The following is a 56,251-nucleotide window of genomic DNA, read 5'->3' as shown; positions in this document are numbered from 1 at the left end:
GACGAAATGCCGTAGGCACGGATCAGCCCTTCTTTCTGGAGCGACTCGAATGCGTCAATCGTTTCCTCGGCATTGTCGCTGATCATGCCGCCGTGCAACTGGTATAAGTCGATGTAATCGGTCTGCAGGCGCTTCAAGCTATTGTGCACTTGTTCCGTAATATACGCTTTCGTTGCATTCCATTTTACTTCATCAGAATCCGTGCTCCACTGATTGCCGACTTTCGTCGCGATGACGATATCGTTCCGGTGTTTTTTTAAAAGCTCTCCGACCAGTTCTTCATTTTTGCCCTTATTGTACAAATCGGCTGTATCAAAATAATTGATGCCGGATGAAACGGCTGCGTCGATGATGGCACCTGCCTCATGCTGATCAAGCGGCAAGGACATGCAGCCGAAACCGATTTCACTTACTTGGATGCTGCTGTTGCCTAAATTAACTTTCTTCATCATTCCACCTCATTTTAGTAAGTTGTTTCTCTTATGGTATACTTTGCGGTAGAGAAATCACAAACGAAAAGAGGATTCTGATGAAAAAATTTGAAGAAAAGACAATCAGCTCCAACCGGATCTACGAAGGCAAAATTATCAATTTGAAAGTGGACGAAGTCAGCCTGCCAAACGGCCACACTTCCAAACGGGAATTGGTGGAACATCCCGGAGCGGTTGCATTAGTAGCGCTGACACCGGACAATAAAATCATTCTGGTGGAGCAGTACCGAAAAGCGTTGGAACGCACCATCGTAGAAATACCTGCCGGCAAAATCGAAAAAGGGGAAGCCCCGGAAGTCACTGCACTGCGTGAACTGGAAGAAGAAACCGGTTATACGGCCGAGAAACTCGACTTGATCCAATCTTTTTCGACTTCGCCGGGATTTGCCGATGAAATCATTCATCTTTACGCAACAGAAGGTTTAAGCAAAGCGACTTCAGGCGCTGTGCTGGATGAAGATGAATTTGTCGAACTTATGGAAGTATCAATAGAAGAAGCAGAACAGATGATGAAGGACAACCGGATTTACGATGCAAAAACGGCATTTGCCGTGCTATGGGCCAAGCAAAAGCTGGCAATTGAGAATTGAGCGCCTTCTAGTTTATAATCATTCTAAAGAAAGAATGGTTATATATCTTGTAATTGAGAACCGACTTTTGATATAATGAAGTCAGTTTGGGGGAGGGCGTCGCATGGAAACCAGAATTGACCGAATCAAAAAGCAACTGCATGCAGCAAGTTACAAATTGACGCCACAGCGTGAAGCGACTGTCCGAATCTTGTTAGACCATGAAGAAGACCATTTAAGTGCTGAAGACGTTTACCTGTTGGTGAAAGACATTGCACCGGAAATTGGATTGGCCACAGTGTATCGGACCTTGGAGTTATTAACAGAGCTAAAAATAGTCGATAAAATTAATTTTGGTGATGGAGTATCACGCTATGATTTGCGCCAGGAAGGCGCAGCCCATTTCCATCATCACTTAGTATGCATAGAGTGCGGAGCAGTGGACGAAATACAGGAAGATTTGCTTGAAGATGTGGAGTCGGTCGTTGAAAAACGATGGAATTTCCAAATTAAAGACCACCGTCTTACTTTTCATGGCATTTGCTGGCGTTGCCAGGACCGCAACTCACAAAATCCAACGGAATGATTGGTGAGAAAAGGAAGGATGGCCAACTAAAGGTCGCCTTCCTTTTCTTTTTCTCAAAATGGAGGGATTACGATGAAATATGCAAAAGATGCGTTGGATGACTATCTGCATTTTCTGCGGGTAGAGCGGCAGCTTGCCCCGAATACCTTGACGTCTTATGAACGCGATTTGAAAAGTTATTTGCAGTATTTAAAAGAAGTGGAACAGCTGGATTCATTGCGCAAAGTAGAACGGGTACATATATTGAATCATTTGCGCCATCTGAAAGAAACTACAAAAACCCCCCGGACTGTCGCACGGCATATCTCTTCGATCCGGTCGTTTCATCAATTCCTGATCCGGGAAAGAGTAGTAGACAATGACCCGACCGTCCATTTGGAGATGCCGCAGATGGAAAAAAAGCTGCCGAACATCTTATCGATCGAAGAAGTGGATGCGCTGATGCAGGCGCCGGCAGAAAACAAAGCGAATGGCTTAAGAGACCGGGCGATGCTGGAATTGCTCTATGCGAGCGGCATGCGGGTCAGTGAATGCATCAACCTGAATATTGAAGACGTCAATTTGACGATGGGCTTTGTTAAATGCTACGGCAAAGGCGGAAAAGAACGCATTATTCCACTTGGAAAAACAGCGCTTGCCGCTTGTCGAATGTATTTGGAAAATGCCAGAGGGGAACTGGCAAAACCGGAAACCAAAACGGATTCCCTTTTTATCAATCAGCGGGGGAAACGGCTGACGCGCCAAGGATTTTGGAAGCTGCTCAAACAGCATGCCCAAAAAGCCGGCATCCAAAGAGAGCTGACGCCGCACACATTGCGTCATTCGTTTGCGACCCATTTGATTGAAAATGGAGCCGATTTGCGGGCTGTCCAGGAAATGCTGGGCCACGCCGATATTTCCACCACTCAAATTTACACTCATGTCAGCAAAACAAGACTAAAGGACGTTTATTCACAATTTCATCCACGAGCGTAATTAAATATGAGGTCTGACTTCTGACAATGAGTACTTTTGTGTTACTATAGGATGGTAAATAAGGAGGAAATAACATGTCAAATAAAACTTTTAACCGCATACATTTAATCGTTTTGGATTCAGTCGGCATCGGTGAAGCACCGGATGCTGCAGCATTTGGTGATACAGGGTCTGATACAATCGGGCACATTGCAGAAGCAGTCGGCGGACTTAATATGCCGAATATGGAAAGACTGGGCCTTGCCAACATCGTTCCTGTGAAAGGGCTTACTCCGGCCGAGCAGCCAGCAGCTTACTACGGAAAATTGCAGGAAGCGTCTGTTGGCAAAGATACGATGACCGGCCACTGGGAAATCATGGGCCTTAACATTGACACGCCGTTTAAGGTTTATCCGGAAGGGTTCCCGCAGGAGCTGATCCAGCAGCTTGAAGAACGCACAGGCCGCAAAGTGATCGGCAACAAACCGGCAAGCGGCACAGAAATTTTAGATGAACTTGGCAAAGAACATATGGAAACAGGCGCAATCATTGTTTATACGTCTGCCGATCCGGTCTTGCAGATTGCTGCGCATGAAGAAATTGTGCCTTTGGAAGAGCTGTATAAAATCTGTGAAATTGCACGCGAATTGACGCTGTCTCCGGAATTTCTTGTAGGCCGGGTCATTGCACGTCCTTTCTTGGGTGAAGAAGGTGCATTCAAACGGACATCAAATCGCCACGACTATGCATTGAAACCGTTTGACCGTACTGTGATGAACGAATTGAAAGATATTAATAAAGACGTAATTGCCATTGGGAAAATCAATGACATCTACAACGGCGAAGGGGTTACAAAAGCGCTTCGCACGAAAGATAATATGGACGGCATGGATAAACTGGTCCAAGTGGCAGGAGAAGACTTTAACGGCTTGAGCTTCCTGAACTTGGTCGATTTCGATGCACTTTATGGCCACCGCAGAGATCCTAAAGGCTACGCGGAAGCGCTTGAAGCATTTGACCGCAGATTGCCGGAAGTATTGGACCGTTTGACGGAAGACGATTTATTGATTATCACAGCGGACCATGGCAACGACCCGACTTTCCCGGGAACTGACCATACACGTGAATACGTGCCTTTACTTGCTTTCTCCCCTCGTTTCAACGGAGGACAGGAACTGGCGCTTGGCAAAACATTTGCAGACATCGGTGCGACAATTGCTGATAATTTCTCTGCTCCAATGCCGAAATTCGGCAACAGCATTTTGACTAAATTAAACTAAAAAGGCGGTAGTATTCCATGAGAATGGTCGACTTGATTGAAAAGAAAAGAGACGGTTTTGAACTTTCAACTGAAGAGATTCAATTTATCGTTACAGGCTACACAAAAGGCGAAATCGCTGATTATCAAATGAGTGCATTTTTGATGGCGGTTTACTTCAAAAACATGTCGGAACGGGAACGTGCCGACTTGACGATCGCCATGGCGAATTCAGGAGACCAAATCGATTTGTCGGCAATTGACGGCATCAAAGTGGATAAGCATTCTACTGGCGGCGTCGGCGATACGACTACATTGGTTCTTGGGCCGCTTGTGGCCGCCTGCGGCGTACCCGTTGCCAAAATGAGCGGGCGCGGACTGGGGCATACTGGCGGAACGATTGATAAACTGGAAGCTATTGAAGGCTTCCACGTAGAAATCACTTCTGAAGAATTTATTAAGCAAGTCAACGACATCAAATTGGCGGTTGTCGGCCAAAGCGGCAATTTGACGCCGGCTGACAAGAAACTATACGCGTTGCGTGATGTAACAGCGACAGTAAACAGCATCCCGCTGATTGCAAGTTCAATCATGAGCAAAAAAATCGCAGCCGGAGCAGACGCCATTGTACTCGATGTAAAAACAGGCGAAGGCGCATTCATGAAGACAGAAGAAGACGCGAGAGAATTGGCACATGCTATGGTTGGCATCGGAAACTCGACCGGCCGCAAAACAATGGCCATCATTTCCGATATGAGCCAGCCGCTTGGTTTTGCCATCGGCAACGCGTTGGAAGTAAAAGAAGCTATTGAAACATTGCAAGGCAAAGGGCCGGAAGACTTGACCGAGCTATGCCTGGTTCTTGGAAGCCAGATGGTTGTCGTCGGCGGCAAAGCGGAAACATTGGAAGAAGCGCGTGCCATGCTGGAAGAAGTGATCGCCAACGGCAAAGCGCTCGAAGTGATGAAGCAGTTTATTGAAGCTCAAGGCGGCAACCCTGCCGTAGTGGATGATGTAAACCTGTTGCCGCAGGCAAAATTTGTAACGGAAGTACCTTCTGAGCAGGACGGCTATATTTCATTCATGGAAGCGGATGAAATCGGTACTGCTGCAATGGTGCTGGGAGCAGGACGGGCTACAAAAGAATCGGAAATCGATTTGGCTGTCGGCATCGTCTTGAACAAGAAAGTCGGCGACCGCGTCGAAAAAGGCGAATCGATCGCGACCATCTATTCGAATACTGAAGAGCTCGCAGAATGCATGAAGATGTTATATAATAGTATAGAATATTCAAGCGAACCGGTTGATAAAGTACAGCTGATTTCTGCGCTGATTACCGATTAAAAAGCCTTGCTGAGATTATTCTCAGCAAGTTTTTTTGTATATAAGTTGAATCAATAAATTAGATGTTGATGAAATCGCTCCAGGCGGACGCTTTCCGCGGGAGAACCGTGAGCCTCCTCAGTCGCTGCACTCCCTGCGGGGTCTCACCTGGCCCTCTATTCCCGCAGGAAGCGAGTTGTGCAAAGGTAACTTGCACAGCTCGTTTGCGACGAAGCTAGCGCAGCGATGCAACGCTCTTTCATGTTTCGAAGCTAGCAAAGCGATGCAACGGTTTTTCATGTCCCGAAGCTAGCGCAGCGATGCAGGGACAGAAACAGGAGCATATGTTTTCAGCGGAGCTGTTTTGCGGAATATCGACATACAGAGATTATTAGTTTAACTTATATAATGAGACTTTCAGTTCGCATATACCAGGAGGGATAGCATGCATTTATACGGCACTCAAACTATCAATGAACAAGGGCATTTGACAATTGGCGGAACGGATTCGGTTGAACTGGCCAAAGAATACGGCACTCCGCTTTATGTATACGATATACAATTATTCCGGGAACGGGCAAAAGCATTCCAGAAAACTTTTGAAGAAGAAAGCATTGCTTATCAAGTGGCTTATGCCAGCAAAGCATTTTCAAGCATCGCCATTTATCAAGTGGCTGCAGAAGAAAACTTGTCGCTGGATGTGGTTTCTGCAGGTGAATTGTATACTGCGATCCAGTCCGGATTTCCAAAAGAAAAAATCCATTTTCATGGCAACAACAAAAGCGAAGCAGAGCTCCGCATGGCTTTTGAAGAAGAAATCGGCTGCATCGTCGTCGATAATTTCCATGAAATTGAATTGCTGAAAACTCTTTCGGAACAATTGAAAAAACCGATGAACGTTTTGCTGCGTGTTACGCCAGGCATTGAAGCCCATACCCATGATTACATTACCACAGGCCAGGAAGATTCGAAATTCGGTTTTGATTTGATTAACGGACAGGCGGACCGTGCTTTCTTGGAAACATATCAGCACGAATTTTTAAATCTTCTGGGGCTTCACTGCCATATCGGCTCCCAGATCTTTGATACGGCTGCATTCCGCTTGGCCGCCGAAAAATTGGTCGGCAAAATGAGCGCTTGGCAAAGTGAATTTGATTTTTCTTGCCCTGTTTTGAATTTAGGTGGAGGTTTCGGCATCCGTTATACGGAAGAAGATGAACCGCTTGAACCTGCTGTATACGTCAAAGAAATGATTCAGGCAGTTAAAGAGACATCGGCTGCAGCCGGTTACCCGGTTCCGGAAATCTGGATTGAACCCGGACGCTCGCTTGTCGGCGATGCCGGCACTACTTTGTATACGATCGGCTCGATGAAAGAAGTGCCAGGAACGCGCAAATATGCGGCAGTGGATGGCGGGATGTCTGATAATATCCGTCCTGCGCTTTACGGAGCAAAATACAGTTCACTGATTGCCAACAAGGCAAACGAAGCAGCAACAGAGCAATACACCATCGCAGGGAAATGCTGCGAATCCGGAGATAAACTGATTGAGCAAGCTGATTTGCCAGCAGCGGAAGCCGGTGATATTCTAAGCGTCTTCTGTACCGGCGCATACGGTTATTCGATGGCGAGCAATTACAACCGCATTGCCCGTCCAGCTGTGGTTTTTGTTGAAAACGGGGATCATCAATTGGTCGTGGAACGTGAAACTTTGCATGATTTGGTGAAACATGATCTAAGTTATAAAAAACAGGTGGAAAGCAAATGAGAAAGACCAATATTATCCTATTAATTCTTCTTTTAGTGATGGCTATCGGCTGGGGAATCGTCTACTGGTTCTTTTTTGCAGACACGGTCATCAACGGATAACTTCGGGCGAACTTGAGTTATTTGTCCGTTTATAGTAGGATGGTTAAAGCCGCTTAAAGACGAAAATGAGGGATTGAATATGCTACTCAGATATAAGAAATCATTCGAGAAAATTGCGATGGGGCTTATGTCATTCATGCCAAAAGAGCGTGAGTTGAAAAAACTTCAGCAAACCATGCACATATACGATGAAAACCCTGATTGGCAACTTTACCTTTGGAAAAAAGGCGAAGACTTTGTCGGATTGCTAGGTGTGGAAGTCAGCGAACACTATTTCACGATCCATCATATTTCTGTAAATCCGTCCCATCGTGGCGAAGGAATTGGGCATGCCATGATTGAAAAGATCCGCCAGATTATGCAAGGAAAAGAAATGCGTTCAACAGATGAAACAGAAGCGTTCCTGCAGAAATGTCCTGAATTGGAAAAAGAACCGGGAAAATAACGGTTTTGAATGATTGGAAAACAAAAAGAAAGTGCTGGCATATGCCGCACTTTCTTTTCATTTTGCATGTGAAATTCATTGCGTATTCAAAACTATGTATGGGAAGAACCTGCATTAAAGTGAAATAAAAAGATGTTCTTTTATCTCAAAGTTCCAGGTTTCTTCTTTTGCGCTGTTCCCGCAGATTGATGATGGAAGACCGGTCCCGCAGACGATGCTTATGCATGATGTAGTAGGGATCCTGCTCAACAATTGGGTTGGCAATATGGTAGTTTTTGACGATTTTTTTCAACTCATTTGAAGTCATGGGAATTGCAAAAGGGCTGAATGGCTTGCGTTCCGTTACGGCTTCGATCGCATGAGAGATGTTTTTGATCAGCAGTTCCTGATCAAAGCCCTCCACCCATTCACCGCCGCTGGCAAGCTTGACTTTAGAACGGATAAACGAACGGAGCGCCCCTGGATAATTGCTTCTGCGCCAATGGTACATGCCTACAGCCAGTTGGATCCAACCGGTCAAAGGATGCAGTTTGTTTTTCGGGGCAATCGATTTCCAGTATTCTTCCCCTACTTCATGGCATTCAAAATAATCTTTTTCTTCGTTGAAATGTATGATGAATTGGATAAAAAGCGGATGATGGAGTGGGTGCATTTTAATCCCCTTTCTACTATAATAAAGTGAAACTGTCTTCTGCGGGCGCTTTTCCCCGCAGGAGACTAGCTGAACCAATCGGACTTTTAAAGCCAGTGGGAAGCTGAATGGCGAATCCGCTACTGGGTATATAACCGGATACCAGTATAGACTTGTTTTTGGCTAACAGCAAGATTGAGTAAATTTAAAGTCAGGTGGAAAATCATGTCTTATGAAGTAAAAGTAGAGGCTTTTGAAGGTCCTCTTGATTTATTATTGCATTTAATACATCGTTTGGAAATTGATATTTACGATATTCCCGTTTCGCAGATCACTACCCAGTATATGGAACACATCCGGGCTCTGCAAGTTCTGGAACTGAACGAAGCGAGCGAGTACTTGGTGATGGCCGCGACACTTCTTGCGATCAAAAGCAAAATGCTGCTGCCGGTCCATGAAGGCGATCTGGAAGACATCGAATATGAATTTGATGAACAGGACCCGCGCGACGAACTGGTGACCCGGTTGGTCGAGTACCGAAAATACAAAGAAGCATCCATTAAACTGAGAGAACTGGAATCCAACCGGTCCGCTATTTTCACCAAAGCTCCCATGGATCTGTCCAGCCTGCAGCCTGCTTCGGCTGACGACAACCTGGACCTTGAAGTGAATGCTTATGACATGCTGGGGGCTTTTCAAAAGATGCTTCGCAGAAAGCAATTGAAAGCGCCGCTGTCTGCCCGGGTAGCTCGCCAGGAAGTCTCCATTAAAGATCAAATGACATCGATTGTCAACCGCCTGAAGCAAGCAAAAGGGCGGACCCCTTTCACTGAATTATTTCCTTCGGATGATAAGGCGGTATTGGTGGTGTCGTTTCTGTCTGTGCTTGAACTGATGAAGCGGCAAGTGATCCAGGTGGAGCAGGAACAGAACTTTACGGATTTAATGGTCGAATTAAAAAAGGAGACGTGGGAATATGAAGACGACTCTTTCGAGTAAATTAGAAGCGCTGCTATTTGTAGCCGGCGATGACGGCTTAACGATGAAACAATTGCAATTTCTAACGGAAGCGGAAAAAGTGGACATTTTATCAAGTGTCGAAGAATTGACACAAAGATACAAACAACCGGCGAGCGGAATTATGCTGAAGGAATTGGCCGGAGTTTACCAGCTGGTGACAAAGCCGGAAGCGGCAGAAACCATTCAAAAGCTGGTCGAAAACCCGACGTCTCAAGCTTTGTCACAGGCCTCGCTCGAAGTGCTGGCCATTGTGGCATATAAACAGCCGCTGACCCGGGTGGAAGTGGAAGATTTGCGCGGCGTCAAAAGTGAGAAGCCGCTGCACACACTTGCTGCTAAAGGGCTGATCCAGGAAATGGGGCGTGCGGAAGGCACCGGGCGCGCCATTTTATACGGCACCACCAATGAATTTTTGAATTATTTTGGGCTGAAAGACTTGAGCGAATTGCCTCCTTTGCCGGAGGAAGGTGAACAAAACGCGGAAGAAGAAACGGATTTGTTCATGACAAAGTTTCAGGAGACGTTTAAGCAAGAAACGGAAGCATAATATTCGGACCCTTGGGGAGACTGCGATTTCAAGCAGTCTTCTTTGGCTTTTATGGGGAAGCGATTGAGCTATGTACTTTCGCTTTTCGACGAAATGTGACATAATTCCGAGTGAGACGAACGGAAGAAAGTATGTTTGAGAGCTGATCCTGCTTCTGCTTTTGTATGTCTAAAAAAATCAATGAGGTGACTTATGGAGAGATTACAAAAAATGCTTGCTCATGCAGGTGTAGCTTCAAGACGGAAGTCGGAGCAATTAATATTGGATGGAAAAGTACGGGTTAATGGAAAAGTGGTAAAAGAATTAGGGACGAAAGTGACGCAAAACGACACGATTGAAGTCGAAGGCGTGCAGCTGGAAAAAGAACAGAAAGTCTATTATTTATTTTATAAACCCCGTGGTGTTATTTCAGCGGTAAGCGATGACAAAAACCGGAAAGTCGTCACGGATTTCTTTGAAGATATCGATAAACGGATTTATCCGGTAGGCCGCCTGGATTACGATACATCAGGATTATTGATTATGACCAATGACGGCGAATTTGCGAATTCGCTGACGCATCCGAAGTTTGAAATTGATAAGACTTATGTAGCGCGCTTAAAAGGAGTTCCGTCACGTGAAGACCTGCAAAAACTTGAACGCGGCATTAAGCTTGAAGACGGCATGACGGCTCCTGCCAGAGTCAAACAATTGTCTGCGGACAAGAAAACAGGCAAAGCGATTGTACAAATCACAATCCATGAAGGACGCAACCGGCAAGTGCGCAGAATGTTTGACGCTATCGGATTCCCGGTCCAGAAATTGAGCCGTGAGCAATTTGCATTTCTCACTTTGAAAGGCTTGAACGCAGGGGAATCAAGAGAGTTGACAGCTCACGAAGTGAAACTGTTGCGCGTCATGTCAGAAACCGGAAAGCGCAATTAACGTTCACAAACCCTTCAAAACTCCGTCCTATAAGCCTTTGAAACTTTGCTATAATTGGATTTGCATTCATACCTCGAAGGAGGAATAAAATTGAACGAAAAGAAAAACAAAAAGAAGCAGAACAGGCTGATTATGCGTACAGTTATTTTGCTTTTGATGATTGCTGCCATTGGCTATACACTTTATAACAATGCCACAGCAGAAGACGTCTCAGTGCTTAAGGCCGGAGACAAAGCGCCTGATTTCTCACTGGTGGACCTTGAAGGAAATACCCATAAATTGTCCGATTACGAAGGGCAAGGCGTATTTCTGAATTTCTGGGGAACCTGGTGCAAACCATGCGCGAAAGAAATGCCTGCGATGGACCGCCAGTATGAACAGTTTAAGGATCAAGGTGTCCAAGTTCTCGCTGTCAATATTGCCCAGTCTGAATTTGAAGTCCAAAACTTTGCTGATCAATACAAATTGTCTTTCCCGGTTGTCATCGACAAAACAAAAAGTGTCATGACTGCTTATAATATCATTCCGTTGCCGACAACGGTGCTGGTAAACCCGGAAGGGGAAATTGAGCGGGTCATTACAGGTGAAATGACAGAGCAAGACATTAAAGGGTTTATGGAAGAAATTAAACCCGAATAAGGAGTTTTTTTCGGATGGAGAAAATGCAATGCAAGTGCGGCCATGTCAATCCGCCCGGAACGGTATTATGCGAATCCTGCGGGCGGTCTTTGACGGAAAAAGAGCAAAACAGCAAATTAGTGGACATGCGCTATGAAGGAACTGCCAGACGGTCGCAAACGTACAACAAAACGATTGTGGATAAAATTTGGAACTTCTTTTCCAGTGTAAAAGTTGGTGTCAGCCTGATTGTCGTTATCCTTGTGGCCGCTGCAATCGGAACGATACTGCCTCAACAACAATATGTCGATGTGCCGGTCAGAAATGCCGAAACGATTCAAGGTTATTATGCGGATGTGTACGGCAGCATTGGGCGGGTTTATCATTTCTTGGGGTTCCATGATTTGTACAATTCATTCTGGTTTATTATCCTAGTCGGCATGCTGGCTATTTCTTTGATCGTTGCGAGCCTGGACCGTTTTGTTCCGCTTTACCGCTCGTTGAAAAACCAACGGGTCTTACGCCATGTCAGTTTCATGAACAAGCAGCGCATTTATGCTGAAGGCAATGGCGCTGAAGATACATTGGATAAAGCTGAAGCAAAGCTGAAGGAACTGAAGTACAATGTATCGCGTGACAAAAACGGTTTATTGGCGGAAAAAGGACGGTTTTCCAGATGGGGCCCTTACGTCAACCACATTGGACTTATCATTTTCTTGGTAGGTGTTATGCTGCGCATGATGCCAGGTTTTTACGTAGATGAAACTTTGTGGATCCGCGAAGGGGAAACAAGAGCGATTCCAGAAGCACCGGGCTACACGCTCGAAAGCAAGAAATTTGAGATGGAAACTTACAACACAGAAGAAGATGCCGTGTTTGAAGAAGCGATTGAGCGAGTGGGAACAGTCGCCAAAAACTATCAAACCGATGTCGTCCTTTACAAAAAACCGGAAGACAGCCTTCCGGGAGCCAATGATTTGGAGAAAATCGAAGAGTCGGCGATCCGGGTCAATCAGCCATTGAAATTTGACGGCTATGCCATTTACCAAATGGACTTTAAATTAAACGAATTAAAAGCGATGACTTTCGCGTTAACGAACAAGGAAACAGAAGAAAGTTTGGGCGAATTGACGATTGATTTGATCAATCCGAAAAACGATTACGAACTGGAGAATGGTTCTACCGTAAAATTGCTCGGCTATTACCCTGATTTTTCCGGTTTTGAAAACGGTGAACCTCAAACCGCAACGCCGCTTCCAAACAACCCAGGATTTTTAGTGGAAATGACAACGCCTGAAACGCCAGGTGGAGAAACAAGCTTTATCACCATTCAGAATACAGTGGAGCCTTTGGGTGAGAACCAATACAAACTGGCCTTCCAAAGTGCAGATACACGTAATGTTTCCGGTTTGACCATTCGAAAAGACCGTACTTTGCCGATTCTGGGTTTAGGCGGCCTGATCTTCATGATTGGTGTGGCGCAGGGAATGTACTTTAACCATCGCCGTTTCTGGATTCAGCAACAAGCGGATGGCGGGATTCTTTTGGCAGGCCATACGAACAAAAACTGGTTTGGTTTGAAGAAAGATCTCGATCAAGTTACAGAATATGCGTCGCTTCCTGCTTACCGTGACCAGCAGGAAGAAATTGAGAAACAGAAGAAAGAGGAAGGTGAGGCATTGTCATGAGTTTAGCAGAAATGAGTTCCAATTTACTTTATGTAGCATTCTTTGCTTATTTGATTGCTTCATTTGTATTCGGCGGAGCTGTAAAAGGAAACAAAGAACGATCATTCGATTCTGAAAATCGCTGGGGGAAAGTGGCGTTTGCCATTACCATTCTCGGCTTTCTGGCCAACTTGGGCTACTTCTTTACAAGATGGGGCGCCACAGGCCATCCCCCGCTCAGCAATATGTTTGAGTTTACAACAGCGTTCGGTATGACATTGGTAGGCGGATTTATCGTGATTTATGCGCTATATAAAACGCCGATTATCGGCATGATTGTTTTGCCGGTTGCACTGTTGATCATTGCATTTGCGAGTATGTTCCCAAGTGAAGTCAGCCCATTGATTCCGGCACTTCAAACCAACTGGCTTGCGATTCATGTAAGCACCGTGGTAATTGCTGAAGGCGTCTTGGCCATCAGCGCTGCTGCAGGATTGATTTATCTGTTGAAAGTGGTCGACATGAAGAAAAACTCGAAACAGCGCTTTTTCTTGGAAGCCATTATGTATTCATTGGTCATTGTGTTAGGGTTTGTCATTTCGAGCACCTATTTCACTTTGACGGACTATGAAGCCAACTTTACGTACATTGATGAAAAAGATGCTGAAACAGAAATCACGTACAACATGCCGCCAGTGTTCGGCATGAATGAATATGTCCAATTGACAGAAGGCACGATGACTCCATGGGTGGAAACGCCAGCAGTCGTAAATGCCAGCAAATTGACTACGGTCTTCTGGTCGTTTGTATTCGGTACGATTCTTTATTGGATTATCCGATTGATCGCCAGAAAACGCATTGCAGCGATCTTTAAGCCGTTTGTCAAAAACGTCAACTTGCAGTTGATGGATGAAATCGGCTACCGTGCAATCATTATCGGTTTCCCGCTCTTCTCTTTAGGTGCTTTGATCTTTGCAATGATCTGGGCCCAAATCGCTTGGTCCCGTTTCTGGGGCTGGGATCCGAAAGAAGTATGGGCATTGGTTACATGGTTGTTCTACGCAGCTTATCTTCACCTGCGCCTTGGAAAAGGATGGCACGGCGAAAAATCTGCATGGCTTGGCGTAGTCGGCTTTGCGATTATCATGTTCAACTTGGTAGCGGTCAACTTGATCATTGCCGGACTGCACTCTTACGCTTAAGAAGAAAAGCGGAAGCGCCTGTCCAGCTCCGACAGGCAAGTTATGGCCAAATGAAATTTGGACCATAACTTTGCGACGAAGCACGCAGTGCTGAAGGAGAATGAGCATCAAGCAAGATAGCTTCAACCCCGATAATCAGGTCGCTGCAGCTGGACAAGAAAGAGGTCAGCGCCTTTATCTGGACAAACAAATGAGCCTTTTCCACTAGTGGAAAAGGCTTTTTATTTATTTTTGCAAATATTGACGGTACAATGAGGAGTAAGAGACAAAAGTTGGAGGGGTTTACAATGTCTGAAGAAATTACAATATTGGTTGTAGACGACGAAGAAAGGATTCGCCGTTTACTGAAAATGTATTTAGAGCGTGAAGGCTATATCGTCGAGGAAGCAGAGAATGGCGTCCAGGCTTTAGAGATGGCGACAGAAAAAGATTATCATTGTATTCTTCTTGATTTGATGATGCCTGAAAAAGACGGCATCGAAGTCAGCACGGAACTCCGGGAAAAGAAAATGACGCCGATCATCATGCTGACGGCTAAAGGTGAAGAAGCGAACCGCGTTGAAGGATTTGAATCTGGTGCGGATGATTACATCGTCAAGCCGTTTAGCCCGAGAGAAGTCGTGCTTAGGGTCAAAGCGATTCTGCGCCGCTCTTCAGCGTATTCGCCCGTGGCGAATTCTTCTGTTTCAAAAGATTTGGTGGTGTTCCCGCATTTGACCATCGACCATGATGCGCACCGCGTTACAGCAGACAATGTAGAAGTGAATTTAACGCCGAAAGAATACGAACTGCTGTATTTCCTGGCGAAATCTCCGGATAAAGTATTTGACCGGGAACATTTGCTGAAAGAAGTTTGGCATTACGACTTTTTCGGTGATTTGCGGACTGTCGATACCCATGTGAAACGATTGCGGGAAAAATTGAACCGTGTATCGGAATCGGCTGCCAAGATGATTGTCACCGTTTGGGGCGTAGGCTATAAATTCGAGGTAGGAAATGAATAGAATATGGAATAGTGTAGTCGGGAAGCTGTGGATCACAATACTGCTTCTCGTTTCCTTTGTCCTTTTTATTGTGACCGTGCTGTTATTGGAGTTTCTTGGGAATTATCACAGTGAATCAGTAGAAGAGACGTTGACAAAAGAAGCAGATACGATTGCGTCAATTTTTAACGATCATGGGAAAGTGGATATATCGCTGACGGTGATTGATGACATTTTGGGGCCGGAAACAAACGCGGTTATTGCAGAAGCTCCCCATGAAAGCACCTATTATATCCATAACGGCATTAACGGGGAAAAGATGCGGGAAGAAATTTTGAATGAACCGGATTTTCAAAAAGTGTTCGAAACAGATGAAACCGTCATGAAAGAAATGCTTCTGCCGTCATTGACAGAAGAAGATGCGTTGGAGTCGTATATCGTGCTTGCCAGCCCGCTGCAAACCGTGGAGCAGGAACATGGCACGGTGTTTATCTATCAATCACTTGAAGTGATGGACCGCACAGCGGAGCGGACCACAAACATTGTATTTCTTTCCGCTTTTATCGCCTTTATTTTAACGACATTTTTTGCATTCTTTTTATCGACGCGCATCACTTCGCCGCTCCGGAAAATGCGGGAAGGCGCATTTGAATTGGCGAAAGGGAATTTTGATACAAAAGTCCGCGCAACTTCAAGTGATGAAATCGGCCAGCTGGCTACCGCGTTCAACCAGATGGGCCGCCAGCTGAAGCACCATGTTGAAGTGATCAACCAGGAAAAAGAGCAGCTTTCGAGCATTTTGACATCGATGGCAGATGCGGTTATTACCTTTAATCAAGATGGCACCATTTTGCTAAGCAATCCGCCCGCCGAAAAACTGCTGCAGCAATGGCTGATGAAAAGGGGCGTGGAAAAAGGGGAGCCGCTGCCTTCTGAAATGATCCATATGCTGGAGCATGTGCTTGACTACGAAGATGAAATACAGGAAGAACTGGAAATGGAAGGCGCTTATTATGCCATCACGTTCAGTCCGCTTTACAGCGGGGAATCCGTCCGGGGAGCGGTAGCGGTCCTTCACAATATGACGGAGCAGCACCGTTTGGAAAAACTGCGGGAAGATTTTATTGCCAATGTCTCCCACGAACTGCGGACGCCGATTGCGATGCTGCAAGGGTACAGCGAAGCGCTTCTTGATGATGTCGGCACCACCGAGGAAGAACGGCGCGAGATGACAAAAATCATTTACGAAGAGTCCCGGCGAATGGGCCGTCTTGTGACCGACTTGCTGAATCTTGCCCGCATGGAATCCGGCTATATGCGTCTTTATAAAGAACTGGTACAATTCAATGAAGTAATCGAAAGAATGAGCTTGAAATTCTCCCAGGCCGCCAAAGAATCAGGCATACAGCTTTCGTTCGCAACCGAGCTGGACGACTGGGCAGCAGCTGAAATCGATGAAGACCGCATTGAGCAAGTAATGACGAATTTGATTGACAATGCGCTCCGCCATACGCCGGCAGGAGGACAAGTGGTCGTCAAAGTCGAACAACAACAAGGATATGCCAAGGTCTCCGTGAATGATACTGGAGTCGGAATCCCCGAAGAAGACCTGCAATATGTTTTTGAACGTTTCTATAAAGCAGACAAAGCGAGAACGCTCGGCAAAAGCGGTACGGGTTTAGGGCTAGCAATTGCCAGCAACATCATCAATGCGCATGATGGAAAAATCTATGCAGAGAGCAAGGTCGGGGAAGGAACATCATTCATCTTCCTGCTGCCTCTTAAAAAGATGTAACTTTTTGTAATCAGAGACGACTAATTCATAGAACGGGGGGAGTGTATGGATGACTCCGTTTTCCATCGCTTGTATGATGACTACCACCAGGATGTGTTCCAATTTCTCATTTATTTGGTGAAAAACCGGCACTTAGCGGAAGACTTGATGCACGAAGTTTATATTCGGGTCTTTAAGGCTTATGACCGGTTTGAAGGAAAGAGTTCAGAAAAAACCTGGCTTTTTTCCATTGCCAAAAATGTAGCAATTGACCATTTCCGCAAAATGGCAGTCCGCAAAAAGCATTCAGATGAGCATTTTGATTGGGAAACCCAGCAACTGACTTCCTCAGAACGCATTCCGGAAGAAGTGGCTTCTTTAAACGAAGACAAAATATTGCTCTATAAGACGTTGGATCAATGCACCGGAGACCAGAAAATGGTCATTATCATGCGTTTCTTCCAGGACTTATCAATTGCAGAAACTGCTGAAGTGTTGGGTTGGAGTGAAGGAAAAGTCAAAACAACCCAGCATCGTGCCATAAAAGCGCTGCGTGAAAAATTATCCTCTAGGGAAGGGGGAGAGGCAAATGCCACATAACAACTGGGATGATGAGCACATCGAGAATTTGCTGCGCGATTTCCCCGCTATCCGGGATGACCGGCCAAAAGAAGAAGTTTATCAGCGTCTGGCACAAAAAGAACCGGTCCGCAAGCGCCAGAAACAATGGCTGCCTTTGCTCGTAGCGGCTCTTGCTTTTATTACGATCGGCATATTGGTTGCTTCTATTTTAAACCAAAGCGGCATCGATTCGTCCCAAAACGAACAAAGTACGGAAAGCGGATCGGACCAGTCTGCAGCCTCTACCGCAGAAACGGCAGAAGACCGTTCGATACAGGAGGAAAATGCGGCAACCGGTGATGCAGCGACATCCATTATGGAATCTGAAGATGCCGGTTCAGGCCAAGTGTCTGTCTACGAAGGAGACTTGGAAGGGCATACTCTTTTTACAATCGGGTTTACTGAAAACGCATTTGTCATTCCGCTTTCTTTCCTGATCCCTGATTCCCAGATTATGGAGGATTTGGGCAAGGATAACCCGAATAGCGTTGAATTGTATAATCAGTACGCAAGCGAGATTGATGAACAAGCGCTTGGGTTTGATGAATATCACCCGTATGTGGGCAAAATTGCCATGGGTTCTGAAGGGGCCGAGCATGTGCTTCCAAAAGATCATCAATACGATTTGGCTTCTGCAAGCATCGGCGTCTACACCGCTACATTGAAGGAAACTTTCCGGGATGCCGGTCAAGTAGCGGTATTAAATGAAGATGGCAGTCCGGTGGAGTTCGATCAAATCGGGCCGATGGAGCCGGTTGTGACTGACGTGAAAAATGTCGCTTTCTATGCCTATACTACAGCCGCAGGAGAAACTTTCTTAGCACCTGGATATGGCATGCCTTTCGAAACGGCTACAGAAGCATTTCAAGCCATGAAAGATTCGCCGAATGACTTCCAGAAAAGCACGCTGCCGGACGGCACGGACTTTTCGATAACGGAAACGGATGATCTGGTCCAAATCGAATTTCAATCGCCTTTTGATTTTTCTGCTATGGAAGAAGTGGATGCGAAGCGCATGATTGAAAGCTTAGCTATGACGGCTAAATCCTATGGCAAGCAAGTACAATTGGCCAATATAGAACAACCGCAGTGGCTGGGGTATGATTTTACAGTGCCCTTGGAAACGCCGGTCGCCACCAACAATACGCCATGGACAATAAAATGATTTAAATAAAACAGACACTTTGCAAACAATTTAGTTTACAAGGTGTCTGTTTTCTACTAATATTAGGGTATAACAAAATATCGATTCATCTTCGGGGCAGGGTGCAATTCCCTACCGGCGGTAATTGGACAAATGTCCATAAGCCCGCGAGCCGTAAAACGCAGGATTTGGTGAGATTCCAAAGCCGACAGTATAGTCTGGATGGGAGAAGGTGAAGGTGCGGACGTGTGCTGCTTATTTATAAGCGCAGCGCTTATTAAATGTGCCTTGTCTCCCTTAAGTGAACTTGCTTAAGGGTTTTATTGTGCAGTTGGCCACATAGTCCAAACCTTTCTTCTGGTGAATCACTACAAGGAGAGAGGAATATGAAGAACAAAAAATTGCAGTCGATGATCGTCATTGGAATGTTGAGCAGTATCTCGTTTATCTTGATGCTTTTCAATTTCCCTTTGCCAGCTTTACCTGCTTTCTTGAAAGTCGATTTTAGTGATGTGCCGGCGTTGATTGCTGCCATTACCATGGGACCAGTTGCAGGAATACTCGTAGCATTTTTCAAAAATGCGTTGGACTGGCTTTTTGCTGGAAGCCCCACAGGCGTTCCGGTCGGCCACTTGGCCAACTTTGTAACGAGCATTTTGTTTATCATGCCCGTCTATGCAATTTACCGTAAAATGGCCACTAAAAAAGGCATGGCGTTCGGATTGGCTGCCGGGACATTGTCCATGGCGATCGGCATGAGCGTATTAAATTACCTGGTGTTCTTGCCAATGTACACCTATTTCTTGAACATGCCTGCAGAAACAGGCAATGCCTTGTTCGGCACAATTGTTCTGGGAATCTTACCATTCAACTTGATTAAAGGGCTGATATTGACAGCCGTTGTCCTGCTGATGTTCAGCAGCATGCAAAAGTGGATTGACAAGCAGCGCCTTTATTACCAATAAAGAACGAGTGAGCTGAGCGGGAGCATTGAATTCCCGCTCAGCTTTTTTATCCGCAAAAACAGCTTATCATGCAAAACAGGCGTTCACGAAAGCATCTTTGCTTTCGTGAACGCCTGTTTTAATGGTTTAAATCAATCTTCATATTTAAGAGGGTCTCCGTCGAATGGAGCATCTGCTACTTTAATCGAATCGGTCGGGCAACCTTCGAACGCATCTTCCATGTCTTCCTCTAGTTCATCTGGAACTTGCTCTGTTCCCGTGTTATTATCTAGAATAACAAACGCAATTCCTTCGTCGTCGTAATCGTAAACGTCTGGAGCAGCAGCTCCGCAGGCGCCACAAGCGATACAAGTATCCTTATCGACAATGGTATACTTAGCCATAATTATTTTCCTCTCCTTTATCTCCGAACAAGTTCAGTTATACTACCGTAATTCATTCTAAAGGTGTTTGCCATGTTTTTCAACCAAAAAACGCTAGGGGGGCCGCTCTTGTTATTCGAGGAGCTCGTTATTACCATTATGAAAGCCATAAATTTGGAACGGACCATCTCTTCTCCTTACCATTTGATCAAAGGGAAGAAATCGGGCCAAACCATCCAGGATGTCGGGTATTACCGGCTCCACCCTTATTTCGCGGTCATGCCAAATCTGGAAAAAAATCTATACGATGAAGTGATCCGAAATTTATTTGCCCGCCAGCTGTTAAAGCCGAACGATCAAGTGATCGATTTAACGGATAAAGCAATGGCCCTGGAAGCGCCGGCATCAACGCTCAATGGCTGGAAATATAGAGGCAACGAAGCTGTTTTCTTGAATCGCTTGTCGTTGATCGTCCAGACTTTATCTTATACAAGCCAAAAGACCAACCGGTTCGACCCTGTACATAACGCAGAAGACCTGCAGGCGTGGGTCAAGAATTATTTGAAAAAGATCAACTTCCGGGACCCTTCTTCTGTCGCGGGTTTTAAAGCGGAGATGCTGGAAAGCCTGGAGTCAGCGGAAGTCGATGAACGCTCGAAAATGATCCTGATGCAGCGTTTAACGGGCCTTGGATGGAGCGGGATGACGTGGGAACAGATTGCTTTAACGCACGATTTGCATATCCTGGACGTCCAATTAGCGTCAGTAGAAGCATTGCATGCCTGGATAAATGTGCTGGAGCAAAACAGATTTCCGATGCTTTCCCCTCTGCTCGACCAAGTCATTCAGCGGTCTGTCCTGACAGAATCGGCCCAACGGACAGAGAAGTTGTTTGAGAGAGGCCTTTCCTTGGATGAAATTGCCACAATCCGCCAATTGAAAACCAGCACCATCGAAGACCATTTTGTGGAGCTTGCGATGAATGACCCTTTTTTCAATTTCACACCGTTCATGCCTTCGGCCCTGTATGAACAAATTGTGAACGTCAGCAAAAAAAGAAACACAAAGCGCTTAAGAGATATAAAAGAAGAGCTGCCGGACGCAACGTATTTTCAAATCCGTCTGGCGCTTGCGTTAAGGGAGGACCAGCCATGAAATTAGAGGAAGTGCTTTTTTCCGCCTACGGCTTTGCTTCATTCCGGCCCGGACAGCGGGAGGTAATTGAACAAGTCATAAAAGGCAAGGACGTGGTTGCGCTCCTGCCGACCGGCATGGGCAAGTCCATGTGCTACCAGCTGCCTGCACATATCCTGCCGGGCACCGTCCTGGTCGTCTCGCCGTTGCTGTCGCTGATGCAGGACCAGGTTGCCCAGCTGAAAAAAATGGGAGAGAAGTCCGTAGTGGCCATCAATTCCTTTTTGAAGCCTCAGGAAAGGGAGAAAATTTGGCAGACGCTTGGCAATTACCGTTTTATTTTTATTTCCCCGGAGATGCTGGTTCAGCCTTTTGTCAAAAAACAACTGGAAAAAATACATGTTTCGTTGCTGGTTGCGGATGAAGCGCATTGCATTTCGCAGTGGGGATTCGATTTTCGGCCGGATTATCTCCGTATTGCGGAAATCCTTCCGATTCTGAAGTTTCCTCAGGTGCTGGCACTGACCGCTACAGCGACAGAAAAAGTGACCCAGGAAATCAAAACTTATTTAAAGCTTGATGAGCCTTTTATTTATAAGCATTCGATGGACCGGAAAAATATTGTCTATGACATAAAGAAATTCGATGATTCCCGGCAGAAGCTGGAATGGCTCACTTCATTTGTCCGTGACAGTGAAGGCCCGGGAATCATTTATGCCGGAACACGGAGGAAATCGCAGGAACTTGCTGCTATTTTGATGGATCAAGGCATTTCCGCTTCCTATTACCACGGGGGAATGGAACACCAAGACCGCGTTTTTGTGCAGCAGCAATTCCAGAACGGCGAATTGGATTGGGTCTGTTCGACCAATGCATTCGGCATGGGCGTCCATATTTCAAACATCCGGCACGTCGTGCATTTTCAATTGCCGACTTCTGTTGAAGGGTATGTCCAGGAAGTCGGAAGAGCGGGACGTGACGGTGAGGCAGCGCTTGCCACTTTGCTTTATGCAGAAGGCGATGAAGGCTTGCTGCAAAGCCTTGTCATGGATGAATTGCCGACCCGGCATGAAATCCAGCAAGTCGCTTCCCATCCAGCCGGAGCGGAACAATTGGTGGCTGACGGCATTGTGAGAGAAACTGCATTGCGCGTCATTAATTATTGGCTGAGCCGGTTGAGCGAATCTGAAACCTTGCAGCAAATGGAATTTCTTCAAAGGGAAAAAATCAAACAAGTGGATAAAATGAGAAAATTGGTCAATCTCAAAAGCTGCATCCGGGAATATATCATCGAATGCTTTGACCAGCACTTGAAAGGAAAGCCTGAGAATTGCTGCGTGAATGACGGCATTGATTACAGTGTATTTGGGAAGCGCCAGGAGAAAGCGCAGAAAGTAGTACTTGAGAGCTGGCAAAATCGTCTAAATGCACTATTGCCTTAATGACAATTTTCGGAAAATGACATTTACAAAAAGGGAATTTTTCTGCATAATGGAATTATTAGAGCAGATAGGGGTAGTCGACTATGGGAAAACAAAATTATCGTGAAGCAATTGAAAAAGGACGCCAGGAAATTGCCATTCAAAGCAGTACAGCAGCTTCGAGAAAGGCTTACCGGAAAGCGAATACGGTCAAAAAGAAGCCGAAGAAACGAAAGAATGTACTGCTGCCTGCCTTATTTTTCATGTTCATTTTACTCCCTGTAGCACTTCTTATATACTTGGCCGTTTTGTATGAGCCAGATGACACATTGACAACCAGCGCCGTGAACGATCAAGTCACCCTGGATACAAATCCTTCACCGTCTGATAACGCGGGTGTGCTTGCTGATGCAGAGGAAGACAAGAAGAAAGAAGAAAAACAAGCGAAAGAAGCAGCAGATAAAGCTGCTGCTGAAAAAGAAAAAGCTGAAAAAGAAGCAGCTGCAAAAGCGAAAGCAGAAGCCGACGCGAAGGCAAAGGCTGAAGCCGAATCAAAAGCGAAAGCAGAAGCCGAGGCCAAAGCCAAAGCCCAGGCAGAAGCTCAGGCCAAAGCCCAAGCCCAGGCAGAAGCTCAGGCCAAAGCCCAAGCCGAGGAAAAAGCGAAAGCAGAAGCCGAGGCAAAAGCAAGAGCTGAAGCAGAAGCTAAGGCGAAAGCAGAGGCGGAAGCAAAAGCCAAAGCAGAAAAAGAGGCCGAGGAAAAGAAAAATGCGTCCGGTAAAACTCATGTGGTGCAGCCGGGCGAGACACTTTACCGTATTGCCGTTAACACATACGGCGCGGCCGGAGCCAATGCAGGCGTTGCGAAGATCAAGCAGGCGAACGGATTATCCTCGAATGAATTAACCGTCGGCCGGACGTTAATTTTGCCATAAAAGAGGGAAAGGCAATGGTGGCGGCGAAATAATTACTGATAAGCTGAGAAAAGGCAGAGGTGAATTGGATGTTTGTAAAAAGTGTGATGGTCAAAAGAGAAAAATGCCATACGGTTAAAATGGATGATTCGGTCCAAATTGGACTGGATTTGCTTGAAAATCATACGATCGATGCACTGCCGGTACTGGAAGGCACTGCATACAAAGGAATTTTTACTTGGTATCACGTATACCGTGAATTTTTCCTTTCCGGCAAAACCAAAGAAGATTTTGTCAGCACAACAAAAATTGGTGATGTAATGGTCAACCAGGACGTCTACTTGCATCTCGATGATGTTTTTGAAAAAGCAATTGTGGAATTGAACGATTTTCCGATCATCGCCGTTGTCGAAAACGGGGAAATGCTCGGCATTGTAACGCGTTTTGATGTTATGAATCAGCTTCAAAGTGCATTTGGCATGGAAAAAGAAGGGGTGCGCATTACGTTTACTTCTGTAGAATCGGAAGGGCGCATCGGCCGGTTAGGTGATATAATTGAGAAGTTCAAGGAAGCGGTCATTTCATTGGTTACTTTTGATGAAACAGATAAAGTGGTACGCCGAATCGTTCTTAAAATCAAGAAAAAAGACAATGTGGAACGTTTCGTGAAGGAACTTGAAAAATCAGGGTTCCGCGTCTTGGATATTTCTGAAGATTGATTTGATAAACAAATGTAAAGAGGTACAAGCAGTTCTCTGCTTTGCCTCTTTATTTAATTGAAAGGATTTTTAAGATGAAATGGATTATGAAAAGCATGCTGGCAGCGCTGGCGTTGCTTCTTTTTATGTTCCGCAATGCTTTCCGGCAAAATTTGAAAAGCGAAACAGTGGAATTGCCAGCCGCACAGCCGTTTAAGCCGTTTCAATTGATGTTCATCTCGGATATCCACCGAAGAACATTAAACGGAAACTTGGCGAACAACTCTGTCGACATGGTGATCATTGGCGGCGACCTGGCAGAAAAAGGCGTGCCGCTGAGCCGCATTGAATATAATTTAAAATTGCTGAGCGGGCTGGGGGAATTGTACTTTATCTGGGGCAATCATGACCGGCATGTGGGAGAAGCGGAGCTTCGGCAGCTTTTTGAGAAATACAAGGTGACTGTTTTAGAAAATGAGTGGGTGAATTTGTTTGGGAATCCTCATTTGAAATTAGTTGGCCTTGATTACTTTATATACGAAAAAGATGCGATTTCCAAGGCTTTTTCCGGGGTTCGGCCGGAAGATACCGTCCTGTTTGCATCGCATACTCCTTCCATTTTCAAATACGTCAGAGATCATTATTCGGCTGATTTTCTGCTGGCCGGCCATACGCACGGCGGCCAGATACGGCTGGGGCGTTTTGGAATCACAGATAAAGGGCGATTCCGGGAAACAGACGGCAAAATCGAACTGGTCAGCAATGGATATGGGACTACTAAGCTGCCTCTTCGTTTAGGTGCGGAGGCGCAATACCATGTCTACACCATCCAGCCAAAATCAGCAGATCCTGTATAACTGCAAAGCGTTTTTATAAATACCCAAGTGTTTTTGATTGTCAGCAGTAAAAAGAATCTTCTATGCTAAAGAGAGATTCTGATTGTGGGAGAGGTTTAAGAATGGAACATGTAGATGCACTGATTATCGGCGGAGGACCATGTGGCTTGGCTACAGCGATTGCCCTCCAACAAGCGGGAATTCAGCCGATTGTCATCGAAAAAGGAAATATCGTCAATGCGATATACAATTATCCGACCCACCAGACGTTTTTCAGCTCCAGCGAAAAATTGTCAATCGGGGATATTCCGTTTATAACGGAAGACCGGAAAGCGAAGCGCAACCAGGCTTTGGTGTATTACCGGGAAGTGGTGAAACGAAGCGGACTGGATGTCCGGCCGTTTGAAACCGTTTTGGCGGTTGAAAAAGGGCAGGGCTTCACTATCCGGACAAGCAAAAGCACCTATCGCGCCAAATATGTCATAGCGGCCACCGGCTATTACGACAATCCGAATAAGCTTCATGCGGAAGGCGCAGAATTGCCGAAAGTGATGCACTATTTCAAGGAAGGCCATCCTTATTTTGATCAGGACGTCCTGGTGATCGGCGGCAAGAACTCGGCAGTGGATGCCGCGCTTGAATTGCATAAAGCCGGAAGCCGCGTCACGGTATCCTATCACGGCACCAGCTATTCCAAGAGCATCAAGCCCTGGATTTTGCCGGAGTTTGACAGCCTGGTCCGCAAAGGCGAGATCATAATGCTATTCGACTCGATAGTGGACAAAATTGGCGAGAAGGAAGTAGAACTGACGGTCAATGATACGAAAGAAACAATTCCGAATGACTTTGTCTTTGCGATGATCGGCTATCACCCGGACCACGGATTCTTGAGAAATATCGGCATTGCCATCGATGAAGAAACGGGATGCCCCATCTTTGACGAGACAACAATGGAAACGGAGACAGAGAATCTGTATATTGCCGGCGTGATTGCGGCCGGGAATAATGCCAATTCGATTTTCATCGAAAACGGGCGTTTCCACGGCGATCAAATAGCGGCTGCGATAGCAGCAAAAGAAAGCGCACGCTAAGTGCGCTTTTTCTTGTTTTAATAGGAAAAATATATGGGATCGATAAGGCAATAGTGTAAAATAGGGTGGAGAAAGGGTGTTAGTTTATGAATAAAAAAGTTTCTTTGATTACCACAGGAGGAACCATTGCAAGCAAGGAAGTATCAAAGGGGTTGTTGAAATCCGGTGCGATTTCAGGCAGGGAACTGGCAGCACTTTGCCAATTGCCGGAAGAAATAGAGGTTAAGGTGATCGATGTTTTCCAATTGCCGAGCATGCATATCGGCTTCGACAAAATGCTGCAGCTGCGTGAAGCGATTCAAACCGAATTGGAAGATGAAACGGTTGACGGGATTGTAGTGACCCACGGAACCGATACATTAGAAGAAACCGCTTATTTTCTGGATTTAACCATCAGCGATGACCGCACGATTGTGGTGACGGGTTCACAAAGGTCCCCTGATGAAGTAGGGACAGACGTATACTCGAATTTGCGGAATTCCATATACGTATCGGTCGATGAGAATTTAAAAGGCGTAGGCACGGTAGTGGTTTTTAATGAGCGGATTTACACAGCGAAATACGTTAAAAAAGTACATACCAGCAATCTCCAGGGATTTGATTCGTTCGGCCACGGCTATCTCGGAATTATTGATAACGATGTAGTCAGTGTTTACCAAAAACCGATTTTCCATGAAGTTCATCAAGTGGGAGACCATTTGCCGAGAGTAGAAATTATCAAGTGCTATTCCGGACAGGATGGGCATATGATCGATTTGCTTGCCGAAGGGGATACAGCGGGAATTGTTTTGGAAGCAGCGGGGCGCGGACAAGTGTCGCCGCATATGGTGGAAGCGATTGAGCGGGCCGTCCAAAAAGGGATAACGGTCGTCCTGACCACCAGTGCAGAAGAAGGAAAATCTTATCCGAGCTATAGCTATCCGGGAAGTGCCCACGATTTGATGTTGAAAGGTGTACTGCTCGGGAGTGATTATGACAGCAAAAAAGCGCGCATCAAGTTGGCGGTTGTTTTATCGTTGACAAAAGAAGCGGACATTAACACATTTAACAAATAACTTTGCCTTAAATAAATTAAAAAATGGATAATATTTACCATTGTTCCGTGCTATAATTAAGAGAAACCTTAATGATTCTGTTTATTTAAGATGGAAAAGGACTTTAAGCAAAGGAGCAGGCATATGATAATTTTACTGACAGTTGCGATTGCTCCAAGTCTGGCATTGTTCAGTTATTTTTATTTGCGTGATCAATTTGCTGCTGAGCCTTCCAAGCTTTTGTTCCAATGTTTTATATACGGAGCGGTGCTGACTTTCCCGATTTTGTTTATTCAATACGTTTTTGAGTTTGAAGGTGTATTTGATCAGCTCTTCAATCAAAGAGTATTGTTTCCGAGTATTTTAGAAGAATTTTTCAAATGGCTTGTCCTGATTATCGCGGTTTATCGGCATGTCGATTTCGAAGATCCGTATGATGGCATTTTATACGGCGCCAGCGTATCTCTGGGATTCGCTACTGTTGAAAATGTTTTATTCTTGATGGAATTTGGGCTGGAAACTGCATTTATCCGGGCATTTCTGCCGGTTTCAAGCCATGCGCTGTTCGGAGTGGTAATGGGCTATTATTTAGGCAGGGCCAAGTTTACAAAAGGGTCAAACGGAACGATATGGCTGGCTTTTGCTTTTGTCAGCTCGCTGTCGCTGCATTTGATCTATAATTCGATATTATACATTAACACGAGCTGGTCCTATGGCGTGATTCCCTTTATGCTGTTTTTATGGTGGTTTGGCTTAAGAAAAGTGAAACAAGCCCACCAATTGTCACTGACCCATTATCATAATAATTCTTCAATGCTCCCTTGATGTTTATGTTTTACAACCTTTAAAAGCCTTGTAGCCCAAGGCTTTTTTTGTTCGAATTTCTGAGGGGAAAGTGTAGAAATGAATGTCCGTAATTCCTCCAGCGCCTGTTTGGACTGAATAGGCGCTTACGCTTTTCTAATGTCTAGCTTCAATGGCCAGATTCTCGGGTCATAAGCCAGCCTGGCTGTGTGGCAAAGAACGCCACTTCGCCAGGCTGTCTTATGCCTGTCGAATCTAAGCGGCCATTTCCGCTTTTCTTGTGTCCAGCTACGCCGCCTAGTCCCTCGGGACGCTTCGGCCTTACGGAAAATGGCAAAAAGCGCCATTGTCCGTAATTCCTCCAGCGCCTGTCGGGACTGAATAGGCGGCTTCGCTTTTCTGTGATAAAATATGATGAATACATATGATGAGGTGACTTTTTTGACGAAATCTATACAAATCGCTCTGGACGGCCCTGCGGCTGCCGGAAAAAGTACGATAGCGAAAATCGTTGCAGAACAATTAGGCTATATTTATATCGATACGGGTGCGATGTACCGTGCCATTACATTAAAGGCAATAAACGAAGGCATCGACCTTTCAGACAATGAAGCTGCCGGGAAGCTGCTGGAAAAAACAGACATCGATTTACAGCCTTCCGAGAACGGCCAGCTTGTATTTCTGGACCAAGAGAATGTGACTGAAGCTATCCGTTCACAGGAAGTGACGAAATCCGTTTCCGAAATGGCTGCGCATGAGTCCGTGCGATTGCAAATGGTGAAATTGCAGCAGCAGCTTGCTGAAGGGCGCGGCGTTGTCATGGATGGCCGTGATATCGGGACAGACGTTTTGCCAAAAGCGGAATTGAAAGTGTTTATGTCAGCGAGCGTCGAAGAACGTGCACGCCGCCGCTTTGAAGAAAATAAAAAACGCAATATCCATACACCTTTTGAGGAACTTCAAAAGGAAATCGCAAAACGTGATCAAATGGACAGTGAACGGGAAGTTTCTCCGCTCCGCCAAGCGGAAGATGCGATTTTTCTTGATACGACTTCATTGACGATACGTGAAGCGGCAGCAGAGATTTTAAGACTTGCAGGAGAAAGGTTGAGCTAACGTGAATTTATACGCAGTTGGAAAAACATTGGTGAAAACAGCGTTGCATCCTCTTTACCGTTTTGAAGTGCTCGGCACCGAGCATTTTCCAAAAGAAGGCGGAGTTCTTCTTTGTTCCAATCATATCAACGCGCTGGATCCTCCTGTCGTCGGAATGACTGCTCCGAGAACGGTCCATTTTATGGCGAAGGAAGAATTGTTTAAACTTCCGGTCCTTGGGCCGATCTTGCCGAAAGTGAATGCTTTCCCTGTCAAACGGGGAATGAGTGACCGCGAAGCTTTGAGAACGGCTTTAAAAGTATTGAAAAGCGGCGAAGTAGTCGGGTTGTTCCCGGAAGGTACAAGATCGACGGACGGCGTCTTGAAAAAAGGGCTGAGCGGCGCCGGATTTTTTGCGCTGAGAGGCAATGCGGATGTTGTGCCTTGCGCCATCATCGGACCATACAAGATGTTCCGTAAAGTCCGGGTGGTCTATGGCAAACCTATCTTAATGGACCCTTACCGGGAACGAAAAGCTTCTGCCGACGAAGTGACCGAAGTGATTATGAGCAGCATTCAAGAGATTCTGGATGAATATAGCAAAAATAAGTGATATTTTTTGTTTTTATTAGAGAATTCGAATAAAATAGAAAGTGGATAGTTTGTGAAGGAGGGCTACTTATGTCTGAGGAAATGAACATGATGGAAAACCGTGACTTCCAAACAGGAGATCGCGTAAAAGGTATTGTTACGAACATAGAAGAAAAAGCTGTAACTGTAACAATTGAGGGAGCGCCATTTGATGGGGTAATTCCGATCAGCGAGTTGTCGAGCCTCCACATCGAGAAAGCATCAGATTCAGTTCAGGTCGGTGATGAACTAGATTTAGTCATTACCAAAGTAGAAGACGAAAACTTTGTTTTGTCGAAACGCAAAGTCGATGCCGAACAGGCATGGGACGAGCTGGAGAAAAAGTTTGAGTCTGGCGAAATTATTGAATCTGAAGTGAAGGATGTCGTAAAAGGCGGACTAGTGGTTGACCTTGGGGTTCGCGGATTTGTCCCTGCTTCACTCGTAGAAGATTATTTCGTGGAATCCTTTGAAGATTACAAAGGCAAAGTTATGACATTTAAAATTGTTGAGATGGAAAAAGAGAACAACCGTTTAATTCTTTCTCACCGCGCTGTGGTGGAATTGGAAAAGGAATCGCAAAAAGAAGAAGTGATGGACACGATTCACGCCGGCGACGTGCTGAAAGGGAAAGTGCAGCGCATTGCATCTTTCGGTGCATTCGTAGATATTGGCGGAGTGGATGGGCTTGTCCATATTTCCCAGTTGTCGCATGAACACGTTGAGAAAGTTTCGGACGTGGTTACGGAAGGCCAGGAAGTGACCGTGAAGGTTTTGTCAGTAGACCGTGATTCTGAACGGATTTCCTTATCAATCAAAGATACGCTTCCGGGACCTTGGGATGCCATTGAAGAAAAAGCGCCTAAAGGGTCGGTTCATGACGGAAAAGTGAAACGGATCGTCAGCTATGGCGCGTTCATCGAGGTGTTGCCTGGGGTAGAAGGCCTTGTGCACATTTCACAGATTGCCCACAAGCATATAGCGACGCCAAACGAAGTGCTCTCTGAAGGGCAAGAAGTCCAAGTAAAAGTACTGGAAGTCAATAAAGCTGATAAACGCCTGTCACTCAGCATTAAAGAACTTCAGGAAAAAGAGAAGGAACAGGATTTCTCCAATTACGAAATGCCGGAAGAATCCAGCGGGTTTTCTATCAGTGATGTAATCGGCGACAAATTAAAAGGATTTAAATCCGAATAAAATGTCGAGAGCAGAACGGAAAATGGACCATATTCAATATGCACTATCTACAGGCCGAAGCTCCGGAACTTTGTTTGATGATGTGCGGATTATTCATCAGGCATTGCCGAATCTTGGAGTGGAGGACATCAGCATTCATACCGGGACAGGTGATTTGAAATTGGAATCACCTGTTTTTATTAATGCCATGACAGGCGGGGGCGGAAGCCAAACCGAACAATTGAATGGAATGCTTGCCCGCGCTGCGAAAGAGACCGGCATTGCTATGGCAGTCGGTTCCCAAATGGCGGCAATAAAAGACGCAAATGAACGGGCTTCCTATGAAATTGTCCGAAAAGAAAATCCAAACGGCTTTATCATTGGCAATCTGGGCAGTGAAGCGACTGTTCAGCAAGCGAAAGAGGCCGTAGAGATGATTGAAGCCAATGCACTTCAGATTCATTTGAATGTCATCCAGGAACTGACGATGCCGGAGGGTGACCGTGATTTTAAAGGGGCACTGGAACGAATTGCCGAAATTGCGGACAAGCTCCATGTTCCGGTCATCGTCAAAGAAACGGGGTTCGGCGTTTCCAGGGAAGCGGCTGAAAAACTGGCTGCGACTCAAATAGCCGCAATAGACGTCAGCGGCTACGGCGGAACCAATTTTGCGGCGATCGAAAATGAACGGCGTGCGCGCAAACTTTCCTATTTTCAGGAATGGGGAGTTCCGACAGCTGCGGCAATCATTGAAGTCAAAAAGGTTTTTCCAAAAACCGTGTTGGCATCCGGCGGCATTCGGGATGCACAGGACATGATCAAGGCTTTCGTTCTCGGCGCGAATGCCGCAGGGCTTGCCGGTTCGTTTTTGAAAACGGCTGTCGAGCATGGCGAAAGCCGGCTGATTTCAGAAATCGAGGCATTGACCGAAGATCTTCAGATGATGATGACTGCACTTGGAGCAAAATCCATTTCAGAATTGGTGAACTGTCCAGCGGTCATCTCGGGTGAGCTCTATCATTATCTATTGATGCGGGGCTATGAGCCATCGGTTTTTGCCAACCGGAAGAAAAACTGAATATTACACCTTTTAAGGTGATGGACATTTACAAGATGCCATCACCTTTTTCGTGTATAATAGGGATATTAGAAGTGGAAGGATGAAATTATTATGTCAAAACCGGTAGTAGCAATCGTCGGCCGGCCGAACGTTGGGAAGTCCACGATTTTTAATCGCGTGGTCGGAGAACGTGTATCCATTGTGGAAGATATTCCAGGAGTTACACGTGACCGTATCTATAGTTCGGCAGATTGGCTGACACATGAATTCAACATCATCGACACAGGCGGCATCGATTTAAGAGACGAGCCGTTCTTGGAACAAATTCGCCAGCAGGCGGAAATTGCAATGGACGAAGCGGATGTCATCATCTTCCTCGTTAATGGACGCGACGGGGTTACGGCTCAAGATGAGCAAGTAGCCAAAATATTATACCGGACAAAAAAACCGGTTATTTTAGCTGTCAACAAAATCGACAATCCGGACATGCGCCATCTTATTTATGATTTTTATACTTTAGGGATGGGTGAACCGTTCCCGATTTCGGGTTCCCATGGCCTTGGCTTAGGGGATTTGCTTGATGAAGTAGCGAAAAAATTCCCGCAGGATGACGAGGAAGAATATCCGGATGATGTCATCAAATTCTCTTTGATTGGCCGTCCGAACGTTGGGAAATCATCGCTCGTCAATGCCTTTTTAGGCGAAGAGCGCGTGATTGTCAGCGATGTTGCCGGAACGACTCGCGATGCCATCGATACACAGTACGAATACGATGGCCAGCCGTACGTCATCATCGACACAGCCGGCATGCGCAAAAAAGGAAAAGTGTACGAAACAACAGAGAAATACAGTGTGCTGCGTGCACTTCGTGCCATCGAACGTTCCGACGTTGTTTTAGTTGTACTGAATGCAGAAGAAGGCATACAGGAACAAGACAAGAAGATTGCAGGCTACGCCCATGAGGCCGGCAAAGCGGTCATCATTGTCGTAAACAAATGGGACGCTGTCGAAAAAGATGAAAAAACCATGAACGTCATGACCCGTAAAATCAGGGAACATTTCCTGTTCCTTGACTATGCGCCGATCATGTTTGTTTCGGCTGTCAGCGGCAAACGCGTCCATAACATCCTGGATATCGTTAACCGCGTAAACGACAATCATTCAAGACGCATTCAGTCCAGTATTTTGAACGAAGTGCTTGAAGATGCTGTAGCGATGAACCCTGCACCAACAGATAAAGGGCGCAGACTGCGTGTCTATTATGCAACTCAAGTGGCTATTCAGCCTCCTACTTTTGTGGTGTTCGTCAATGAACCGGAGCTTATGCATTTCAGTTATGAACGATTCCTGCAAAATCGAATCCGTGAAAGCTTTGATTTTGAAGGAACACCGCTGCGGCTGATTACGCGTGCCCGCACATAAAAGGGGAAAGGTGGCAATAACATGGAAAAAGTATCAGTTTTTGGTGCAGGCAGCTGGGGAACCGCTTTAAGCTACGTGCTTGCACAAAACGGACATGACCTTCTGCTCTGGACTCATCGGGCAGAACAAGCCGATGAAATCAACAATCATACAAACAACCGTTATTTAAAAAACATTCAGCTGCCTGAAACTTTAAAGGCAACGGCTGATTTGAAGCAAACCGTCGAACATTCGGACGTATACGTGCTGGCGGTGCCGACAAAAGCGATTCGCGAAGTTTGTGCCAGCATAAAAGAGAACCTCAATAAAAAAGCTTTATTTGTGCATGTTTCCAAAGGGATTGAACCTGATTCCCTGAAGCGCATCAGTGAAATGATCCGGGAAGAGATTCCTGAACAATGGATTGAAGATGTGGTGGTCCTTTCCGGACCGAGCCATGCCGAAGAAGTGGTTCTTGAACATCCAACGACCGTAACTGCTGCTTGTGAAAATACAAAATCAGCAGAGCGCATCCAGGATCTGTTCATGAATAATTATTTCCGCGTCTATACCAATACCGATGTTATCGGAGTGGAAATCGGCGGTGCCTTGAAAAACATCATCGCCTTGGCGGTTGGCATTACGGACGGTTTAGGATACGGAGACAACGCCAAAGCGGCTCTGATGACGCGTGGGCTTGCAGAAATTGCCCGTTTAGGCGTCAAGATGGGTGCGACGCCTCTTACGTTCTCCGGGCTCTCAGGGGTCGGAGACTTGATCGTCACTTGTACGAGTGTCCATTCGCGCAACTGGCGTGCCGGAAACATGCTTGGAAAAGGGAAGTCGATCGATGAAGTGCTCGAAGAAATGGGCATGGTAGTTGAGGGCATCCGCACTACAAAAGCGGCCTATCAATTGTCCCAAAAACACGGTGTGCCGATGCCGATCACCGCTGCGCTTTACGCGGTCCTCTTTGAGGATGTCTCGACAGACGAAGCGGTCGAAAGGCTGATGGGGCGCATGAAGAAAAACGAAATGGAAGATTTAATTAACTTACTATAATTGTCACAAAAGAAGAGGTTCAGCTCCGCGGCCTCTTCTTTCTTTATGCTATAATACGGGGTGAAATAGAACGAAAGGCGGTCAATTATGAGTTCTTTGGACAAGATGTGGGTCTCCTTTGCGGGTATTGCTTTTTTAATGATTTCCATGGGACTGATTTATTTAAGCAGATATAAATTAAATAACGGCATATTGAAATTCCTTTTTGCATTAACGGCTTATATTCTTCTGATACTCGGATTTTTTATCATGGTATTCATAATACTTAGCGGGCCGACAGGCGGCGCTTGAGGTGATGAAAATGAAAAAAGGATTATTAGCGATTACGCTGTTGATTAGCGTTTTGTTATTGAGCGGCTGCATGTTCCCGGAAAGTGAACGCGCAGAAAATCAGATCCCTTATGAAGACCAGATTATTTCTGTGCAAAATGCAGTGAACCAGTTCCGGGGAGCCAGCAGCGGATTGCTGCCAATCAAGACCCGGGATATGGACATCGATCAATACATCAAATACCCAATTGATTTTTCTAAGATATCTCCGGCTTATTTATCGGAAATCCCGCCGAATGCTTATGAGTCCGGCGGCATTTACCAATATGTGCTGATGGATGTTGAGGAAAATCCGACTGTGAAATTGGTTGATTTGCGCCTTACTGAAGCCATCCGTTCGATTAACATCCGGAAAAGTGCCAACGGCGGAAAAGCGCCGATTGCCGAAATTATCGATGATAATGTCTACAAGCTTAATTACAAAGCAATGGGGTTCCAGGAAGAGCAAACCGTAGCGAGCCCGTATAGCGGCAAGAATTTGCCTTTTGTGGTAAATGGCAAAGGCGAAGTGTTTGTTGATTATTCGATGGACTTGTATGAAGCGCTTCAGAACTATGAAGGAACTTTGGAACCGGGACAAGACATCCGTTTCTTGCTGTATGAAGACAGTCCGATTGTTCCAGCTTATTCACTTCCTTATACCGTGGATGAAAAAAATGAACCTGTCTTTAAGAGTGAGTAATGGCGCGGTTTAAAGCGATTTTTCATTAAAATGTAAGAATTTAGGAAAATATCACCATTATTTGCATGCTTTATTGCAGAACCGCGCTATTAGTGGTTGCTATGCCATTTTCGATATGATACTCTTTTTACAGGATTGAAGGAATGCATCCCCTTTGAGAGGAGGTGAATAGCATGAACAAGACAGAATTAGTGAACTCTGTTGCTGAAGCAGCTGAACTTTCTCGTAAAGATGCTGCGAAAGCAGTTGACGCTGCATTTGAGGCGATTCAAAACGCTCTAACTCAAGGTGACAAAGTGCAATTAATCGGATTTGGTAACTTTGAAGTACGCGAACGCGCAGCACGCAAAGGCCGTAACCCGCAAACGGGTGCTGAAATCGAAATCGCTGCTAGCAAAGTTCCTGCATTTAAGCCAGGTAAAGCGCTTAAAGATGCAGTGAAATAATCTTCAGTGCAGTACATAGAATGGCTTTTTCGTGACTATTCACGTAAAAGCCATTCTTTTTTTAAGCCTACAGTTTTGCGATTGGGTCTGATTATATGCTACGATTCATGTGAGAAAAACGCGGAAAGCCTAATCGGCTGCGGCAGCCGGATATCGCATGCCTTTGCTCATCGTGTTCTTCGCCTCGCTCAACGTGCAACCTGCTAATGGCCAGTGCCGGGAAGTGAAGTCCAGATGGCTAAAACAGGACAACTGAAGATTCGTCTTTAACAGGAGGAAACAAAGTGATAGATATAGATTCTAAAAAAGTAGATTTAGATAAAATTGAAAAAGCGGTTGCTATGATTCTGGAAGCGGTTGGGGAAGATCCCGGCAGAGAAGGATTGCTGGATACACCGAAGCGCGTTGCTAAAATGTACGCCGAAATTTTTTCTGGCTTAAAAGAAGATCCGAAAGATTACTTCAGCACAGTTTTTCATGAAGGGCACGAGGAAATGGTTCTGGTAAAAGACATTCCTTTTTATTCGACTTGTGAACATCACTTAGTGCCATTTTTCGGCAAAGCCCACATTGCCTATATCCCGCGGGATGGAGTCGTTACCGGGTTAAGCAAACTGGCACGTGCAGTAGAAACGGTGGCAAAGCGCCCCCAACTGCAGGAACGGATTACGTCAACGCTTGCCGATTCTTTAATGGAGACATTAAATCCTCACGGCGTCTTTGTGATGGTGGAGGCCGAGCATATGTGCATGACAATGAGAGGCATTAAAAAGCCAGGCGCTAAAACGATTACAGCAGTGTCTCGGGGCGTTTTGGAAACCGATGACATTAAGCGCTCAGAAATCATTACGTACATCAATATGAAGTAATACAACTATTTTTAGAAGAAGCAGGTGGAGAAATGGCACAAACAGAATATATCGTGATTCGCGCTTTAGAAGACGGCGTCAACGTGATCGGTTTAACTCGCGGCAATGATACGAAATTTCACCATACAGAAAAGCTGGATACCGGTGAAGTAATGATTGCGCAGTTTACGGAACATACATCAGCTATGAAAATTCGTGGCAAAGCAGAAATTCAAACAGCCCATGGCATAGTAGAAAGCGAAGCGAAAAAATAGGCGTTATTGGATGAAGGCATGCCTTTGCTTATGGTATACTATGGTAATATGGCTAAATCATGAATGGAGCAAGCAGGATGAATGAACAACTAATACATTCGAAAATCACTTCTATGGAAATCGATGTCTTAAGAGCTGTCAAACAGCGGACTCTCGAAAAATTCACAGAAGGTCCATCAGTTGAACGGGCACGTTTGTTTTTTTTGCTGTTGCCTTATTTTGACGAAAAACATTGGTCGGGTGAAATAGAGGCATCAGCAAAAACGGTTTCAATTGTTTATGCTGCGCTTCATGCCCATGATCGAGTCAAAGAAAATGCATCCGCAACGAAGAAGCAGCAGTTAACTGTATTGGCTGGCGATTTTTACAGCGGCATTTATTATCAGATGCTGGCAAACTTAAATAACATTACGATGATTCAGCGCTTGGCAACAGCGATCATCAAAGTGAGTGAAAAGAAGGCCTCATTCCATGACGGCTTAGACCGGACGACCGCGGAGATTGATCGTTCCGTGCAGCAAATTGAAACGGAATTATTGGCTACATTCTATAATTTCTACGGTTTTGATAAATATACGCCTTTGGCGACTTTGATGCTCAGTTACATCCGCTACAAAGATGAGCTGGAATGTCTGCAAGGCGGCAGCGAAACGCGAATCATCCGTTCGTTGAATGAAACTCTTCAGCATCCGCTGCATACAGAGCGGTGGCTTCTGGAGAAACTGGATTACTTGCATGACGAAATTTCGCTCACCATCAATTCCTATAATTTCAACTATGACTTAAAGAACTTTATGCTCCATCAAATAACCCCGCACCAGCATAGAGCTGAGCAGCTTACCCGAGAAGGATGACTGATATGCAAAAAACGAAAGAACAACGCGTACATGAAGTTTTTGAAAAAATTTCGGACAATTACGACCAGATGAATTCAGTAATCAGTTTCCAGCAGCACAATAAATGGCGCAAAGACACAATGGATAAAATGCAGGTCCCTAAAGGCGCGGCTGCTATTGATATCTGCTGCGGTACAGGGGATTGGACAATCGCCCTCGCTGAAGCTGTTGGAGAAAACGGCAAAGTCGTCGGACTGGATTTCAGCCAGAATATGCTAAATGTAGGAATCGACAAAACCAAACATATGCCGCAAGTTCAAATGATTCAAGGAAATGCCATGTCTCTGCCATTCCCGGACAATTCATTTGATTTTGCCACAATTGGTTTCGGTCTTCGCAATGTACCCGATTACTACCAAGTACTTTCAGAAATGCATCGCGTGTTAAAACCGGGCGGCATGATTGCGTGCCTTGAAACATCCCAGCCGAATAATTTATTGTTCAAACCGTTTTTCCGTTTTTACTTCCGGTTTATCATGCCGGTATTCGGCAAGCTATTCGCGAAGAGCTATAAAGAATATTCATGGCTGCAGGAGTCGGCAAAGGATTTCCCAGGCATGAAACAACTGGCGAAACTGTTTACTCAAGTCGGTTTTGAAAAAGTGAAGTACAAACCTTATACTGGAGGCGCAGCAGCGCTTCATTTAGGAATTAAAAAAGTAAAATAGCGGGAGAAGGTTGTTAAGTGGAAAAGGTGAAGCTGAAATTGCTCTATTCCGACCTTAAACCGGAGTTGGATATGATTGAAAAAGAATTAGAACAGGCAGTGGATTCCGAGTCTCTCCTTTTAAACGATGCTTCTCTTCATTTATTGCAGGCCGGAGGGAAACGGATCCGACCTGTTTTTGTTTTGCTTGCAGGCAAATTTGGCAATTACAATATTGATGTGATGAAACAAGTTGCCGTGCCTTTAGAGCTGATTCACATGGCGTCGCTTGTGCACGATGATGTCATTGATGACTCTGAAACCAGAAGAGGGAAGCCGACAGTGAAGGCGGAATGGAATAATAGTGTTGCCATGTATACGGGTGATTTTATCTTAGCCCGTGCATTGGAATACATTTCCGAAATCGATTCCCCGAAATTGCATCATATTCTTTCAAAAACGATGATTGAAGTGTGCCGGGGAGAAATCATCCAAATTGAAGACAAATACAAACTGGACCAGAATTTGCGGGATTATCTGCGTCGCATTAAGCGCAAGACCGCCTTGCTGATTTCGAGCAGCTGTGAACTGGGGGCTTTGGTATCGGGAACGGATGAAAAGACCGCTGCCCACCTGCGCAGATTCGGTTATTTTATCGGCATGTCTTTCCAGATTATCGACGATATCCTGGATTTCACGTCGACAGACGAGGAACTAGGAAAACCGGCAGGCAGCGATTTCATCCAGGGCAATATTACTTTGCCGATCTTATGTGCCCGGAAAAATCCGGAAGTGTACAGTCTGTTGAAAAACAGTTTAGGGAAAGAGCTGACCGAGTCTGAACGACTGGGCATTGTCAAAACAATCCGTGACAGTCCGGCTATCGATGAAGCAAAAGCCATCAGCGAACGCTATTTGCAAAAAGCGCTGCAAGAACTCGCTTATTTGCCTAAAAGCCCGGCCAATAAAACCATGCGCAAAATTGCGTTTTTCATTGGCAAAAGAAAGTTTTAAGATGCCGGTTGACAAATAGCACCAAACTGATAGTATTTTTTAAGGTGGGCGAAAAGCCCGAGCTTTTAATAGAGGAGTGTTCATAATGGAAAAAACTTTCTTGATGGTTAAACCTGACGGCGTTCAACGCAACGTAATCGGCGAAATCGTAGCACGTTTTGAGAAAAAAGGTTACCACTTGGTAGGCGCTAAATTGATGCAAATTCCAACTGAATTGGCTGAAGAGCATTACGGCGAGCACAAAGAACGCCCATTCTTCGGTGAATTGGTTGACTTCATCACTTCAGGTCCTGTATTTGCAATGGTTTGGGAAGGCGAAAACGTTATTTTGACTGCACGTCAAATGATGGGCGCTACAAACCCTAAAGATGCAGCTCCAGGAACAATCCGCGGCGACTTCGCAGTTACTGTCGGCAAAAACATGATCCACGGTTCGGATTCAGCAGAAAGCGCTGAACGCGAAATCGGCTTGTTCTTCAAAGAAGAAGAATTGGTATCATACGAAAAAACAATCAACAACTGGGTAAACTAATCCAGACAAAAAAGCAGCCTAGCTGCTTTTTTATTTTGGCTTTTTTTATAGAGTGAAGTTAAGGAATAAAGAAGTGCTGCTTCTTTCCTTGCTTCCGGCTGAGGCGGGGAATCTTCTCCTTTGATGCGGATTCAGCTGCCATACATAAAAAATATTTGTTTCCTTGCTCAACTGCCCAATTTATTTGGGCAGTTTTTTATTGCGCAATAACAGTTATTGAGTCTTTGAGCAATCAATGAAAGAACAATGAAGGTTAAAATTCCCAATTGATTGAAGTTTCACTTTATCTGAATTTGGGATAGAATTGATGAAATACTATATGTTATAGTGATACATAAATACTTTAGTGCGTTGAAGGGAGAAAGTGTCATGCGTTATTTAACAGCAGGAGAATCACACGGTCCGCAATTGACGGCCATAATTGAGGGGTTGCCGGCACAATTGCCGTTGACTGCAGAAATGATCAACAAAGAACTGAAAAGGCGGCAAGGCGGACATGGACGCGGCCGGAGAATGCAGATTGAGAAAGATACAGTTGAAATCGTGTCAGGCGTGCGCCATGGCAAAACGCTTGGTTCACCGGTAGCGTTAGTGGTGAAAAACGACGACTGGAAACACTGGACGAATATCATGGGCATTGAGCCGATTGAAGATACAGATGAAGTGAAACGCCAGCTGTCGCGTCCCCGTCCTGGACATGCCGACCTGAACGGCGGGATGAAGTATGGCCACCGTGACCTTCGCAATGTGCTGGAACGCTCTTCTGCACGGGAAACAACCGTACGTGTGGCTGTTGGAGCCGTAGCCAAACAATTGCTGTCGCAACTGGGTGTGGAAATTGTTGCCCATGTAACAGAAATAGGCGGCATTAAAGTGAATCCGGAAAGCTACCTTGGAAAATCAGCGGCAGAAATTCGTGAAATTGTAGAAAACGATGCCGTTTATTGTGCAGATCCGTCTGTGACGCAGCAAATGACCGATTTGATCGATGAGACGAAAAAGAACGGCGACTCGATCGGCGGAACCGTTGAAGTGATCGTCGAAGGGATGCCGGCTGGAATTGGCAGTTATGTCCACTATGACCGCAAACTCGATGCAAAAATAGCGGCTGCTGTCATGAGCATCAACGCGTTTAAAGGCGTGGAGTTCGGCCTTGGTTTTGAAATGGCCAGAAGACCGGGAAGCGAAGTGCACGATGAAATCCAGTGGACAGAAGGCACTGGCTATACGCGCAAAACGAATAACTTGGGCGGATTTGAAGGCGGAATGACAACCGGCATGCCGATTATCGTCCGCGGTGTCATGAAACCGATTCCGACCTTGTACAAACCGCTCCAAAGTGTGGACATCGAATCGAAAGAACCATTCCAGGCGAGCATCGAGCGTTCAGACAGCTGTGCAGTTCCGGCAGCTTCCATCGTCGCTGAACATGTCGTGGCGTGGGAAGTGGCGAATGCCTTGCTTGAACAATTCGATGCAGACCAGATGCCCCGCTTGAAAGAAAATCTGCAGAACTACTTAAACTACACAAAGGAGTTCTAAATATGAAAGCACTTCGAGTTGAAGCCGATCATCCGTATATGGTCCATATCGGACAAGACGTTTTTAAGCTGTTCTCGGATACATACCGTGAACTGTTGGATTCTGCTGACCGCATCGTCATTTTAGCCGATGAGAAAGTTGCGGAACTTCATCTGGACTCTCTGCTGTCCCATATGCGTCCTTATGAAGCCAGCGTGTTGTTGATTCCATCGGGTGAACAGGCAAAATCCGTTCAGACATTTATGGACTGCCACAGCTTTTTGTTGAAGGAAGGCTGTTCCCGGAAATCGCTTTTACTGGCATTCGGCGGAGGCGCGACGGGAGACGTGGCTGGATTTGTCGCCTCGACATTCATGAGGGGCATTCCATATATCCAGATTCCAACGACGATTCTCGCACACGACAGCGCAGTCGGCGGCAAAACGGCCATCAACCATGAACTTGGAAAAAACATGATCGGCACATTTTACCAGCCGGCGGCAGTGCTCTACAATATCCAGTTCCTGAAAACATTGCCCGAGCAGGAAGTACGCTCCGGCATGGCGGAAGTGATCAAGCATGCGTTCATCTCCAATGAAGCGTGGTTAGGTGAATTGCTGGAAATCCAGTCGTTTAATGAACTAACGGATGAAGAGTGGATGCTTCACTTGGAACGGGGGATTGCAGTAAAAGCTGCGATCGTAGAAGAAGATGAATTTGAAGGCGGCGTCAGAAAATATTTGAACTTCGGCCATACCCTGGCCCACGCCGTCGAAGCGCATCTTGGATACGGGAAAATCACCCACGGGGAAGCCGTCGCTTTAGGGATGGCTTATGCTTTAACGCTATCTGCACATCCCCGCACGGAAGAATTCCTTTCTTGGTGCCAAGTGAACGGATATCCCTTGGAGAGAATTTTGAAGATTTCATTTGAAGATGTAGTCGGCTTCATGAAAAAAGATAAAAAATCATCTAAAGGCTCGTTGGATTTTGTATTGCTGGAAACAACGGGACAACCCTATATGAAAACGATTGATGAAGCGGAAGCGGAAACGGTATATGGACGATTGCGTGAAAAAATAGGAGGGATGTTGAAATGATCCGAGGAGTTAGAGGCGCTATTACAGTTGGAGCCGATCAGCCAGAAGAAATTTTGCGGGAAACAAGCCGGCTTGTTTTAGAAATGGCAAAAGAAAACGGGATCGAACCGGATGACGTGGCATCGGTTATCATCTCGACGACTACAGACATCGCTTCTGCTTTTCCGGCAAAAGCAGTGCGGACACTTGAGAATTGGACATATGTGCCGGTCATGTGCACGCACGAAATGGATGTGCCCGGCAGTTTGCCGCTTTGCATCCGTGTGATGATGCATGTCAATACCAGTGTAGCCCAAAAGGAAATTCAGCATATCTATTTAAATGATGCTGTAAAACTGCGCCCGGACCTGGTTCGGAACAATGAGGCGCAGATGCTATGAACGCTCAAGTGCTGATTATCGGGCTTGGCTTGATTGGCGGGTCCTTGGCAAAGGCACTGCAACGGCACGAGGGTGTGCATGTAGCCGGCTATGACGCGGACCCGCATACAGCCAGAAAAGCTTTTAAAATGGGAATCATACATAGCTCGCCTCCATCTCTTGAAAGGGCAGCCGCAGAAGCGGATGTCATTGTTTTTGCCACTCCGGTCGGCACAACGATCAAGTTAATGGAGCAAAGCAAGTTTTGGGATTTAAAGAAAGAGGTCATCTTAACAGATACCGGCAGCACAAAACACCAGATCATGGAGTCTGCCAAAGGACTGGGCCGCACTTTTATTGGCGGACATCCGATGGTGGGTTCGCATAAAAGCGGTGTTGAAGCGGCGAAAGAAGTGCTGTTTGAAAATGCCTTCTATATTTTGACGCCATTGGAGAACACCAGCGAAGAAAGCATCGCTTTTTTAAAGGAGCTTTTGTCGGTGACAAAAGCGAAAGTCGAAGTGCTGAAAGCGGATGAGCATGATTATATGACGGCCATTGTCAGCCATTTTCCGCATCTAATTGCGGCGTCGCTCGTCCACCAATTGGCCAAAGAAGAAGAGTATCCATTTGCGCGCCAGCTGGCAGCCGGCGGTTTCCGCGATATCACGCGGATTGCCTCTTCCAATCCCGAAATGTGGCGGGATATTACCACGCAGAACAATGGCATGATTGTCCAGCAATTGAGCAACTGGATGGATGAAATGGAACAGCTCCGGGACTTGTTGGTCCGGAACGAACCGGAACCGATCCAGGAGTATTTCCAACGCGCCAAATCGGTGCGGGATGAACTGCCGATTGCAGGCCACGGGGCGATGTACAGCGTCTACGATTTATACATCGACATCCCGGATGTTCCCGGAAGCATTTCCGAATTGACCGGCTACTTGGCTGAAGAGCAAATCAGCATTGTCAATCTGCGCATTTTGGAAACCCGTGAAGATGTTTTCGGAATTTTGGTCATCAGTTTCCAGACGCCGGAAGACCGTGAGCGGGCAAAAGAATGCATCAGCAAAAGAACAGCGTACGATACGTATATTTCCTGAAAGGAAGGCCATGTCATGACTTTGACTTTATCTTATTCAAACCCTTCGCTAAAAGGGACAATTCAAGTGCCGGGAGATAAATCCATTTCGCACCGGGCAATCATGTTCGGTTCGATGGCAAGCGGAACAACAACAGTAGAAGGATTTTTGCTTGGCGATGACTGCTTGAGCACAATCAGTTGTTTCCGGAAATTGGGCGTCGACATCGAACTGGACGGGAAAACCGTGACGATTACGAGCGGCGGCGAAGCATCCTGGCAAGAACCGTCTGAAGTGCTCGATACCGGAAATTCGGGAACCACTACCCGTCTCATGCTCGGACTGCTTGCAGGCACTTCGTTCCACTCGGTGATGGCAGGCGATGAATCGATCGCCAAGCGCCCAATGAAACGCATCATCAATCCGCTGCGAGAGATGGGGGCGGATATCCGGGGACGGCAGGACGGGCAATTTACGCCGCTCGCAGTCCAAGGCACCAAACTTTCGGCCATCAATTACACCTTGCCGGTTGCGAGCGCCCAAGTGAAATCTGCGATTTTGCTGGCAGCGTTAAAAGCGGAAGGCAAAACAGTGATCACTGAACCGGTAGCGACCCGTGACCATACGGAAATCATGCTTGAACATTTTGGTGCAGTGATTACGAGAAAGAATGGTTCCATAGAACTCGAAGGCGGCCAAAAACTGACGGCAGCCCATGTCCAGGTGCCGGGTGATATTTCTTCTGCGGCGTTTATGATTGGCGCTGCATTGATTACCGGGCAAAGTGAAGTGGTTTTGACCAATGTCGGAAGCAATCCGACCCGCACGGGGATCCTAGACGTCATTGAACAAATGGGCGCCGATTTCGATTTGAAGGAAAGAGCGGTCGAAGGGGAGCCATCAGCCGACTTGACCATCCGTTCTTCCAAATTGAACGGCATCGAAATCGGCGGAGACCTGATTCCGAGATTGATTGATGAAATTCCGTTGATCGCCCTGGTTGCGACTCAAGCGCATGGCACTACGGTCATTAAAGATGCCGAAGAGCTGCGCGTAAAAGAAACAGACAGAATTGCTGCTGTTGTAGCAGAACTGTCCAAAATGGGCGCGGACATCACGGCCACTGAAGACGGCATGATCATCAACGGGCCGACGCCATTAACCGGCGCGGACATGAAAACATACGGAGACCACCGGTTGGGCATGATGGCCGCGGTTGCAGCATTGGCGGCAACCGGAGAAGTGCATATCGACGACCCCGACTGCATCGCCGTATCCTTTCCAAATTTTGTCGAACAGATGAATTCGTTGATCAATTAGCTCCCCGAATGGGGGGTTTTTTGTTATGATTCGAACACACTTTCGTGTAGGATGGAAGTATGAAACTGAAAGAATAGGTGATAGCATGACAAGCATTAAAGACATTCAAAAAGCAGTGGAGCAAGGCGATCCAGATTCCGTCAATGCCTTACTGGAACCGTATTTATTGAACGGCGATCCGGATGAGCAATACGATTTATCCGAGTGGCTGGCGGATATCGGCTATGTGGAAGAAGCGATCAAAGTCCTGGAGCATCTACAGTATGTATTTCCCGAAGAATCCCAGCTGAAAGTCGACCGCGCCAATCTGCTGATCGAGGTGGACCGGGAAGATGAAGCGCTTAATACCTTGATGGAAATCCCGAAAGGCGACGAATTATACCCTCAGGTGCTCGTCACACTGGCGGACCTGTTCCAGCTGCAAGGCCTTCTGGAAGCTGCAGAAAGCCGCTTAAACGAAGCGATAGAGCTGCTGCCGGATGAGCCGCTGCTGTATCAGGCGAAAGCGGAGCTGCTGCTTGACTCTGGCCGCTATTTGGAATCCGCTAAAATTTATCAGGATTTAAAGGAACAGCAAGTCGTGATCGAAGGAGTCAACCTTTCTGAACGGCTGGCAGAAGTCTATAGTGCAGGCGCAGCTTATGAAGAAGCGCTGCCTTATTACGAGGAAGTGCTGAAAGACCAAATACAGCCGGACGTATTGTACGGTGCTGCTTTCGCAGCATTCCAGACTCGCCAATATGAACTGGCCGTCCGCAGATTAAATGAATTGATCGAGATCGACCCGGATTATTTCTCGGCCTACCTGCTCCGTGCCCAAAGCCTGAACATGGCCGAGGATTACGAAGCCGCCTATTCCGCAATCTTGGAAGGCATCACGCGGGATGAGTTCGACAAAGAACTTTATTTGTTTGCCGGAAAACTGGCATTGAAACTTGGCAAGGCACAAGAAGGAGTCGACCAGTTAAGGCAGGCAATTGCTTTGGACCCTGAGTATATGGAGGCCATCTATACACTGGTTTCTTATTTCCATGCGGAAGAAATGGACGAAGATCTGCTGGAACTGGCGGAAAGCGTTGTCGCCAATGAAGACGACTGGGCAGGAATTTATCCCATGATCGCCGAAGCATACGAGCGGACCGAACAATTCCAAAAAGCGGCAGTTTATTTCGAAAAAGCCTATCCGGCTTTCCGCGACGATTCGAATTTCCTTGAAAAATACGCAAGATTTTTGATTGAGGAAGGGAATAGGGAGAAAGCCCTCGAAATCATTAAAGAACTTCAAGTGTTGGAGCCGGAAAACCCGGATTGGTTTGACTGGCAACAATCGTTTGAGTGAAAGGAGGAATTTTCATGACCGCTTATATTTCAATTGGAGAAAAAAAGCAGTTTGTCCGTTGGTTTTTGCAGACACACAAGATGAAAAGAAGAGAGTGCATCTGGATTCTCAACTATATGTTGAGCAATGAAGACCTTCTCGATAAAACTCATTTTGTTGAAGAAGCGCATTATTGCCCGCGTGCCATGGTCATGTCCTCAACCGAATCGAAGGAAATTCCATTCCGCTTCTATAAAGGCAATTTGATGACAGCAGATGCGGAAAAGTCGTTTCATGATCTGCGCCTTAATCCGGATGAAGACTTGTTTGTTCAATTGAACTTCCCGAACATGCCGCCTTCCGCTTTATACTTATCGGTGCTTGAAGAAAATCCTTACATGCCTAAGCATGCAACGATTACCGATGAAGACCGGGTGATAGCCGAGAAATTATTGAATGAAAGCATGACTGTTTTCCAGGAAGATACGTTATTGAAACAAATAGATGAAGCCCTCGATGCGAATGACCGCGAGAAATTCTTCGAGCTATCCGCACTGCTTCAATCCATTAAGACTTTAAAGAAAACGGAGAGTGAATGAATACCATGCATTTTTTGGGGAAAGAAATAGATCAATACTTGCAGCAGAAAGAATATGTGGATACGGCTGTTATTCCGCTGGTCCAGCTGGATTTGAATCCGGCTACAATGAAATCGAGTGCCAGTTCTTCGGATTACCTGCAATCGCTGGCAAATCTATTGGAAAAACAATTTAAAGGCCGCATATTATTATTCCCGCCCGTTTCGTATGCGAAAGGTGCAGACCGTGCAAGGCTGGGGGCTGAACTAGCTGCCGAGCTGGATCCAACGGCGTTCAAGCATGTCTTTTATTTGACGACGGATACTGAATGGCGGTCTCTTGAAGAAGTCAAGAATGTGCTGTGGCTGCCGGCAATTCCAACGGAAAGCATGGACCAATCGTTCAAGCAATCGGTCATGGAAGACCAGCTGCGGCAAGTGCTTCCACTATTTATTACAGAGTGGTCACAGCATTCATGAAATGTTCACAAACTGTCATAATCGCTTCACTGCGATATTGACCTTAACATTTGATTGATATATCATTAGGTTGTCCTAGTAATTATATTTGAATTGAGTATGTCCATCGGACTGACCTTGAATGTTAGAGGGGGGAAAAGGATGAGTAATAATCGTGTATCACGACGTCAATTTTTAGGCTACACTTTAACTGGTGTAGGCGGATTCATGGCAGCTGGAATGCTGATGCCAATGGTTCGTTTCGCGGTTGATCCGGTTCTTCAGCAGCACGATGCTGGAGATTACATTTTGACCGACCAAGCAGTTGCTGATTTAACTGAAGAACCAGTACGCGTCGACTTCGCTTACGAGCAAGTGGATGCTTGGTATACATCTGAAGTAACAAGTTCAGCTTGGGTTTACAAAGAAGGAGACAAAAATGTCGCTCTTTCACCAGTCTGCAAACACTTAGGATGCACAGTGAACTGGGCTGCTGACCCGGAACACCCGAACCAATTCTTCTGTCCGTGCCACGCTGGCCGTTATGAAAAGAATGGTCAGAACATCGCAGGAACACCGCCTCTTGGACCGCTTGATGAGTATCAAGTGGAAGAAAGAGATGGCTTCTTGGCTATCGGAGCAGTACAAACAAACACAATAGTTTAATAGTTAGGGGGTACGACACCAGTGCTAAACAAGTTATATGATTGGGTTGATGAGCGTTTGGATATTACGCCAATCTGGCGTGATATTGCTGACCATGAAGTACCGGAACACGTAAACCCCGCACACCACTTTTCAGCATTCGTTTATTGTTTCGGAGGATTAACATTCTTCATCACAGTAATCCAGATCTTATCCGGTATGTTCTTAACCATGTATTATGTACCCGATATTGAAAATGCTTGGGAATCGGTTTATTATCTTCAAAACGAAGTTGCTTTTGGAGAAATTGTGCGTGGGATGCACCACTGGGGAGCTTCACTTGTAGTTGTAATGATTTTCCTTCATACACTACGTGTATTCTTCACAGGTTCTTATAAGAAACCTCGTGAATTGAACTGGATCGTCGGAGTTATGCTATTTGGTGTAATTCTTGGATTGAGTTTCACAGGTTACTTGCTTCCATGGGACATGAAAGCATTGTTTGCGACAAAAGTTGGTATTGAAATTGCCGCTTCTGTACCGGTTATCGGTGAATCAATCAAAATTCTGCTTGCAGGGGATTCAACAATCCTTGGTGCACAGACTTTGACACGTTTCTTCGCAATTCATGTATTCTTCTTACCAGCTGCTTTGCTTGGGTTGCTTGCAGCGCACTTTATCATGATCAGAAGACAAGGTATTTCCGGCCCGCTATAATTCGCGGCCACAAGGATTTATTAAGGAGGGGACACTATGCATCGCGGAAAAGGGATGAAATTCGTTGGGGATTCACGTGTACCAGGTTTGCAGCATCGTAAACCGAACATCCCCAAAGATTACTCCGAATATCCTGGCAAGACAGAAGCTTTCTGGCCAAACTTCCTTTTGAAAGAATGGATGATTGGTGCGGTCTTCTTGATTGGTTTCTTGCTATTGACTGTCGCCCATCCTTCACCACTAGAAGGTAAGGCAGATCCGACAGATACAGGCTATATTCCACTGCCAGACTGGTATTTCTTATTCTTATATCAATTGCTTAAATATCAATTTGCATCCGGACCGTTTAACGTAATCGGAGCAATCGTTATTCCAGGTCTTGCATTTGGCGCCTTGGCACTTGCTCCATTCTTGGATCCAGGTCCAGAACGCCGACCTTCAAAACGTCCGCTTCCTACAGGCTTTATGCTTCTTGCAGTGGCTTCAATCGTTTTCCTAACATGGGAATCTGTAGCGAACCATGACTGGGAAGCTGCTGAAGCGCAAGGGAAAATCGTTGAAGAAGTTGAAATTGATACGGCTGACCCGGGGTATGAAATTTACTCAGGCGCCGCGTGTATCAGTTGCCACGGCGACAATTTAGAAGGTGCTGTTGGACCGGCTCTTACGGGTACCGGGCTTAGCGCTGAAGAAATTGCAAACATCGCTGTAAACGGTATTGAAAAAGACGGACAGCAAGTAATGCCACCATCTTGGGAAGGTTCAGAAGAAGACCTTAAGGTCATGACTGAATTCATCGCAGGACTGGGCGGAGAAGAATAAAAGTTTTAGAAAGAGCCGGGAAACCGGCTCTTTTTTGCTATCTGAAGGGAAGATTGTGATGATTTCTTTTGTACAGAAGATTTCCGCCTGGCTGATGTTCCGGCCGTTCCTGCTCCTGGTATTTCTGATAAATTTAGGCGGAACGATTTATGGATACATATGGTATGGCTGGCAATTGAAAATAACCGAACCGAAATTTTTAATATTCGTTCCCGACAGCCCCACAGCCAGTTTATTTTTTACGATTGTCCTGGGCTTATGGCTAATCGGCAAAAGAAGTTCCATTTTTGAAGCACTGGCGTTTGTCACCTTGATCAAATACGGGTTATGGGCTGTCGTGATGAATTTGCTGACGCTGGCAGAAACCGGCTCTATCGGCTGGATGGGTTGGATGCTTGTCGTCTCCCATTTTGCAATGGCGATGCAGGCGGTGCTGTATATCGATCATTACCGCTTCGGCTGGTTGGCTGCTGCCGCTACGGCCGTCTGGACTTTGCACAATGATGTCATCGATTACGTATTCGGCCAAATGCCGATCTATGGCAGCCTGGATGCCTACACCGCCCAGATCGGCTACTTCACTTTCTGGCTGTCGATTGCCTGTATTGCATTTTCTTACGTTGTTGTCCATATGAACAAGCTTCATGGCGTATCAGTTGACCATAGCTGACCAAAGCTAGTAAAATATAGGTAGAAGCAAAAAAGAGAGGTGTGTTAACCAGATGAGTTTTATTGTCTATTTCATCCTTTTGCTGATTATTCCTATGTGGGCTCAATTTAAATTAAAGCGAACATACGGCAAATATTCCAAAGTCCGTTCAACATCCGGTATTGCCGGAGCGCAAGTTGCACGCATTATTCTAGATAAAAATGGCTTGAACGATGTAAAAGTAGTGGAAAGCCGCGGCATGCTAAGCGATCATTACAATCCGTTGACTAAAACGGTGGCGCTGAGCAGCCATAACTACCACGATGCATCGGTTGCCGGTACTGCCGTAGCGGCGCACGAAGTCGGCCACGCGATTCAGGACGCGGAAGATTATTCATTTCTTCGCTTGCGCCATCGCCTGGTGCCAGTCGTCAATATTTCATCGAATATGTCATGGATCTTTATCATGATTGGCTTGTTTTCTTCTTGGAGCGGCGCTTTATTGGTCGGTATTATTCTTTTGGCTGCAGGGGTTCTGTTCCAGTTGATTACGTTGCCGGTGGAGTTTAACGCTTCGAGCCGCGCAATGGACCAATTGCTGTCAAATAATATTATCCGCAATGAAGAAGAACGCCATGCGAAAAAAGTATTGAGCGCAGCTGCCATGACGTATGTCGCAGCAACTGCTGTTGCCGTACTAGAGCTTGCCCGCTTGTTGTTGATCTACACAAGCATGAACCGCTCGTAACTAAAAAGAGATTGCCCTGAACCTCACTGAGATGTGATGAAGGGCAATCTTTTTTTGTTGGCATAGCTAAGGCATGATTGGCAAAACAAAAGAGACTTCCCAGTTACGCCTGTAATAACGGGCTCACCGGGAAGTCTCTTTTGTCATCAGCCGATCGGCTGCTTCTGGTCATCGAGCGTAAAGCCTTCGCCCATCACGTCGTGGACTTCCATCAAGGAAACGAATGCGTGCGGGTCGACGCTATTGATGATATTCTTTAGGCGGACAATTTCGTTTTTTGCGACAACGCAGTACAGCACTTCCCGTTCTTCTTTCGTGAAATGACCATAGCCGCGAAGGATCGTGATGCCCCGGTCCATCTCTTTCGCAATGCGGCTGGCGATTTCTTCCTGGGAATTCGAGATGATCATGGCGCCGCGCCCTGAATAAGCGCCTTCCTGTACGAAATCAATAACACGTGCGCCGACAAATACGGCGACGAGCGTGTACATCATCGTGCGGTTGTCGAGGAATGTCAGACGGGACAACACAATCACGCAAGCGTCAAACAAGAACATCGTTTTCCCCATGCTCCAGCCGCTGTATTTCTGGACGAGGCGGGCAATGATGTCCACGCCGCCGGTTGTTCCGCCGTAGCGGAAAATGATGCCGAGCCCGACACCGACAAAAACACCGGCAAACAGCGTAGCCAAAAACAAATCTTCATGCAAATTGATCTGGATTTCGTAGACCAGAAAAACTTTCAGGAAAACCGAAACGGCCACGGTTCCGATAATCGTATAAAGGAAAACTTTTCTGCCGAGCAGCTTCCAGCCGATAAAAAACAGCGGAATGTTTAGAAGCAAGTTCATTAAAGCGGGATCCCAATTAAATAGGAAGAATAAGATCAGTGTAATCCCTGCGAACCCGCCTTCACCCAATTCATTTTGAATATTGAAGTGGACAAAGCCAAAACTGTAAATGGCCGCCCCCAGCAATATGAATAACACATTTTTCAATTGCAGATCTTTCATCGGTCGTTCATCCCCTATCCATAAAGTGAAACTCAACTTCTGTATTATCAGCTAAAAGATTGATTTTGACAACATCCCCAGTTTTCTTTACGATGAAATGAGGAGTGTGATGATATGAACGGAGATAAAACGATGAAACAGCTGCAGCAGGAAGTGGATGCTTATATTGGCCAATTCAAAGAAGGCTATTTCACCCCGATGGAACTCTTGGCGCGGCTGACGGAAGAACTCGGGGAATTATCGCGTGAAGTGATGCACGAATACGGGCCGAAGAAAAAGAAAGCAACTGAAGATGCCAATACGATTGAAGCTGAAATGGGTGATTTACTATTTGTTTTGATTTGCATGGCAAATTCACTGGACATTGATTTGGCGCATGCCCATGACCGTGTGATGGATAAATTCAACACGAGAGATAAAAATCGCTGGACCAGAAAGGAAGAGGCAGAATGACAATTCGAGTGGCAATTGCAGGGGCAAGAGGAAAAATGGGGCAGGAAGCCGTACATACAGTTATGAAAAATTCGGACATGGAATTAGTGGCTGCTTTGGACTATAAAGAAATTGGAGCGACATTGGCGGAAACCGGTTTGTTTCCGGAAGATTATGCGGTCCCTGTCTTTACCGATCTAGAAAAATTACATGCACAAACACGTCCGGATGTTCTGGTGGATTTAACATCTCCGGAATCGGTTTACAACCATACCAAAACTGCACTGGATTTAAAAATCCGTCCTGTTGTGGGCACAACCGGCTTTTCGGATGAAGAGCTTGAAGAACTGACTCAATTGGCGAAAGAAACAAAAGTGGGCTGCATCATCGCTCCGAACTTTGCAGTCGGTGCGGTGCTGATGATGAAATTTGCCGAGCAGGCAGCTAAGTACTTGCCGGATGTTGAAATCATTGAAATGCACCACGACCAGAAACTGGATGCTCCGTCCGGTACGGCGATGAAGACGGCGCATTTGATTTCTTCCCACCGGCCGGTCCATGAACAAGGGCATGTAAGGGAAAAAGAAACTTTGCCAGGCGCAAGAGGCGCCAATTATGATGGCATGCGCATCCACAGTGTCCGCCTGCCCGGCCTTGTCGCCCACCAGCAAGTTCTGCTTGGCGGCGAAGGCCAGCTGCTGACAATTCGCCACGACTCATTTAACCGGGGTTCGTTTATGTCGGGAGTTGTGCTATCCATTAACACCGTTATGGAAACAGAAGAACTGATCTACGGACTTGAACACATTATCGGGTAAAGGGGATACTGACATGAAAATCGCTTTAATCGCTCACGACCGGAAAAAAGATGATTTGATCCAGTTTGTTACGGCTTATAAACCAATTTTATCTGAACATACTCTTTACGCGACAGGCACCACAGGGCAGCGCGTCATTGACGGCACCGGACTCGAAGTTATCCGCTTCCAATCGGGTCCGTTAGGCGGGGATCAGCAAATCGGTGCAATGATTGCGAAGAATGAGATGGATATGGTCATTTTCTTCCGGGATCCTTTGACTGCGCAGCCACACGAACCGGATGTGTCGGCTTTGATCCGCCTGTGTGATGTGTACGGCGTGCCGTTGGCAACGAATATGGGGACAGCCGAAGTGCTGCTAAAAGGACTAAAAGAAGGATTTATCGATTGGCGCTTAATTAGTAAAGACAGAAAGTAAGGTGACCGCTTTGCGGAAAATGAAAATAGGCATCACTTGTTATCCAACGGTGGGAGGATCCGGAATCATCGCGACGGAACTGGGCAAAATGCTGGCAGAGAAAGGGCACGAAGTCCATTTCATCACATCCAGCACGCCTTTTCGCCTGAACCGCCTGTATCCGAACATTTTTAGCCACCAAGTGGATGTCAACAGCTATTCGGTGTTTCAATATGCTCCATATGACATAGCCTTGGCAACGAAAATAGCGGAAGTGATCAAAAACGAACAACTCGATCTGATGCATGTGCATTACGCAATCCCCCATGCCGTTTGTGCGATTTTAGGGCGTGATATGGCAGGGTCCGACATTGGCATAGTAACCACTTTGCACGGCACGGACATCACCGTGCTCGGATCGGATTCTTCATTAAAAGAAGCGATCAAGTACGGCATTGAAAAATCCGATGTTGTGACGGCGGTGTCAAATTCGCTGCGCGACCAGACGTATGACATGATCAAACCCGATAAAACGATTGAAACCATTTACAATTTCGTCGACGAACGCGAATACAAAATGGCGAATCCCGGCAGCTTGAAACAGGATCTCGGCATCGATGAAGAAGACAAAGTGCTTATCCACGTTTCCAATTTCCGGAACGTCAAGCGGGTGCCCGATGTGATTGAAACTTTTCTGCGTGTGCAAAAACATGTGCCTTCCAAATTGCTGCTTGTCGGCGACGGTCCTGAAATGGGGCGCACCGTTCAGCAAGTCAAAGAGTTAGGGCTTGAACAGCATGTCTTGTTCCTCGGAAAGCGGGACAATCTGTCGGAACTGTATAACATCAGCGACGTTAAACTGTTGATGAGCGAAAAAGAAGCGTTTGGCCTTGTGCTGCTTGAAGCCATGGCATGCGGCGTGCCTTGCATCGGTACGAATATAGGCGGCATTCCGGAAATTATCGAATCCGGCAAGAACGGTTATTTGGTGGAACTGGGAGACGTTGAAGGTGCCGCCTCTCAAGCCATCGGAATTTTGACAGACGCAAAACATCACAAAGCCTTGAGCAACGGGTCATTGGAAACAGTCAAGCAGCATTTTTATTCGCTTAAAATACTGGAACAATACGAAGCTGTCTATGAGCGATTACTCGACAGAGGCCAAGGCCAATGAAAACGGCTTTGAAAGTAATTGAAATGCTGGAACAAAACGGATTCGAAGCGTATATTGTCGGCGGGGCAGTGCGCGATTTGCTGCTGGGCAAAACGCCCCATGACATTGATGTGGCGACAAATGCCGCCCCGTGGCAAGTGAAAAGCTTCTTCTCCCGCACCATTGATACCGGGATTGACCACGGCACCGTGCTGGTGATGCTTGACGGCGAAGGGATTGAAGTCACCACGTTCCGGACAGAAGGCACTTATTCCGATAAGCGCCGGCCGGATACGGTTGAATTTGTCCAGTCGCTGGAAGAGGATTTGAAGCGGCGTGATTTCACTGTCAATGCCATGGCATTGGATAAAACACAGGCAGTCATCGATCCGTTTGGCGGAAGAACAGATCTGGAAAAACGCTTGATCCGGGCAGTCGGAAATCCGGACGAGCGGTTTCAGGAAGATGCCTTGCGCATGCTGCGGGCCATCCGGTTTTCCGGACAGCTGGACTTTCAAATTGATGGAGAGACTTTGCGGTCCATCCAGCAGCAAGCAGAAGGAATCCGGTCCATTGCGGTGGAGCGGCTGAAAAACGAAATCGATAAAATCATGGTTCAAGGACATACCGCCCGCAGCATGGGCTATTTACAAAAGTCGGGCTTGAGCCGGAAGTTGCCGGCAGGTGCTTTATTTGAAACGGATTGGTCGTTATATGAACCGACTGGACTCCCTGCAGGCGGCTGGGCCTATATGCTGTACCGGGAAAAGGCGGAATTCCAAGACATTCACGCCTATAAATTTTCCAATGAAGAACGGAAGCTCATTGAACAGTCACTGAAAGCTGCAGGCTTGGCAGAATGGGACGATTGGACTTACTATCAGTTTTCAGCCGAACAGCTGGAAATTGCGGCAATGCTTGCCGGTAAGAAAGTGGATATTGCAAGCCGGAAAGCAGCGCTCTCCATCGGGACCAAATCGGATATTGCCGCAAACGGTGCAGACTTGATGGAATGGAGCGGCAAGAAACAAGGACCATGGCTGAAGAAATGGATTGAAGCCTTGGAGCAAAACATTGTATTCGGTAAGCTGGAAAATGATAAAGAAAGCATAAAGGACTGGTTTCTCAATGAATATCACAGTG

At 46.1% G+C, this 56,251-nt stretch carries 64 protein-coding genes and 1 riboswitch (3 of these 65 cut by a window edge); of the genes, 60 read left to right on the top strand and 4 right to left on the bottom strand.

The features are described 5' to 3' along the window. On the bottom strand, positions 1 to 449 hold the 5' portion of the coding sequence (locus HU147_RS14000; RefSeq protein ID WP_224076831.1) for an aldo/keto reductase. The gene continues 454 nt to the left of window position 1, outside the view; only the first 449 of its 903 coding nucleotides appear in the window; its start codon is at positions 447 to 449; its stop codon lies off the left edge, out of view. Between the two features lie 80 nt (positions 450 to 529). Here HU147_RS14000 and HU147_RS13995 point away from each other — a divergent pair, with 80 nt between their 5' ends. From HU147_RS13995 to HU147_RS13965, 7 genes are all read left to right on the top strand, one after another. Beyond that, on the top strand, positions 530 to 1,081 hold the full coding sequence (locus tag HU147_RS13995) for an NUDIX hydrolase (protein ID WP_224076830.1): 552 nt from the start codon (positions 530 to 532) through the stop codon (positions 1,079 to 1,081). A 103-nt stretch (positions 1,082 to 1,184) separates the two neighbouring features. Then, positions 1,185 to 1,646, top strand: a complete 462-nt coding sequence (gene fur, locus HU147_RS13990) for a ferric iron uptake transcriptional regulator (RefSeq protein ID WP_036804068.1) — start codon at positions 1,185 to 1,187, stop codon at positions 1,644 to 1,646. A gap of 72 nt (positions 1,647 to 1,718) precedes the next feature. Further along, complete coding sequence (gene xerD, locus HU147_RS13985) at positions 1,719 to 2,621, top strand: site-specific tyrosine recombinase XerD (RefSeq protein ID WP_224076829.1); 903 nt, start codon at positions 1,719 to 1,721, stop codon at positions 2,619 to 2,621. A gap of 74 nt (positions 2,622 to 2,695) precedes the next feature. Then, positions 2,696 to 3,880: a phosphopentomutase gene (gene deoB, locus HU147_RS13980; RefSeq protein WP_224076828.1), complete on the top strand. Its 1,185-nt coding sequence runs from the start codon at positions 2,696 to 2,698 to the stop codon at positions 3,878 to 3,880. A 17-nt stretch (positions 3,881 to 3,897) separates the two neighbouring features. After that, on the top strand, positions 3,898 to 5,202 hold the full coding sequence (locus HU147_RS13975; RefSeq protein WP_224076827.1) for a pyrimidine-nucleoside phosphorylase: 1,305 nt from the start codon (positions 3,898 to 3,900) through the stop codon (positions 5,200 to 5,202). A 424-nt stretch (positions 5,203 to 5,626) separates the two neighbouring features. Further along, the gene (gene lysA, locus HU147_RS13970; protein ID WP_224076826.1) at positions 5,627 to 6,949 is read left to right on the top strand and encodes a diaminopimelate decarboxylase; all 1,323 of its coding nucleotides are present in this window, start codon (positions 5,627 to 5,629) and stop codon (positions 6,947 to 6,949) included. A 180-nt stretch (positions 6,950 to 7,129) separates the two neighbouring features. After that, positions 7,130 to 7,495: a GNAT family N-acetyltransferase gene (locus HU147_RS13965; protein WP_224076825.1), complete on the top strand. Its 366-nt coding sequence runs from the start codon at positions 7,130 to 7,132 to the stop codon at positions 7,493 to 7,495. 145 nt (positions 7,496 to 7,640) lie between these two features. Here the strand turns inward: HU147_RS13965 and HU147_RS13960 are convergent, their stop codons facing one another. Further along, positions 7,641 to 8,147, bottom strand: a complete 507-nt coding sequence (locus HU147_RS13960; protein ID WP_224076824.1) for a DUF309 domain-containing protein — start codon at positions 8,145 to 8,147, stop codon at positions 7,641 to 7,643. Positions 8,148 to 8,351: 204 nt separating this feature from the next. Between HU147_RS13960 and HU147_RS13955 the strand changes: the two genes are divergently transcribed. The 11 genes from HU147_RS13955 to HU147_RS13905 all read left to right on the top strand — a co-directional run bounded on the left by HU147_RS13955 (position 8,352) and on the right by HU147_RS13905 (position 19,591). After that, a complete protein-coding gene (locus tag HU147_RS13955; RefSeq protein ID WP_224076823.1) occupies positions 8,352 to 9,125 on the top strand; it encodes a segregation/condensation protein A in 774 nt (257 codons plus the stop codon). After that, positions 9,103 to 9,693 (top strand): SMC-Scp complex subunit ScpB, encoded by a 591-nt coding sequence (gene scpB / locus HU147_RS13950; RefSeq protein ID WP_224076822.1) that lies wholly within the window; start codon positions 9,103 to 9,105, stop codon positions 9,691 to 9,693. The genes HU147_RS13955 and scpB overlap by 23 nt, the downstream gene beginning before the upstream one ends. A gap of 192 nt (positions 9,694 to 9,885) precedes the next feature. After that, positions 9,886 to 10,617: a pseudouridine synthase gene (locus HU147_RS13945; protein ID WP_224076821.1), complete on the top strand. Its 732-nt coding sequence runs from the start codon at positions 9,886 to 9,888 to the stop codon at positions 10,615 to 10,617. Between the two features lie 84 nt (positions 10,618 to 10,701). Next, a complete protein-coding gene (gene resA, locus HU147_RS13940; protein ID WP_440137305.1) occupies positions 10,702 to 11,256 on the top strand; it encodes a thiol-disulfide oxidoreductase ResA in 555 nt (184 codons plus the stop codon). Between the two features lie 14 nt (positions 11,257 to 11,270). Then, on the top strand, positions 11,271 to 12,923 hold the full coding sequence (resB, locus tag HU147_RS13935) for a cytochrome c biogenesis protein ResB (protein WP_224076819.1): 1,653 nt from the start codon (positions 11,271 to 11,273) through the stop codon (positions 12,921 to 12,923). Beyond that, positions 12,920 to 14,104: a c-type cytochrome biogenesis protein CcsB gene (gene ccsB / locus HU147_RS13930; protein WP_224076818.1), complete on the top strand. Its 1,185-nt coding sequence runs from the start codon at positions 12,920 to 12,922 to the stop codon at positions 14,102 to 14,104. The genes resB and ccsB overlap by 4 nt, the downstream gene beginning before the upstream one ends. A gap of 287 nt (positions 14,105 to 14,391) precedes the next feature. After that, on the top strand, positions 14,392 to 15,108 hold the full coding sequence (locus tag HU147_RS13925) for a response regulator transcription factor (protein WP_224076817.1): 717 nt from the start codon (positions 14,392 to 14,394) through the stop codon (positions 15,106 to 15,108). Continuing rightward, the gene (locus tag HU147_RS13920; RefSeq protein ID WP_224076816.1) at positions 15,101 to 16,882 is read left to right on the top strand and encodes an ATP-binding protein; all 1,782 of its coding nucleotides are present in this window, start codon (positions 15,101 to 15,103) and stop codon (positions 16,880 to 16,882) included. Before HU147_RS13925 ends, HU147_RS13920 begins: the two co-directional genes overlap by 8 nt. A 45-nt stretch (positions 16,883 to 16,927) precedes the next feature. Next, the gene (sigX, locus tag HU147_RS13915; RefSeq protein WP_224076815.1) at positions 16,928 to 17,461 is read left to right on the top strand and encodes an RNA polymerase sigma factor SigX; all 534 of its coding nucleotides are present in this window, start codon (positions 16,928 to 16,930) and stop codon (positions 17,459 to 17,461) included. Continuing rightward, complete coding sequence (locus tag HU147_RS13910; protein WP_224076814.1) at positions 17,451 to 18,647, top strand: hypothetical protein; 1,197 nt, start codon at positions 17,451 to 17,453, stop codon at positions 18,645 to 18,647. The genes sigX and HU147_RS13910 overlap by 11 nt, the downstream gene beginning before the upstream one ends. Positions 18,648 to 18,730: 83 nt before the next feature. Then, a riboswitch (FMN riboswitch) is annotated at positions 18,731 to 18,864 on the top strand. Positions 18,865 to 19,012: 148 nt separating this feature from the next. Continuing rightward, a complete protein-coding gene (locus HU147_RS13905; RefSeq protein WP_224076813.1) occupies positions 19,013 to 19,591 on the top strand; it encodes an ECF transporter S component in 579 nt (192 codons plus the stop codon). Positions 19,592 to 19,722: 131 nt separating this feature from the next. Here the strand turns inward: HU147_RS13905 and HU147_RS13900 are convergent, their stop codons facing one another. Further along, positions 19,723 to 19,974, bottom strand: coding sequence for a ferredoxin (locus tag HU147_RS13900; RefSeq protein ID WP_224076812.1), 252 nt, complete (start codon positions 19,972 to 19,974; stop codon positions 19,723 to 19,725). 138 nt (positions 19,975 to 20,112) lie between these two features. Here HU147_RS13900 and HU147_RS13895 point away from each other — a divergent pair, with 138 nt between their 5' ends. The 36 genes from HU147_RS13895 to HU147_RS13720 all read left to right on the top strand — a co-directional run bounded on the left by HU147_RS13895 (position 20,113) and on the right by HU147_RS13720 (position 51,295). Next, positions 20,113 to 21,108, top strand: coding sequence for a helix-turn-helix domain-containing protein (locus HU147_RS13895; protein ID WP_224076811.1), 996 nt, complete (start codon positions 20,113 to 20,115; stop codon positions 21,106 to 21,108). Beyond that, entirely contained in the window at positions 21,105 to 22,529 is a 1,425-nt protein-coding gene (locus HU147_RS13890; protein ID WP_224076810.1) for a RecQ family ATP-dependent DNA helicase, read from the top strand. The genes HU147_RS13895 and HU147_RS13890 overlap by 4 nt, the downstream gene beginning before the upstream one ends. An 83-nt stretch (positions 22,530 to 22,612) precedes the next feature. Next, positions 22,613 to 23,440, top strand: a complete 828-nt coding sequence (locus tag HU147_RS13885) for a LysM peptidoglycan-binding domain-containing protein (protein WP_224076809.1) — start codon at positions 22,613 to 22,615, stop codon at positions 23,438 to 23,440. Positions 23,441 to 23,508: 68 nt separating this feature from the next. Beyond that, complete coding sequence (locus HU147_RS13880; RefSeq protein ID WP_224076808.1) at positions 23,509 to 24,138, top strand: CBS domain-containing protein; 630 nt, start codon at positions 23,509 to 23,511, stop codon at positions 24,136 to 24,138. Between the two features lie 74 nt (positions 24,139 to 24,212). Then, positions 24,213 to 24,974 carry a metallophosphoesterase gene (locus HU147_RS13875; protein ID WP_224076807.1) on the top strand — a complete coding sequence of 254 codons (762 nt, stop codon included), beginning with the start codon at positions 24,213 to 24,215 and terminating at the stop codon, positions 24,972 to 24,974. Between the two features lie 101 nt (positions 24,975 to 25,075). Then, positions 25,076 to 26,044, top strand: a complete 969-nt coding sequence (locus HU147_RS13870) for a YpdA family putative bacillithiol disulfide reductase (protein WP_224076806.1) — start codon at positions 25,076 to 25,078, stop codon at positions 26,042 to 26,044. Positions 26,045 to 26,130: 86 nt separating this feature from the next. Further along, positions 26,131 to 27,099, top strand: coding sequence for an asparaginase (locus tag HU147_RS13865; protein WP_224076805.1), 969 nt, complete (start codon positions 26,131 to 26,133; stop codon positions 27,097 to 27,099). 123 nt (positions 27,100 to 27,222) lie between these two features. Beyond that, positions 27,223 to 27,903: a glutamic-type intramembrane protease PrsW gene (gene prsW, locus HU147_RS13860; protein ID WP_224076804.1), complete on the top strand. Its 681-nt coding sequence runs from the start codon at positions 27,223 to 27,225 to the stop codon at positions 27,901 to 27,903. Positions 27,904 to 28,323: 420 nt separating this feature from the next. Next, positions 28,324 to 28,998, top strand: a complete 675-nt coding sequence (gene cmk / locus HU147_RS13855; protein ID WP_224076803.1) for a (d)CMP kinase — start codon at positions 28,324 to 28,326, stop codon at positions 28,996 to 28,998. A gap of 1 nt (position 28,999) precedes the next feature. Further along, a complete protein-coding gene (locus HU147_RS13850) occupies positions 29,000 to 29,590 on the top strand; it encodes a lysophospholipid acyltransferase family protein (protein ID WP_224076802.1) in 591 nt (196 codons plus the stop codon). Positions 29,591 to 29,658: 68 nt separating this feature from the next. Beyond that, positions 29,659 to 30,804 carry a 30S ribosomal protein S1 gene (gene rpsA / locus HU147_RS13845; RefSeq protein ID WP_224076801.1) on the top strand — a complete coding sequence of 382 codons (1,146 nt, stop codon included), beginning with the start codon at positions 29,659 to 29,661 and terminating at the stop codon, positions 30,802 to 30,804. Between the two features lies 1 nt (position 30,805). Next, positions 30,806 to 31,861: a type 2 isopentenyl-diphosphate Delta-isomerase gene (gene fni / locus HU147_RS13840; protein ID WP_224076800.1), complete on the top strand. Its 1,056-nt coding sequence runs from the start codon at positions 30,806 to 30,808 to the stop codon at positions 31,859 to 31,861. A gap of 93 nt (positions 31,862 to 31,954) precedes the next feature. Next, the gene (gene der, locus HU147_RS13835; RefSeq protein WP_053165773.1) at positions 31,955 to 33,265 is read left to right on the top strand and encodes a ribosome biogenesis GTPase Der; all 1,311 of its coding nucleotides are present in this window, start codon (positions 31,955 to 31,957) and stop codon (positions 33,263 to 33,265) included. Positions 33,266 to 33,286: 21 nt separating this feature from the next. Further along, positions 33,287 to 34,306 (top strand): NAD(P)H-dependent glycerol-3-phosphate dehydrogenase, encoded by a 1,020-nt coding sequence (locus tag HU147_RS13830; protein WP_224076799.1) that lies wholly within the window; start codon positions 33,287 to 33,289, stop codon positions 34,304 to 34,306. An 87-nt stretch (positions 34,307 to 34,393) separates the two neighbouring features. After that, the gene (locus HU147_RS13825) at positions 34,394 to 34,597 is read left to right on the top strand and encodes a DUF2768 domain-containing protein (RefSeq protein ID WP_036801887.1); all 204 of its coding nucleotides are present in this window, start codon (positions 34,394 to 34,396) and stop codon (positions 34,595 to 34,597) included. Positions 34,598 to 34,607: 10 nt separating this feature from the next. Beyond that, positions 34,608 to 35,318: a hypothetical protein gene (locus HU147_RS13820; RefSeq protein WP_224076896.1), complete on the top strand. Its 711-nt coding sequence runs from the start codon at positions 34,608 to 34,610 to the stop codon at positions 35,316 to 35,318. 173 nt (positions 35,319 to 35,491) lie between these two features. Next, positions 35,492 to 35,764, top strand: coding sequence for an HU family DNA-binding protein (locus tag HU147_RS13815; protein WP_036801889.1), 273 nt, complete (start codon positions 35,492 to 35,494; stop codon positions 35,762 to 35,764). Between the two features lie 284 nt (positions 35,765 to 36,048). Further along, on the top strand, positions 36,049 to 36,633 hold the full coding sequence (gene folE, locus HU147_RS13810) for a GTP cyclohydrolase I FolE (protein WP_036801892.1): 585 nt from the start codon (positions 36,049 to 36,051) through the stop codon (positions 36,631 to 36,633). Positions 36,634 to 36,665: 32 nt separating this feature from the next. Beyond that, positions 36,666 to 36,887, top strand: a complete 222-nt coding sequence (mtrB, locus tag HU147_RS13805; RefSeq protein WP_036801894.1) for a trp RNA-binding attenuation protein MtrB — start codon at positions 36,666 to 36,668, stop codon at positions 36,885 to 36,887. A gap of 77 nt (positions 36,888 to 36,964) precedes the next feature. After that, positions 36,965 to 37,741: a heptaprenyl diphosphate synthase component 1 gene (locus HU147_RS13800; RefSeq protein ID WP_224076798.1), complete on the top strand. Its 777-nt coding sequence runs from the start codon at positions 36,965 to 36,967 to the stop codon at positions 37,739 to 37,741. Between the two features lie 5 nt (positions 37,742 to 37,746). Next, positions 37,747 to 38,451 (top strand): demethylmenaquinone methyltransferase, encoded by a 705-nt coding sequence (locus HU147_RS13795; RefSeq protein ID WP_224076797.1) that lies wholly within the window; start codon positions 37,747 to 37,749, stop codon positions 38,449 to 38,451. Positions 38,452 to 38,477: 26 nt separating this feature from the next. Continuing rightward, complete coding sequence (hepT, locus tag HU147_RS13790) at positions 38,478 to 39,443, top strand: heptaprenyl diphosphate synthase component II (protein WP_224076895.1); 966 nt, start codon at positions 38,478 to 38,480, stop codon at positions 39,441 to 39,443. An 85-nt stretch (positions 39,444 to 39,528) separates the two neighbouring features. Next, a complete protein-coding gene (ndk, locus tag HU147_RS13785) occupies positions 39,529 to 39,975 on the top strand; it encodes a nucleoside-diphosphate kinase (protein ID WP_036801903.1) in 447 nt (148 codons plus the stop codon). 369 nt (positions 39,976 to 40,344) lie between these two features. Next, positions 40,345 to 41,517, top strand: coding sequence for a chorismate synthase (gene aroC, locus HU147_RS13780; RefSeq protein WP_224076796.1), 1,173 nt, complete (start codon positions 40,345 to 40,347; stop codon positions 41,515 to 41,517). Between the two features lie 2 nt (positions 41,518 to 41,519). After that, entirely contained in the window at positions 41,520 to 42,596 is a 1,077-nt protein-coding gene (gene aroB / locus HU147_RS13775; protein WP_224076795.1) for a 3-dehydroquinate synthase, read from the top strand. After that, positions 42,593 to 42,976: a chorismate mutase gene (gene aroH, locus HU147_RS13770; RefSeq protein WP_224076794.1), complete on the top strand. Its 384-nt coding sequence runs from the start codon at positions 42,593 to 42,595 to the stop codon at positions 42,974 to 42,976. Before aroB ends, aroH begins: the two co-directional genes overlap by 4 nt. Then, on the top strand, positions 42,973 to 44,061 hold the full coding sequence (locus HU147_RS13765) for a prephenate dehydrogenase (RefSeq protein ID WP_224076793.1): 1,089 nt from the start codon (positions 42,973 to 42,975) through the stop codon (positions 44,059 to 44,061). Before aroH ends, HU147_RS13765 begins: the two co-directional genes overlap by 4 nt. A gap of 15 nt (positions 44,062 to 44,076) precedes the next feature. Next, entirely contained in the window at positions 44,077 to 45,360 is a 1,284-nt protein-coding gene (aroA, locus tag HU147_RS13760; protein ID WP_224076792.1) for a 3-phosphoshikimate 1-carboxyvinyltransferase, read from the top strand. A gap of 85 nt (positions 45,361 to 45,445) precedes the next feature. Then, positions 45,446 to 46,699: a tetratricopeptide repeat protein gene (locus tag HU147_RS13755; RefSeq protein ID WP_224076791.1), complete on the top strand. Its 1,254-nt coding sequence runs from the start codon at positions 45,446 to 45,448 to the stop codon at positions 46,697 to 46,699. Between the two features lie 14 nt (positions 46,700 to 46,713). After that, positions 46,714 to 47,277, top strand: coding sequence for a ReoY family proteolytic degradation factor (locus HU147_RS13750; protein ID WP_224076790.1), 564 nt, complete (start codon positions 46,714 to 46,716; stop codon positions 47,275 to 47,277). Next, complete coding sequence (locus tag HU147_RS13745) at positions 47,274 to 47,735, top strand: YpiF family protein (protein ID WP_224076789.1); 462 nt, start codon at positions 47,274 to 47,276, stop codon at positions 47,733 to 47,735. The genes HU147_RS13750 and HU147_RS13745 overlap by 4 nt, the downstream gene beginning before the upstream one ends. A gap of 141 nt (positions 47,736 to 47,876) precedes the next feature. Next, the gene (locus HU147_RS13740) at positions 47,877 to 48,380 is read left to right on the top strand and encodes a ubiquinol-cytochrome c reductase iron-sulfur subunit (RefSeq protein ID WP_224076788.1); all 504 of its coding nucleotides are present in this window, start codon (positions 47,877 to 47,879) and stop codon (positions 48,378 to 48,380) included. 21 nt (positions 48,381 to 48,401) lie between these two features. Continuing rightward, entirely contained in the window at positions 48,402 to 49,076 is a 675-nt protein-coding gene (qcrB, locus tag HU147_RS13735; protein WP_036801924.1) for a menaquinol-cytochrome c reductase cytochrome b subunit, read from the top strand. A 36-nt stretch (positions 49,077 to 49,112) separates the two neighbouring features. Beyond that, positions 49,113 to 49,898 carry a menaquinol-cytochrome c reductase cytochrome b/c subunit gene (locus HU147_RS13730; protein ID WP_224076787.1) on the top strand — a complete coding sequence of 262 codons (786 nt, stop codon included), beginning with the start codon at positions 49,113 to 49,115 and terminating at the stop codon, positions 49,896 to 49,898. Between the two features lie 58 nt (positions 49,899 to 49,956). Next, a complete protein-coding gene (locus HU147_RS13725) occupies positions 49,957 to 50,568 on the top strand; it encodes a DUF1405 domain-containing protein (RefSeq protein ID WP_224076786.1) in 612 nt (203 codons plus the stop codon). 52 nt (positions 50,569 to 50,620) lie between these two features. Further along, positions 50,621 to 51,295, top strand: coding sequence for a zinc metallopeptidase (locus HU147_RS13720; RefSeq protein WP_224076785.1), 675 nt, complete (start codon positions 50,621 to 50,623; stop codon positions 51,293 to 51,295). 146 nt (positions 51,296 to 51,441) lie between these two features. On the opposite strand, the gene HU147_RS13715 is transcribed toward HU147_RS13720, so the two are convergent. Next, the gene (locus tag HU147_RS13715) at positions 51,442 to 52,308 is read right to left on the bottom strand and encodes a YitT family protein (protein WP_224076784.1); all 867 of its coding nucleotides are present in this window, start codon (positions 52,306 to 52,308) and stop codon (positions 51,442 to 51,444) included. A 114-nt stretch (positions 52,309 to 52,422) separates the two neighbouring features. Between HU147_RS13715 and HU147_RS13710 the strand changes: the two genes are divergently transcribed. After that, positions 52,423 to 52,761, top strand: coding sequence for a nucleotide pyrophosphohydrolase (locus HU147_RS13710; RefSeq protein ID WP_224076783.1), 339 nt, complete (start codon positions 52,423 to 52,425; stop codon positions 52,759 to 52,761). Beyond that, positions 52,758 to 53,558: a 4-hydroxy-tetrahydrodipicolinate reductase gene (gene dapB, locus HU147_RS13705; RefSeq protein WP_224076782.1), complete on the top strand. Its 801-nt coding sequence runs from the start codon at positions 52,758 to 52,760 to the stop codon at positions 53,556 to 53,558. The genes HU147_RS13710 and dapB overlap by 4 nt, the downstream gene beginning before the upstream one ends. A 13-nt stretch (positions 53,559 to 53,571) precedes the next feature. After that, positions 53,572 to 53,976 (top strand): methylglyoxal synthase, encoded by a 405-nt coding sequence (gene mgsA / locus HU147_RS13700; RefSeq protein WP_224076781.1) that lies wholly within the window; start codon positions 53,572 to 53,574, stop codon positions 53,974 to 53,976. A gap of 10 nt (positions 53,977 to 53,986) precedes the next feature. Continuing rightward, entirely contained in the window at positions 53,987 to 55,129 is a 1,143-nt protein-coding gene (bshA, locus tag HU147_RS13695; protein ID WP_224076780.1) for an N-acetyl-alpha-D-glucosaminyl L-malate synthase BshA, read from the top strand. Continuing rightward, positions 55,126 to 56,251, top strand: partial view of a CCA tRNA nucleotidyltransferase gene (locus HU147_RS13690; protein WP_224076779.1) — the 5' portion only. It continues 8 nt past the right edge of the window; only the first 1,126 of its 1,134 coding nucleotides appear in the window; the start codon lies at positions 55,126 to 55,128; its stop codon lies off the right edge, out of view. Before bshA ends, HU147_RS13690 begins: the two co-directional genes overlap by 4 nt. Beyond that, positions 56,237 to 56,251: the beginning of a biotin--[acetyl-CoA-carboxylase] ligase gene (locus tag HU147_RS13685; protein WP_224076778.1), read on the top strand. 969 nt of this gene lie beyond the right edge of the window; the window shows 15 of its 984 coding nt (coding positions 1–15); its start codon is at positions 56,237 to 56,239; the stop codon falls past the right edge of the window. Before HU147_RS13690 ends, HU147_RS13685 begins: the two co-directional genes overlap by 23 nt.

Source organism: Planococcus chinensis (assembly GCF_020071995.1).
Lineage (GTDB): Bacteria > Bacillota > Bacilli > Bacillales_A > Planococcaceae > Planococcus > Planococcus chinensis_A.
This window is presented reverse-complemented; position numbering and strand designations above follow the sequence as displayed.

Excerpts from the sequence above, each read along its gene's own strand:
- HU147_RS13960 (WP_224076824.1), bottom strand. The coding sequence starts at position 8,147 with ATGCACCCACTCCATCATCCGCTTTTTATCCAATTCATCATACATTTC.
- HU147_RS13945 (WP_224076821.1), top strand. The coding sequence starts at position 9,886 with ATGGAGAGATTACAAAAAATGCTTGCTCATGCAGGTGTAGCTTCAAGA.
- HU147_RS13830 (WP_224076799.1), top strand. The coding sequence starts at position 33,287 with ATGGAAAAAGTATCAGTTTTTGGTGCAGGCAGCTGGGGAACCGCTTTA.
- scpB (WP_224076822.1), top strand. The coding sequence starts at position 9,103 with ATGAAGACGACTCTTTCGAGTAAATTAGAAGCGCTGCTATTTGTAGCC.
- mgsA (WP_224076781.1), top strand. The coding sequence starts at position 53,572 with ATGAAAATCGCTTTAATCGCTCACGACCGGAAAAAAGATGATTTGATC.
- dapB (WP_224076782.1), top strand. The coding sequence starts at position 52,758 with ATGACAATTCGAGTGGCAATTGCAGGGGCAAGAGGAAAAATGGGGCAG.
- HU147_RS13870 (WP_224076806.1), top strand. The coding sequence starts at position 25,076 with ATGGAACATGTAGATGCACTGATTATCGGCGGAGGACCATGTGGCTTG.
- aroB (WP_224076795.1), top strand. The coding sequence starts at position 41,520 with ATGAAAGCACTTCGAGTTGAAGCCGATCATCCGTATATGGTCCATATC.
- HU147_RS13890 (WP_224076810.1), top strand. The coding sequence starts at position 21,105 with ATGAAATTAGAGGAAGTGCTTTTTTCCGCCTACGGCTTTGCTTCATTC.
- HU147_RS13825 (WP_036801887.1), top strand. The coding sequence starts at position 34,394 with ATGAGTTCTTTGGACAAGATGTGGGTCTCCTTTGCGGGTATTGCTTTT.
- HU147_RS13865 (WP_224076805.1), top strand. The coding sequence starts at position 26,131 with ATGAATAAAAAAGTTTCTTTGATTACCACAGGAGGAACCATTGCAAGC.
- aroA (WP_224076792.1), top strand. The coding sequence starts at position 44,077 with ATGACTTTGACTTTATCTTATTCAAACCCTTCGCTAAAAGGGACAATT.
- HU147_RS13765 (WP_224076793.1), top strand. The coding sequence starts at position 42,973 with ATGAACGCTCAAGTGCTGATTATCGGGCTTGGCTTGATTGGCGGGTCC.
- sigX (WP_224076815.1), top strand. The coding sequence starts at position 16,928 with ATGGATGACTCCGTTTTCCATCGCTTGTATGATGACTACCACCAGGAT.
- HU147_RS13885 (WP_224076809.1), top strand. The coding sequence starts at position 22,613 with ATGGGAAAACAAAATTATCGTGAAGCAATTGAAAAAGGACGCCAGGAA.
- HU147_RS13880 (WP_224076808.1), top strand. The coding sequence starts at position 23,509 with ATGTTTGTAAAAAGTGTGATGGTCAAAAGAGAAAAATGCCATACGGTT.
- HU147_RS13725 (WP_224076786.1), top strand. The coding sequence starts at position 49,957 with ATGATTTCTTTTGTACAGAAGATTTCCGCCTGGCTGATGTTCCGGCCG.
- lysA (WP_224076826.1), top strand. The coding sequence starts at position 5,627 with ATGCATTTATACGGCACTCAAACTATCAATGAACAAGGGCATTTGACA.
- mtrB (WP_036801894.1), top strand. The coding sequence starts at position 36,666 with ATGGCACAAACAGAATATATCGTGATTCGCGCTTTAGAAGACGGCGTC.
- HU147_RS13715 (WP_224076784.1), bottom strand. The coding sequence starts at position 52,308 with ATGAAAGATCTGCAATTGAAAAATGTGTTATTCATATTGCTGGGGGCG.
- HU147_RS13730 (WP_224076787.1), top strand. The coding sequence starts at position 49,113 with ATGCATCGCGGAAAAGGGATGAAATTCGTTGGGGATTCACGTGTACCA.
- resB (WP_224076819.1), top strand. The coding sequence starts at position 11,271 with ATGGAGAAAATGCAATGCAAGTGCGGCCATGTCAATCCGCCCGGAACG.
- aroC (WP_224076796.1), top strand. The coding sequence starts at position 40,345 with ATGCGTTATTTAACAGCAGGAGAATCACACGGTCCGCAATTGACGGCC.
- deoB (WP_224076828.1), top strand. The coding sequence starts at position 2,696 with ATGTCAAATAAAACTTTTAACCGCATACATTTAATCGTTTTGGATTCA.
- HU147_RS13910 (WP_224076814.1), top strand. The coding sequence starts at position 17,451 with ATGCCACATAACAACTGGGATGATGAGCACATCGAGAATTTGCTGCGC.
- rpsA (WP_224076801.1), top strand. The coding sequence starts at position 29,659 with ATGTCTGAGGAAATGAACATGATGGAAAACCGTGACTTCCAAACAGGA.
- HU147_RS13710 (WP_224076783.1), top strand. The coding sequence starts at position 52,423 with ATGAACGGAGATAAAACGATGAAACAGCTGCAGCAGGAAGTGGATGCT.
- HU147_RS13905 (WP_224076813.1), top strand. The coding sequence starts at position 19,013 with ATGAAGAACAAAAAATTGCAGTCGATGATCGTCATTGGAATGTTGAGC.
- fni (WP_224076800.1), top strand. The coding sequence starts at position 30,806 with ATGTCGAGAGCAGAACGGAAAATGGACCATATTCAATATGCACTATCT.
- HU147_RS13895 (WP_224076811.1), top strand. The coding sequence starts at position 20,113 with ATGAAAGCCATAAATTTGGAACGGACCATCTCTTCTCCTTACCATTTG.
- HU147_RS13820 (WP_224076896.1), top strand. The coding sequence starts at position 34,608 with ATGAAAAAAGGATTATTAGCGATTACGCTGTTGATTAGCGTTTTGTTA.
- aroH (WP_224076794.1), top strand. The coding sequence starts at position 42,593 with ATGATCCGAGGAGTTAGAGGCGCTATTACAGTTGGAGCCGATCAGCCA.
- fur (WP_036804068.1), top strand. The coding sequence starts at position 1,185 with ATGGAAACCAGAATTGACCGAATCAAAAAGCAACTGCATGCAGCAAGT.
- HU147_RS13800 (WP_224076798.1), top strand. The coding sequence starts at position 36,965 with ATGAATGAACAACTAATACATTCGAAAATCACTTCTATGGAAATCGAT.
- HU147_RS13815 (WP_036801889.1), top strand. The coding sequence starts at position 35,492 with ATGAACAAGACAGAATTAGTGAACTCTGTTGCTGAAGCAGCTGAACTT.
- xerD (WP_224076829.1), top strand. The coding sequence starts at position 1,719 with ATGAAATATGCAAAAGATGCGTTGGATGACTATCTGCATTTTCTGCGG.
- der (WP_053165773.1), top strand. The coding sequence starts at position 31,955 with ATGTCAAAACCGGTAGTAGCAATCGTCGGCCGGCCGAACGTTGGGAAG.
- HU147_RS13755 (WP_224076791.1), top strand. The coding sequence starts at position 45,446 with ATGACAAGCATTAAAGACATTCAAAAAGCAGTGGAGCAAGGCGATCCA.
- prsW (WP_224076804.1), top strand. The coding sequence starts at position 27,223 with ATGATAATTTTACTGACAGTTGCGATTGCTCCAAGTCTGGCATTGTTC.
- HU147_RS13875 (WP_224076807.1), top strand. The coding sequence starts at position 24,213 with ATGAAATGGATTATGAAAAGCATGCTGGCAGCGCTGGCGTTGCTTCTT.
- HU147_RS13965 (WP_224076825.1), top strand. The coding sequence starts at position 7,130 with ATGCTACTCAGATATAAGAAATCATTCGAGAAAATTGCGATGGGGCTT.
- HU147_RS13955 (WP_224076823.1), top strand. The coding sequence starts at position 8,352 with ATGTCTTATGAAGTAAAAGTAGAGGCTTTTGAAGGTCCTCTTGATTTA.
- HU147_RS13745 (WP_224076789.1), top strand. The coding sequence starts at position 47,274 with ATGAATACCATGCATTTTTTGGGGAAAGAAATAGATCAATACTTGCAG.
- HU147_RS13975 (WP_224076827.1), top strand. The coding sequence starts at position 3,898 with ATGAGAATGGTCGACTTGATTGAAAAGAAAAGAGACGGTTTTGAACTT.
- HU147_RS13920 (WP_224076816.1), top strand. The coding sequence starts at position 15,101 with ATGAATAGAATATGGAATAGTGTAGTCGGGAAGCTGTGGATCACAATA.
- HU147_RS13795 (WP_224076797.1), top strand. The coding sequence starts at position 37,747 with ATGCAAAAAACGAAAGAACAACGCGTACATGAAGTTTTTGAAAAAATT.
- HU147_RS13925 (WP_224076817.1), top strand. The coding sequence starts at position 14,392 with ATGTCTGAAGAAATTACAATATTGGTTGTAGACGACGAAGAAAGGATT.
- HU147_RS13995 (WP_224076830.1), top strand. The coding sequence starts at position 530 with ATGAAAAAATTTGAAGAAAAGACAATCAGCTCCAACCGGATCTACGAA.
- ccsB (WP_224076818.1), top strand. The coding sequence starts at position 12,920 with ATGAGTTTAGCAGAAATGAGTTCCAATTTACTTTATGTAGCATTCTTT.
- ndk (WP_036801903.1), top strand. The coding sequence starts at position 39,529 with ATGGAAAAAACTTTCTTGATGGTTAAACCTGACGGCGTTCAACGCAAC.
- HU147_RS13750 (WP_224076790.1), top strand. The coding sequence starts at position 46,714 with ATGACCGCTTATATTTCAATTGGAGAAAAAAAGCAGTTTGTCCGTTGG.
- HU147_RS13740 (WP_224076788.1), top strand. The coding sequence starts at position 47,877 with ATGAGTAATAATCGTGTATCACGACGTCAATTTTTAGGCTACACTTTA.
- HU147_RS13720 (WP_224076785.1), top strand. The coding sequence starts at position 50,621 with ATGAGTTTTATTGTCTATTTCATCCTTTTGCTGATTATTCCTATGTGG.
- HU147_RS13900 (WP_224076812.1), bottom strand. The coding sequence starts at position 19,974 with ATGGCTAAGTATACCATTGTCGATAAGGATACTTGTATCGCTTGTGGC.